Source organism: Rheinheimera faecalis (genome assembly GCF_021290965.1).
GTDB classification, from domain to species: Bacteria; Pseudomonadota; Gammaproteobacteria; order Enterobacterales; family Alteromonadaceae; genus Pararheinheimera; species Pararheinheimera faecalis.
The window spans coordinates 288358-346028 of record NZ_JAJOYT010000004.1 but is presented as its reverse complement, the minus strand read 5'-3'; the positions used below and the strand labels follow the sequence as shown (position 1 = coordinate 346028).

Sequence of the window (57671 nt, the reverse complement as noted above, 5' to 3'; positions counted from 1 at the left end):
GCATCAACCAATACAAAACCTTCTTCATCCACCAGGATCCAGATCTTTTCCAGATCGGCCACGGCCTGAATGAAGTAGTCATAACGCTGTTCAGCGTCCAATAAACTGAGTTTGTTTAAATCGTCAGCTGTTAATTCGTAGTTCATTGCTATCCCCTCGGAGCGCCACAGAAAAGGCGCACATAATGACTGAAAAGGCCGTCATCGACCAGTAAATTTTGTGTTTTACAGGCTTTATACAGGTTTTACCTCACGCACCGGCACCTGCGGATAACAAACATCCATATTGCCGTTGCCTTTGTGCTGATAAAACACATGGGTACGGGAACGACGCTCGGCCAGAGACTGCGAAAACTCAGAACTGGTGGTGCTGAGCCATTCCAGCTGTAACTGTCTGTCTGGTGCTAAATCTGTGCCTAAACGAGCTTGTTTAATTACAGTGCGTGCCGCTGCAGAACCTATCACGCCGCCATCTGCAGTGTCACCGCGGCGAATACGATTGATGGCATATTGCCCCCAAATCACTTTACCAAAGGCTGACATATTTTTATCCAGATGACGTGTCGCCTGCCCCATCATAATAGCTATGTCTGCCACCCCGGTATCAGGTTCATTGGCACGGGCCATATTCACCACACCAGGGCAATGCACCAGCCATTCCTGATTTTGCTCACGCGCTACCGCAAAGCCCTGATTAAAGCCGGTTTCTTCTGCTAACAAATCAGGACGCTGCACTAAAAGATAAGGATCGCCGCTTCGAACAGGCCAGCTGAACTCTGCTTTCATCGGTGTTAACTTGGCTCTGGTGCCCCACTCATGTTCAGGTACACCAAACTGAGCGACAAAACCTTCAATCACCCGATAAAAAGTGACACCATCATAAAAGCCGGCTTTCACCAGCTGTTTAACCCGTTTTACATGTTCAGGTGCAAACTGAGGAGCCAATAAAATCACAATACGGCCCTGATCGGTTTCCAGATAAAGCAAATTATCCTGTGGCAGCAGTTGCCAGGAAGAATCTGCCGCCGCAGCGGGAGCAGCAGCCGTTGAGGTTGCAGGTAGTGGTGTAGCAGGACTTTGTTGCGCTAAGGCAACCCCAAAGCCTAAAGACACAACCAGAGCACAAAGAGATAAAGCCTTCATCAGATCTCCAAAATTCAGTTCAAACCGCAGGCATCAGGCCAATAATCACACCATAACGCAAAGCTTTGCCTAATCCTACCAACAGCACAAACCAAAGCAAAGGAACCTTCAGCACACCGGCCACTAAGGTCAGCGGATCACCAATAACCGGCAACCATGCCAACAATAACGAAGGCAATCCCCAGCGCTGAAACTGACCGCTGGCTTGTTCTATTTGCTGTGGTTTAAACATAAACCAGCTTTTGTGTTGAAACAAAAGCAGTTGTCGGCCCAAATACCAGTTCAGCACAGAACCTGCGGTATTAAATACCGTAGCTATGCCCCACAACACCAGCACCGGATAGCCTTGAGTTAATAAGCCAATCAGCACCAGCTCTGAGCCAAAAGGCAGCAAGGTGGCAGAGATAAAAGCGCTGAAGGCCAGACTCAGATAAGGCCAGAGGAACTCCGTCATCAGGCGAGCAAATACGCCATGCTTAACCGTAGCCAGAACAGCAGTAACATCAAGGCACCAAATACATAAGCAGCAAAACGCAGACGCACATGGTTAGCGCCTGCATGTACATAAGCATGAGCCAGACGGCTGATAACAAACAACCAGCCTAAAATCACCAGGCTCAAATCAACCACTGCAAACTGCATTGCAAAAGCCACTGCAAATAAATACAACATAGGCAATTGGAACTGATTATCAAAATTACGGCTGGCGGTGATCACCTGCTCGTTCGCACCTGTTAAGTCCATTAGTCTGAATGCTTTAAAAGGTAACTCACGATTTTTCGCCGCTTTAAAACGACGTTTGCCCATCAATACCATCATCACAAGGGTTAACACCACCTGCACTAACACAGTTCCAAACAACAACTTATCCATTTTATCCCCTTAAATTCAAACGCTTAAAATGGGGTCAGATCACATTGTTAACTGTTAACAATGTGATCTGACCCCATTTTTATGTCGGTAGGCAGTGTACGTCAATTGTCTTCTTACTGTCATCTTCCGACGTTAGGCTACGCCAGACTAATGCTTTTGGTTATACTGCGGCGGACTTTTTAAAACGAGACCACGCAGATGGCGCAATTGTATTTTTATTATTCAGCGATGAACGCAGGCAAATCGACCTCTTTACTGCAAAGTGCATACAACTATCAGGAAAGGGGCATGACAGTGGCGCTGTTTACCGCCGCTATCGATGACAGATTTGGTGTAGGTAAAATCAGTTCACGAATTGGTTTGTCGATGGATGCGCAGATTTTTGACGGCAACTTTGACTTTATCGACGCCTGCAAAACGCTGAAACAACAAGGTGCTTTGGACTGTGTGTTAATCGATGAAGCACAGTTTTTATCCAAAGCTCAGGTCAAACAGCTGACTTATGTAGTGGACGATCTGAACGTGCCTGTATTGGCTTTTGGCCTTAGAACCGACTTTTTAGGTGAAACCTTTGCTGGTAGCCAGGCTTTGCTGGCATGGGCAGATAAGTTAGTAGAATTAAAGACGGTCTGTCATTGTGGCCGTAAAGCAAACTTTGTGGTGCGGCTGGACGAAAACGGCCATGCAGCCACCACTGGCAGTCAGGTGCAGATAGGCGGTAATAATCAATATATCTCCATGTGCCGCGTCCACTTTAAAGCGCTGGTCTGGAGGGACTAAAGGAGTCATTTGATGCGGGTTTTGTATGGTGTGCAGGCAACAGGCAATGGACATATCAGCAGAGCCCGCGCTATGGGCAAGTACCTTCAGGCCGAAGGCATAGCAGTCGACTTCTTATTCTCAGGCCGTCCGGCCAACCAACTCTTTGATATGCAGCAGTTTGGCGATTATCAGGTTAAAACCGGCCTGACCTTTGTCACAGAACAAGGCCAGATCAGTTACCCAAAAACTGCACTGCGCGCCAAACCTCTGGAGCTATGGCGTGATATCCGTCAACTGGACTGCTCAGCTTATGATTTAGTCTTAACCGACTTCGAACCTATAACCGCCTGGGCGGCACGTATGCAGAAAAAGCGCTCTGTTGCTTTTGGTCATCAGTACGCTTTTTTACACCAAATACCTCAAACCCACTCCACACCACTGAGTCGCAACATCTTTAAATTTTTTGCGCCAGGGCAACAACAAATCGGCTTGCATTGGCATCATTTTAATCAACCTATTTTGCCGCCTATTGTCGATTTAGAGCCTGCTATAAATACTGCGGATCCCAATAAAGTATTGGTGTATCTGCCATTTGAAGATCAGCACAAAGTGCTGCAGTGGCTACAACCTTTAACTCAGTACCAGTTTTATCTGTATGGACCAGGCCTGAGTAAAAGCCAGCACGGCCATATTCAATGCTCTGGCCCTTGTGTCGATGAGTTTAAGCGCGACTTACACCAGGCCCATGCGGTGATCAGCAACGCAGGTTTTGAGCTGGTCAGCGAAGCGCTGCAGCTGCAAAAACGCATCTTAGTCAAAGCATTGCAAGGCCAGATGGAACAGCAGTCCAATGCTCTGGCGCTGACCCAATTACAATTGGGTCAAAGCACTGACACTTTGAATACAGCTGTGATCAAAGAGTGGTTAGCGTCGCAGCCGCAGAACAAGCAGGTGCAGTACGCTAATGTGGCCCAGGCTTTAGCCAAATGGATCCGCGCGGGCGCTTGTCCAACCGAATTACAACAATTGAATTTATGGTAAAGCTTCAGCTTTAGGATTTTAGGTCCGATGATCGCAAAATTAAGTTACATATTCTTATTCCCGGTCTGGCTGGCTGTTGTGGTAGGCTAGCGGCTGTTGGCGTGAGAGTTGAGTTCAGTGGTATCTAAGCGAGCATTTTACCGGTCTAAAAAAGTTCTGGTCATCGAAGATTACGAACAAGTCATAGCGTACATGAAAAGCATGTTGGCGCTGATTGGTTTCGACCAGGTGGTAGTAGCCCGTAATGCAGAAACCGCTATGTCCGCCTGCCGCAGAACCGACTTCGACTTTATTTTATGCGACTACAACTTAGGTGTTGGCCGCGACGGTTATCAGCTGTTTGAAGCCTTAAAAGCCGAACACTGCCTGAAACACAGCTGCTGCTTTATTGTGGTCAGCGGCGAGCGCCACCGCCAGTCTGTTTATGGCATGATTGAATTCCTGCCCGACGATTATCTGCTCAAGCCTTTTAGTTACGCTGAACTGGAGCGCCGCATTGGTCGGGCTTTCCAGGTGAAACGCGCCTTAAAGTACGCTTATCAGATGATTGCAGAAGAAAACTATCCTGAAGCTATTCAGGCCTGCGATGTCGCCTTAGAACAATATCCGGTGCATCACACCTACACCCAACGCCTCAAAGGCGAACTCTTAGTCAAAGTAGGCCGCTATAAAGAGGCTGAAGCCTTATACAGCGAAGTTTTAGCTATTCGGGAGTTACCCTGGGCCAAACTGGGTATAGCTGTCGCAAAAGGCTATCAGGAGCAGGATACAGAAGCTGAAGGCATGTTGATTGAGCTTGTCGATCAGCCTGAAACTAAAATTGAAGCACTCGACTGGCTGACCCGTTTGTATTTAAGCCAAAACCGTGCTGAAGACGCCTTTAATACAGTGCGGGTTGTGGCCGATGCTTCACCAAAAAACTACCTGCGCCAACACGTTTTAGCCAATTTAGCCGTGATCAACAACCAACCTGATTTAGCAGTACGGGTGCACAGCAAACTACTTGAAGCGGCAAAGTATTCTATCTACGACACAGCAGACAATATGCTGAACTACGCCCGCGCTATGATCCAAAATGCCCAGGGGTTATCAGTCCGGGATAAACGCACAGTGCTTGGCAAAGTAGATTACTTCCTGAAAGATGTAAAAAAACGTTTTAATCCTGCCACTTACGAGCACGACAAACTGGTGATCGAAGCCCGGGTTGCAGTACTGGAAGGCAAAACCGAAAAAGCCAAACGCCTGCTGCAGGAAAGTGAAGAGTTAAGTTTAGGCAAAACTTTGTCCCCTTCGGCTTTACTCGACAGGGCCAGAGCTTATTTTGAAAGCGGCAACCTGGCGATGAGCGACCACTACATGGGTAGTTTAAACACTCTTTCGCAAAGCGCCGATTTGTATAACAAAGCGCTGAATATGATGTTTTTATCCGAGCAGGATAAATACAGCAGCAAAAGATCCACCATGATGGCCAGTCACAATGCCGGGATGGAAGCCTACAGCCTGGGCCAATACTCCGAGGCCATCAACTACTTTATCGAAGCACAGAAAACCATGCCGGCCAACGCCAGCATCGCAATGAACTTACTGCAAGCCATCAGCCAGCGCGGCCGTTTAAACGAAGATTTAATCTACCTCGCCCATAAATGCATGAACGTAATAGACGAAGCAGAACTCGCCAAAGATCAACGCAAAAGATATCAGTTCATCAAAGAGCAAATTCAGCAGATGTTGTGATAGGGTTCTTTTCTTCATAACCCTCACTATATAATGATACTTTCCGTATATTTAATGCATACAGGTAACAAATGAGAATTCTGGTCACTGGTGGCGCAGGTTTTATTGGCTCAAACTTAATCAGGTTATTACTGAGTCAGCCCGACACCCAAGTGGCCAATCTGGATAAACTTACCTACGCCGGGAACCTGGAATCATTGCTCGATATTCAGCAATCGAACAACTATCGTTTCTTTCATGCCGACATAACAGATAGCTCTCGTCTGAATGAGATTTTTGATCTATTCCAACCCCATGCTGTTATGCATCTGGCAGCTGAATCTCACGTCGACCGCTCAATTGATAACGCAGGCGCTTTTATCCAAACCAATATACAAGGCACTTTTCAGTTGCTGGAAACAAGCCTGCGGTACTGGAAAAGCTTAAGTCATCAAGCACAAAAGGCTTTCCGTTTTCTTCATGTATCAACAGATGAAGTTTTTGGTGATCTTGATGGTACCAAGGCAAAATTTAATGAAGACACAGCCTATGCCCCAAGCTCGCCCTATTCAGCTTCGAAGGCTGCCGCAGATCATTTAGTGCGCAGTTGGCATCGCACTTACGGTTTGCCAGTGTTAATTAGTAACTGTTCAAACAACTACGGTCCCTATCAGTTTCCAGAAAAACTAATACCACACATGTTTTTATCGGCTATCCAGGGAAAAAAGCTGCCCATTTATGGTGATGGTCTACAGATCCGCGACTGGCTGCATGTTGAGGATCATGTCAGAGCGTTATGGACAGTGCTACGACAAGGTCATATTGGTGAAACTTACCTGATTGGCGGCAATGCAGAAAAAACTAACCTGAGCGTAGTGCAAACTATCTGTACCCTGTTAGATCAATTACGCCCTTTACCTACAGGTAATTCCTATGCTCAACAAATCAGTTTTGTAGAAGACAGGCCAGGACACGACAGACGTTACGCTGTGGATACCACAAAGATTTCAAAACAACTACTGTGGCAACCTGTATACAGTTTTGAAAGCGGACTTCAGCAAACTCTGAACTGGTACTTGAGTAACCAGCAATGGTGGCAAAATATACTGTCTGGCAATTATCAGATTGAACGTCAAGGTCTTGCAGAGAATAAATGATGACTACATATAAAGGCATAGTGCTGGCTGGCGGTACTGGCACCAGGTTATATCCGCTGACATTATCTATGTCAAAACAGCTACTGCCTATCTACGATAAACCGATGATTTTTTATCCTATTTCTGTGCTGATGCTTGCTGGGATCCGTGAAATACTGATAGTAACAACAACTGAAAGTTTATCTGACTTTAAAAATCTACTCGGTACAGGTGAAGATTTTGGAGTCGAATTTACTTATGTAGTTCAGCAAAAACCTGAAGGTATAGCTCAGGCACTGATTCTGGCAGAGCCCTTCCTTGCAGGTGATCATTGCTGCCTGATATTAGGTGATAATATTTTTTATGGTCAAAACTTTATTGAACGTCTGAATCAGGCTACTAAAGTTGAACAAGGCTGCACTGTTTTTGCCTACCATGTCACAGATCCTGAACGTTTTGGCGTAGTGGAAATGGATGAAAACCAAAACGTCCTCAGTATCGAAGAAAAACCAGTTCACCCCAAATCTAACTATGCGCTCACTGGTTTGTATTTTTTCGATAACAGCTCTATCGCTATAGCTAAAAGCCTTACGCCATCAAAACGCGGCGAATTAGAAATTACCGATGTGATCCGACATTACCTTAGCACGCAGAACTTAAAGGTCAGTTCACTGGGCCGTGGATTTGCATGGCTTGATACAGGCACTTACGATTCGTTGCTTGATGCAGGCCAATTTGTGGAAACCGTAGAGAAACGCCAGGGTTTAAAAATTGCGTGTCTGGAGGAAATTGCATACAGAATGGGCTGGCTGAGCAAAGAGCAAATAGTGGCTCGTGCCAAACTGTTTAAGCAAAATGCTTATGGTAAATACCTGCTAGATACTGTGGGTTACCCCATTTTCAGTTGTAACCGTTAGGGTTGTTTTTCTGCCAGTTCCAGCTGTCGCGAACTATATCATCCAGTGTTTTTTCCGTTTGCCAGTTCAGTACCGCTTTTGCTTTAGATGGGTCGGCAAAATAACGAGCCACATCGCCAGGACGTCTGTCAGCGAACTGATAAGGCACTGCAACCTGATTCACCTCAGCAAAGCAGTTCACTATATCCAGCACTGATAAACCTTCTCCACTACCTAAGTTAAATGCATCAAACCCAGAGCCCGTAAACAAATGCTGTAATGCAGCTACATGGCCAGCAGCTAAATCTGTAACATGAATATAATCCCGCACACCTGTACCGTCAGGGGTTGGATAGTCCTTGCCAAAAATCTGTAATTGAGCTCGTTTTCCTACCGCTACTTGCGTAATAAAAGGCATCAGATTATTAGGAATACCATTTGGGTCTTCACCAATACGGCCATTTGCATCAGCACCCACAGGATTAAAATAACGCAATACAGCTATATTCCAACTGCTGTCTGAATGATGTAAGTCCTGCAACACCCACTCAGTCATCAGCTTGGACTGGCCATAAGGGTTCATCGCTACAGTAGGAGTAGTTTCCGGCAGCGGACTATTTTGTGCATCACCGTACACTGTTGCAGAAGAACTGAACACCAGGTTTTTCACCCCAAACTTAGCCATCACCTGACAAAGTTTGATGGTGCCACCTACGTTAGTTTCGTAATACCACAAAGGCTTTTGTGTCGACTCACCCACTGCTTTTAAACCAGCAAAATGCACTACTGCTTTCACAGGATATTGTTCAAATACGGCAGATAAAGCAGCGGTATCCAATACATCGCCTTCAATCTGAATAACAGACTTTCCGGCTAGCTGTTCTACCCGCTTTAACGACTCCGCGCTGGAGTTACTATAGTTATCAAAACTAATCACCTGCTCTCCTGCCATAAGCAAAGCCAACGCCGTATGACTGCCGATGTAACCTGCACCGCCAGTTAATAATACATAACTCATCGTGATTCCTTTTTATCTGTTGATACAAGCGAAAATAACTGTAAAGCCTGCAATAATTGCTGCTGCCATGCTACTTCGGGTAAAGACAATGATTTTCTCAATAAACTACTGTCCAGAGCACTAAAAGCAGGCCGCGCCGCAGGGCTATTAAATTGATCAGAATTCACGGCTACTAGTTCAGCTTTATGGCTAAGTAATCCAAGTTGTAAAGCTAAGGTTTGGATCTCTAAAGCAAACTCATACCGTGAACAATAACCAGAATCCGCCCAATGATAAACACCTGCCAAGACAGCTTTACTGCGGATAATTTGCCAAATAACCTTTGCTAAACTATCAGCCCAGCATGGAGACCCCATCTGATCCTGCACCACCTTTAGCTGTTCATTAGCCTGCATCAACTGCAGCATAGTTTTGACGAAATTAGAGCCATAAACAGAATACAACCAACTGGTACGAATAATCACGCTACGATCTGCGTATTCCTGCTGTAACCACTGCTCTGCCAATAGCTTGCTTTCACCGTAGTGGCTCAAAGGCAACACTGGATCTGTTTCTATATAAGGACTTTGCTTATTGCCATCAAATATATAGTCAGTGGATATATGCACCAATCGGCTTTGTGTTAAAGCGCAAAGCTGTTGTAACTGCTGAACCAGATAAAAATTACCTGCCATTGCCAGCTCTGGCTGCAATTCAGCCTGATCAACCTTATTGTAGGCCATAGCGTTAATCACCCAATCAGCCTTGAAATTTAGAAAGATATGGCTTAATTCAGCAAAAGATAAAACACTATACTCAGCGAAGCTCAGTACCTTGAGCCTTATTGATGCTGGCACTGTGAGTTGAAGTTCACAAGCAAGCTGGCCTGATTGTCCTAACAGCAGTACGTTCAGCATTAAATGTGATCTGACCCCATTTTCAAAATAAGTCGGCGCTGGCGAAAGATTGGGCTTTCGCGTCTTTGGCTGAAACTATAGGAGCTTGTTGCATAGGCCATTGGATGGCTAATTCTGGATCGTCCCATTTGATAGAACGCTCAGAAGCTGGGTCATAATACTGATCTGTTTTATAAGCCACTTCAGCGTAATCGCTTAAGGTTAAAAAGCCATGGGCAAAACCTGCAGGAATAAAAAGCTGTTGTTTCTTGTCGCTGCACAACTCCAAACCATACCAATGACCAAAACTGGCAGACTGCCGCCTTAAATCAACCACCACATCAAAAATACGACCCGTTAAAACCCGCACCAATTTGGCTTGCGGCTTCTCAAGTTGATAATGCAAGCCACGCAACACATGTTGTACAGAACCCGACTGCGACTCCTGTACAAACTCAAAATCACCTATAGAATCCTTTAATTCAGAACTGCGATTAACTTCAAAAAAGTAGCCACGCTCATCGGTAAATACTTTAGGTTGCAGCAGCAACAAGCCAGAAAGAGGTAAAGCTGTCGTCTGAATCATTATATTTTGTCCACAAAATTATAAAGCCACTCAAAGGAGTGGCTTTATTGTATCAGTCATAGCTTAACGCATAAAAGGCGAACGGGATTCTGTTAACGCATTTAAACTCACGGGTTTATTTAACATCTGCCCACCATCTCTGGCAATAGGGATCCATGGAATACGGCCACGGCCTGTTGCTGATTTAAGCGCGAATACATCAAAGGGAATAGAAACATAAAAACCTTTGGTAAAACTACCTTCGCCATATTCCTCTGACGACATATCAGTAATAGCGGCGTAAGCACCTACCACTATGCCGCTGTCAAAACGTTTGGCAAAATCTACAGTCACACCTTTATCTTTCGCCAGATATTGGCCAAAACTGGCAGTGATCATCGTGTCTTTTAACCATTGAGGAGTCCAATAAAAACTTAAATGGCCAGTCAGGGTTTTATAGTCAAAAAATGCAACGTCACTGTCATAGTCCCTTTGTTGCACGTAATTCATATCCAAGCCAATAGCTAAGGATGAATCTAGTGGTTTGTATAACACTTCACCACCTACGCCACCAAACATAGTTTCTAAATATCCCCCATAAGCTTGACCATACCAGCTATCAGTAATTTCATCTTTCCAAAGGCCATACAAATTTTCCATAGTCACATCACTACGGCTAACATATTCACGCACATAAGTGCGGACACGAGGTACGCTTGTACTCTCAGCATCAACTTTGAAGGTAAAGTCATCAAAGTTGGTTAGTAGGTTCACTTTTGCTGTAGTTTGCAGACTAAAGTTCGTATTAAACTGATAACCACCGCCTAACAGCAAACCGCCTTGGTACATATAAAACTTTTCTGGACTCCCAAAGGTTTGGATCCAAAATATGTCAGCGTTGTAACCAAAACCACTTTCATCACGCTCTACAGCCCACTGCTCATCACCTAATACAGGCTCAACTCTTTGGTAAGTTGTTTTTACATCAGCCTCCGGTGTTTCATAACGAGCCGCTTTTACAAACTGCTCTGCATTTACTGTAGTTTCAACCATAGGTAAATCCATGGCTTGAGTCACAATTCTGTAGGTCTTGATGGACTCTGGTAAATGGGTGGCGAGCACCCTACCAATTCGGTTCATTGCTACGTCTTCATCGCGGTAAGCAATTTGTGAGCCTCTTAAAATAATCTCGCTATCTTTTAATACATAGTTATTTACGACAAAACCAGCATTTAAATATAAATCCTGCCGAAGCTGTGCTTTGTCTAATACCTCTATAGACGCCACCCGTACATCAGGAATATCTTTGGCCGGAGGATCTAGTTTAATCTGCTTCAGATTATTAAAATCCAGTTTGTAATTCACGCCAAAACCAAAAGTATTACCACGCTGGTAGTTTAAATTTAGATCAAATGAATCGTTCAGCGCATAAACCGCACCTATATTAAAATCAGAATCCTGAATCAAAACCCCGGCTCTATCTTGTTGGTAATTATTGCCATCGTATTCCAGTTTCAGGCGCAACGGATGCCAAGGAGTCTGGTATTCCATACCGCCGTATAAAGCTGCAGGACCTTTAAAAAAACGCTGGTAATCAATTTTTCCACCTACGCCGCTAAAACCACCAGGTCTGTCACAAAAGCTGTCATTTAACTTACAAAATGGGTTGGTGATATTGCCTTTACGGCCCAGATAACCCCAACCTATACCTAAATGAAAATCAAAAGGGCCAATACGTTTACTGGCTACAATAGATTCACTTTCAAATAATCCTGTACCCCCAAAATCACGGAAACCTACGGATACATCCGGTAAAAACTCACTTTCGTTCCATAGTTTAAATTTAACATCTATGCCCTTGTCTTTGAGTGTTTGATCGCCACTAAAACCAGGATCATTGCTGTACAACTGCGTCCTAACATCGGAATATCTTACCGTAGTTTCCATCCAGGGGAATAACATCAAGGACGCCGACCAAAACCTGTATTCTTCGCTATCTTGATAATTCAGGCTAAAAGCACCGGCCTCATTCATTCGGGCCGTTGGCATCTGAATTAAACCTATACCACCATGATTGCCTTGCGAATAATTATTTGAGGCTGGAGAAAAGTATTCTTCAGCAGAAACTGCAGAGCATAGCAGCATGGAAAGCAAAACAGCTAAACAGGACTTCTTCATTGGGCAACAACCTTGTGCAGCAAAAGTTCTACAATTTGTTCGTTAATATTACTAAAAGAATCCGGCAAAAGCCGTTGTTCAAAAGGAACAAACAACAGAGTGCCTGGTAAAACTTCCTGATGTTTTTTGTTCCACAAACCAGTTTTTGCAATAAAAAACTCACCAGAAGCTGGCATAACATAAACAAAGGAGCTGCTGCCACCTTCCAGTAAAGAAATGCTATCAAGATAACTGTGCACAGAAACAGCGTTAAGCAATGACACTTTTTGCTTTGCTGCTAAACCTTCTATTTGTAACTCTGTGGGTCTTGATGTAACAACCAGTTTATATTGTCCTTCTGAAAGTAAAGGGTTAAGAGATTTTTTCGCCCTTACGCTATCAGGATCCAGCGGTAAATTCATATTGCCTGCTAACTCCCAACCAGCAATATTTTTTTCTAGCTTTTCTACACTGGTAGCCAAACCTGGCTCAGAGCTTTGCTGAAACTCTTGTTTAAGCAGAGCTAACTGATTAAGCAGTTGGGTACGTTGCTGTTCAAGCTTGAGCTTAGTTTCGACGTCTACTTTAAACAGCTTAGCCGCAGGCCAATATAATGAAGCTGAGGTGTTTAACTGTGAGACAACCAACCCCAATCTGGGTCGCTCAAAATAGCCTTGATAATTGCCTTGATGCTCAACAAGAACAACAGGTGTGGCGGCTTTTACAGCACTAAACCCCATAATTCCAACAGCAAGAGTAAAACTGCTTAAGCGGCTCATCTTAAACTTCCTTTTTTAATTACACCTAACAAACGACCTGCTGTACTAATATGAACCAGTTCAACTTCTGGCCAAAATGGAGCAATGGTTTGTTTACTTTTTAATAACCAACCACTATTTAAATCAAACCAAAACTGATTAATAGCGGTCTGCCCATTAGCAAAGGTAACCTGTTCTGTGACTAATTTGGTCTGAAAACGGTGTTCAAGTAAATCCAGGCTGGTCACTTCAGTAAACAAAATTTCATAACTTAGCTTGTGTCCTGATTCAGAATTGCCGGACCAGTCGCTTATACTTTGCCAGGTTTGCCCCGGCTGTATTTTTGCCATTTTTTGTTTTAATGGGTCAAGTGCAATATCAGACAAATACAGCAGGTTATTTTCGAATCCGGTCGTTTTTACTACACGGCCTTTTTCAAGCACCAACATAGCTTCATCAGCTGAAACCCACTTAAACTGGCTGTGCTCAATAAACGCTAAAACAAGAACTGCATTAGGCAGAGCTCCAACTTTTGCATACAACACATCACTTTCTCGCGCAGCAAGTTCAGCTTTAGTTAAACTTGCTCCATCACCCGGATTAAATGCCAGTTCCAGAGTCTGTGTATAAGTACGAAAAGTGCTTGAGCAACCAACTAAAGTTGTCAAAGCAAAAAATATAAAAAGCCGTATGAATTTATGCATAAGATCCATTTCAAGCGAAAGTATAGATAACAAAAAGCCGCCATTAGGCGGCTTTTTCAAAGTGCAATCAATTAACGCAGTGTTGGTGCGTAAGTGAAAGTCACAGGAACAGATACAGTTGATGTATTAGTGCCGGTACCAGAAACTGTTACTGTCGAGCTTGTGCCAACGCAAACAGAGCCAACTAACGGATCATCGCCTTCACACTGTAAAGTTTGTGTAGGTTGGCAAGTACCGTTTACCAAAGTTTGGCCTGTAGGGCAATTTACTGGAGAATCGCTACGGTTGTTAGAAACAACAGCAGCTAATACACCTGCAGCAATAGCACCAGCTACGATAGTACCAGTAGCGATACCACCAATAGCACCTAAGCCTGAACCAGCAGCTGAAGCACCTGAACCAGCACCAGCAGAACCAGTTTCTTCACCCTGAGCCATTACAGCACCAGAAACCACTAACATAGCGGCCATTAATACGCTTAATTTTTTCATCACATCATCCCTTTAAAAAAAGTCCCCTAAGAATAGAGGTTTTTCGTACAACCGACAAGCATTTTTTGTCGGTTGTTTTACAACATTCCAACTTAAAACAAGCCGGAAAATGGTGTTATCACAGACGTTTACCTAATGCACCAGCTCTTTTTTCACTGTTTCACTGGTATGTCCACTGACAAATAATAAGTCACAAATTTCACTGCTTGGAGCGAAGCCTGTAGGTGCATCCAATAAAATTTGCCGTAGCATTTGTTGATCAAAGCTCTGACAAGCAACATCCAGACTGTTTAATAACAGCATAGTGGCCGACCATGACAAAAATTGTTCTTTGGCTGCTCGAATCCTGACATGCTCTGTCTTACTTTCATTATTACCTATCAATAACTCTTCATAGAGCTTCTCACCTGGTCTCAGCCCGGTGATCTGAATTTCAATATCGCCATTAGGGTTCGCTTTATTTTTTAACTTTAAGCCTGCCAAATGGATCATACGTTTGGCCAAATCATAAATACGCACTGGCTCGCCCATATCCAATACAAAAACCTCCCCCCCTTTGGCCATAGCGCCAGCCTGAATAACTAATTGCGACGCCTCAGGTATGGTCATAAAAAATCGGGTGATTTCTTTGTGAGTTAAAGTAACGGGGCCACCGGCTTTAATTTGCTGCGCAAATAAAGGCACCACAGAGCCAGACGAACCTAAAACATTTCCAAATCGCACCATACACATACGGGTGCTAGTCTGCCTGCTGGCTAAGCCTTGCAGCACCAATTCAGCCATACGTTTGCTCGCCCCCATCACATTGGTCGGGCGAACGGCTTTGTCGGTAGAAATCAATACAAAGTTCTCAACTCTTGCTGCGATGGCTGCTTCCGCACAAGCCCAGGTGCCAAATACGTTATTGCGTACCCCTTCCACCATATTGTATTCAACCAAAGGCACATGCTTGTATGCTGCAGCATGATAAACAGTATGCACCTGAAAGTTAGTCATCACCTGTTCCAGCAGTTTCTGCTGTTGTACAGAGCCTAAAACCGGTTTAATACCACACTGGTAACCAAATCGCCTTTTAACAGCATTTAACTCACGTTCGATGGAGTACAACGCAAATTCGGAGACATCAAATAGCACCAACATATCAGGTTTACATTGAATAATTTGTCGACATAACTCAGAGCCGATAGAACCGCCTGCGCCGGTCACCATCACTACTTTGTTTCTTATATTTGTTTGTAGCAACTGTTGGTCAGGTTCTATGACTTCCCGACCTAACAAATCTTCAATACGAACATCCTGTAAATCGTCAATTTTCATATGCCCGGCCACTAAATCGGCCATACCGGGAATACTTTGTACAGGTACGGGTAACCTGGAAAGTAGCTCCAGTAATTCACGTTTACGACCACGGCCAGCAGAGGGCATAGCCAACAACACCCGGTCTACACGATAACGTTGTATAGCTTTTTCCAGTAATTCAGAAGGTAAAACGGTTAAGCCGCACACAGTAGTTTTTTGCAGTTCGGTATTATCATCGACAAAAACTACTGGCTTGTATTCATCACCACTTTGCAATGCATACAATAATTGTCGGCCCGAACATCCTGCACCATAAATTAAAACCCTGCTTTTTGTTTTGTGGCGTTGCATTTGTAAGGCGCTACGAAAACCCCACCTGCTGCCACCAATCAATAGCACGGCAATTACAGCAAAGCACAAAACCAAACGAATGATATCCATCAAGGGTAAAAACCAACATAAAACAATCAGGCCAACTGAGCTGACCATCACGCCATTAATGACCGTAGCCACAGCTTGAGGAGCCATATAACGCAAAATGGCACGGTATAACCCCAAATATGAAAAAACAGCAATACTAACGCCAAGCCAAATCAATAGGCCAATAGCATGAGACAATATAAATTCAATAGGTTGCAATATGCCGCACAACCAACTAGCTATGAGCAATGCACTTAACAAAAAGATTAGATCTGATAGTACAGATATTGCCCGTTTTGTTGCACGGGGTAGCGACATCATCCAAGTCACGCTTTCACTCCCTCTTTACTCAATAGAGTTGTCTATTTTTGTCAGCTTTATGACTGGTTTTAAGAACATCAGCTTAGGTCAGCCTTTGAATATCTACCAGTTGTAGCCCACTAAAAACGAACTTTCTATGAATAAAAATGTCCTTTGAGTTCTGTATTTACATCAACATTACATTTTTATCTGTTTTGGCACAACAGAGTTTTAGTAACTAAGCGTTATTTAACTACTGATCTGTTAACAAATTATGTCGGCTAGATGCTTTTATTTGCTCGCCACCATAAATCGCAAATACCGTCTGTTGGGTTAAACCCAGTGGGCGCATTTAACATTAAAGCCCTGATTTTTTCCAGGTCATAATTGGTAGATGCCTCGCTTAATTCACTCAGCAACGCCTGCATTTCAGCCCAATTTAAGCAAACTTCGTTAGCCGCTTTAATGCGTGGATGCCGGGTAGGTTTTTCATCGTCTCCTATCAGCAATTCTTCGTATAACTTCTCGCCAGGCCTTAAACCAGTAATTTTAATCTCAATGTCACCTTGAGGGTTTTGCTTGTTTTTTATTTCCAGCCCGGTTAAATGCACCATTTTTTTTGCCAGATCATAAATTTTTACCGGTTCGCCCATATCCAGCACAAATACATCCCCACCTTCCCCCATGGCACCAGCTTGGATCACCAACTGAGCGGCTTCAGGAATAGTCATAAAATAACGGGTAATGTCTTCGTGGGTAAGGGTTATAGGCCCACCCTTTTTAATTTGCTTACGAAATAAAGGCACAACTGAGCCGGAGGACCCTAGCACATTGCCAAAACGCACCATACAAAAACGGGTACTCTGCTGCCTTGTAGCAAGCGCCTGCAATGCCAGCTCAGCTAATCTTTTAGTTGTCCCCATCACATTGGTTGGGCGTACCGCTTTATCGGTAGAAATCAACACAAAAGTTTCAACATTTGAGGCAATAGCGGCTTCAGCCGTATGCCAGGTGCCGAACAGATTATTTCGCAAACCCTCAATGACGTTAAACTCTACCAAAGGTACATGCTTATAAGCAGCAGCATGGTAAACAGTTTGCACATGATAACTTTGCATAATTTGCTGTAAACGTTGCTGATCAATTACAGTGCCTAACACAGGCAGTAATTGCACATCCAACTGCTGATTCGCTAAAGTTGTTGTCAGCTCTTTATCAATTTCATACAAAGCAAATTCGGACGACTCAAATAACACCAGCTTTTGAGGCGACTGCAAAATTATCTGCCTGCATAGCTCAGAACCAATAGAGCCACCAGCTCCGGTGACCATCACCACTTTACCTGTGATGTTGGCAGTTAATAAAGACGGCACCGGTGCTACAGGATCCCTCCCTAACAGGTCTTCAATTTTAACGTCCTGCAGCTCATCAATCTTCATTTTACCGTCAACTAAATCCGTCATGCCAGGAATAGTCAGTACAGGCAAACCCAAAGGCTCTAAACGTTCTATCAATTTGGCTCTGGTGCCACGGCTTGCGGAGGGTACAGCAAGTAAAATACGGCTAATACCATACTTCTTTATTAGATCTTCAATGCAATCTGGTGAATGCACTTTCACATCCCGAATCATCACGCCATGAAATGAAGGGTCATCATCCACAAAAGCCACAGCTCTAAATTCGACACTACTAGCAAGCGCAAGCAATAACTGTCGGCCACTGGCGCCAGCTCCATAAATCAGTACTTTATGCTGAGCATTACGTCCGCTTGCTGTAACCAGCTCCCGAAGTAATAATCGTGAGCCAGCAATACCTGCAAAAGCAAAAAACACATAATTCATATTGCCAGACAGGCTATATAAAAAAGCATTGGCATCAATAGCGAACTGCAGTAGAACCCCCGAAACCGCAGTACCGGCAGCTATAGCAACCATAGAACGCAGGCCAATAAAACGCACAACAGCTCTATATAAACCTAACAGACTAAAAACAACGATAGTCGCCAACATGACGGCCATAAAACTTAAAACAAAAGACTCGTCTTTTATTAATTCTAAGCTGTCATAGCGTAAATAATAAGCAAGCACCCAGGATGCAAATAAAATAAAGCAATCGATACTGATAGAAACTGTGCGCTTAAAAAAACGAGGCAGGTCCATCATCGGTTGCAAACACTGGTGTAAAACTACAGAAGTAAAATTACGCAAAACACACTCCAAATATACAAACCATTTTTACATAACCTAAAAGCCCGATGCTTTATGAAACACATCGAGCCTGGTTAATAACCGCAATCCTCTGCAGTTTTGTTTCATCGAGAAAACTAAACTAAAATGATTGTCGTTTTATAAAACGTCATAAGACTTCACACTTTTTGCACGGCCAATCGCATAATAACTAAAGCCTTTTTGTTTCAACCGCTCCGGGTCGAACAAATTACGTCCATCAAAAATCACCGGTGTTGCCAACTGCTGTTTGAGAAAGTCAAAATCTGGTGCTTTAAATTGTTGCCACTCAGTACAAATAACAAGAGCATCAGCGCCTTGCAATGCGGCTTCTTTAGTACCACAAAGTACAAAGTCCGGTCGCACGCCATAAATACGCTGAGTTTCTTCCATAGCCTGAGGGTCAAAGGCATGCACTGTGGCACCAGCTGCCCATAACTCTTCTATCAAAACACGGCTGGAAGCTTCACGCATATCATCCGTATTGGGCTTAAAACTCAACCCCCACACAGCAAAGGTTTTCCCTGTTAAATTTTCACCAAAGTGCTGTTTTACCAAGGTTGGTAGTTTGTACTTCTGCTTATTATTAACAGCTTCAACAGCTTGAAGGATTTTCGGCGTATAACCATTTTGTTCAGAGGTACGAATAAGCGCCTGTACATCTTTTGGAAAACAAGAACCACCATAACCACAGCCAGGATAAATAAAGTGGTAGCCGATACGTGGGTCAGAGCCTATACCTTTACGCACAGCTTCAATATCTGCACCTAACAGCTCGGCAAGATTTGCCATTTCGTTCATAAAAGAAATTTTGGTCGCCAGCATGCAATTGGCTGCATACTTGGTCAGCTCTGCACTACGTACATCCATAAAAATCATTTTGTCGTGATTGCGATTAAAAGGCTCATACAGCTCACGCACCAGATCCACTGGCTTATCATTGTAAGTACCAATAATGATCCGGTCTGGCCGCATGCAATCAGCAACAGCAGCACCTTCTTTTAAAAACTCAGGGTTCGACACCACATCAAACTGAATATCAATGTTACGCTCGGCCAAAACCTGAAAAATTTGCTGCTTTACTTTGTCTGCAGTGCCTACAGGAACAGTAGATTTATCTATCACTACTTTAGGGGAATTCATACAGGTTGCTATAGTTTTAGCGACTGCTAATACGTATTGTAAATCGGCTGAGCCGTCTTCGTCAGGCGGTGTACCCACAGCAATAAACTGAATTAAGCCATGTTCTACACCAAAAGCCGCGTCTGTAGTAAAACGCAGGCGCCCAGCTTGAAAGTTATTGGTCACCAACGGAGCTAAACCAGGTTCGTAAATAGGAATAATGCCCTGATTTAGCTTTTCAACACGTTCAGCATTGATGTCAACACAGACTACATCATGGCCAACTTCAGCTAAAACAGCAGCTTGCACCAAACCAACATAACCAATACCAAAGACGGTAACTTTCATAAATACCTTTTATTACAGAGACGCCAAAGAAAGTACGTGATCAAGAACATCACATGACTTTTGTATCTCTTCTTCAGTTAACGTTGGATGAACGAGCAGCATCAGACTGGTTTCACCTAGCTCTCTCGCATTTTTCAGACGTTCTTTAGGGCGCCAGGGCGTGTTATCAAAAGCGCGTTCAAGATAAACCTCTGAACAGCTACCTTGATAACAAGGAACACCAAGAGCATTAATTTCCTCAATAATTTTATCGCGATTCCACCCTGATGCCAGCTTATCGACATTCACGAAAAAATAATGTTTATAAGTCGCATGTTCACAATATTCAGGCACAGAAACGCATCTTACTGCAGAATATCTTTCGGCAGTTTTGTCCAGAAGTGCAGAATATTTTTGACGTGTTTTAGTCCACTCACTCATCTTTTTCAGTTGTATCCGACCAAGAACGGCCTGAACTTCCAGCATTCTCCAATTCGTTCCAAAGCTATCATGCACCCAACGGAATCCTGGAGGATGTGCTCTTTCGTAAACAGCTTCGAAACTTTTACCATGATCTTTATAAGACCACATTTTGGACCAAAGGCTCTTATCATTGGTAGTCACCATACCGCCCTCGCCTCCAGTCGTCATAATTTTATCCTGACAAAAGGACCAAGCACCAATATGGCCTATTGTTCCAACAGCTCGTCCCTTATACCTGGCACCATGAGCTTGAGCACAATCTTCGATCACAGCAAAACCATGCTTTTCAGACAATGCCATAATTGGATCCATGTCAGCAGGCATGCCTGCAAGATGAACCACTATTACTGCCTTGGTTTTAGGAGTAAGAACCGCTTCTATAGTCTCGGCAGTGATATTTTGACTATTTAAATCTACATCAGCGAAAATCGGATTAGCACCAGCCGTCACCACTGTAGAAACTGAGGCAAGAAAAGTTCGCGGCGTAACAATAACGTCATCCCCTATACCGACTCCTAAAGCAACCAAAGCAACATCCAATGCAAGAGTTCCGTTTGATAAAGCAATTGCGTAATCGCAGCCTGACCAGTTGGCATATTCTTTTTCAAATTCGCGACATTCCTGACCGGTCCAGTAATTCACTTTATTAGACAAAATCACTTGTTTGACTGCTTCTGCTTCTTCTATGGAGAAACTTGGCCACGGCGAAAATTTAGTATTTAGCATACAATCCCATCTTTACTTTATTATCTTTGCAGGAACACCTACCGCAGTAACGTTGTCAGGTAAATCAGACACGACCGCAGCACCAGCGCCAACCATTACATATTGGCCTATTTTTTTTTGCTGAATTACTGAAGCCCCTATGCCAATCCAGGCCCCCTCTCCAAGATGAACTCCACCAGCTAGAGCTGCTCCAGGGCTGACATGACAACCGTCAGCAAGCACACAATCATGCTCTACCACAGCGTTAGAATTAATAATACATCCCGTCGCAATATGTACATCCGCATTTATAATGGCTCCGGGCATAATAACGGTACCAGCGGAAATCTTTGCTGTTGCAGAAACAACTGCTGTTGGATGAATTACAGTAGCGACAGCAAATCCAGCCGAAATTAATTCAGCTTGCTTATGCAACCTGATTTGATTATTACCAATCCCGACTGCGACTTCCGGCTTATGTTCCAATGCCAATAGTCGTTGAGTATCTCCTACAATCTGGAATTGTCCATTATGTAGCTTCTGAGGCCAGGCATCATCATAAAAAACAACTTGCTGCCAGTGCCCTGTAGCAAGAGCTATTTCAGCAACGACCTTTCCATGACCACTTGCCCCCAAAATAGCGAGTACACTCACTCGGTCTTACTCCCGGTAAATTTACTCATGGTAGCTTCCCCCGCAGCGGTAATACCTTCGCGTACAAATACTTTTTTGATGGTCAAAAACAGAATTCTTATATCAAGCAAGAAACTTTGGTTATCAACATACCAAACATCAAGTTTAAATTTATCATCCCAGCTAATGGCATTACGACCGTTCACCTGAGCCCAGCCGGTAATCCCCGGTCGAACCTGATGACGGCGAGCTTGTTCAGCTGAGTACAAGGGTAAATACTCGATCAACAGAGGCCTTGGTCCTACAAGACTCATATCGCCTTTTAACACATTCCACAAACCCGGAAGTTCATCCATACTCGTTGAGCGCAGCATCCTGCCGAAACGAGTTAACCTCAATTCATCCTGCAGTTGATTACCAAATTTATCTGTTGCATCAAGCATTGAGCGAAACTTATACATCCTGAATGCTTTACCTGACAGACCAGGTCTAAGCTGCGAAAACAATACTGGCGAGCCTAGTTTAAACTTTATGAGCAGAGCGACTATCAGAATAATCGGCCATAACATCAGCAATGCGAGTAAGGTCAAAAAAATATCAGATAAACGTTTCATTCTTTTACACCCGTAACCCACTCAACCCAAGCATCAGCCAGTATTCTTCTATCGAATTGTTGTTCCGCCAGTAATCGACCTCGTTTCCCCATCTCTTTTAAAGCGCAGCGATCGTCAGAAGCCACAATCAGTGCATCAGCAAAAGCATTTACATTGTCGGGTTCAACAGCAAAACCACACTTATGCTCAACGAGCATTTCAGCCAACCAACCGGGATAATTATTCAGTACAGGCAACCCTGCTGCAATATAATCAAAAAACTTATTCGGAGAAGTACCGTAGTAGAACGCCGGAACATTAGCTAAGAGCTGCAATCCTATGTCAGCTGAAGCCATTAGACCGGCAAGCTTTGTTTTATTAACCGGATCATGAAAAATTACGTTCTCGAGTTTCAATTCTGCTGCACGTTGCTGCAGAGCCGGTTTTAGTTTACCCTGCCCAACAAGAACGAGCTTAATATCATTTCTTTTACGTTTTTGAAGCTCAACAGCCACATTTAAAACAGCATTAAGGCCATTGGCCATGCCATGTGTTCCGGTAAACACCGCCATCAAATCAGTACTTTCCACGCCATCAGGTCGCCAAGGCGTTTTAGTATCGGAAAAAATTTCCAGATCACAACCGTTAGGAACTGAACGGATAAGTTTAGGCTTGACGCCTCGCTCGGCAATACCTTTAACGATGCCTGGTGATAGTCCAATACAACGATGCGCTGAACGATAAGATGCCCACTCAAGCGCTGACATAGCTCCAAGCACTAAAGGATTGCTTATAACCCCCATTGCTTTTGGCAATTCAGGCCACAGATCTCTTACCTCAAACACAAACGGCTTCCTACGCAGCCACCGGGCAAAAATGCCTGGAATACCAGCGGTTAGCGGCGTGGTGGTTGCGAAAACTATGTCATAGTCTGCGCGTAATGCAATGCCTATACTTTTCACTGCAAACTTTAAAAAGATGGCTGCTCGTTTAACAAAACCGTCGCTGTTTGAATAAGCGAGATCAAATTCAATGATATTTATGCCATCGACCTGCCCAGTTCGTTTGCCTTTAATAAAAGATGACGATAGGCCTGTTTCACCGCCACCATAACTGCCACACACCATTGTGACTGTGTTACCTTTGGCAATCAATCGTCTTGCCATTTCATAAGAACGGATACCCGTTGAACCTTTTGGCGTAGAAAAATGTTGGTGAAAATATAAGATCTTCATTGCGTCCACTTGACCTGAGTTATTATTGTACAAGGATTGGCAACTTCAAACTCAGCTACGACAACCTTCGTACGATCGCTATAATAAAGTGATTCCCAGCCATCAAGCAATTTATAACCGGAAAACTCTACAGTACTAGATACTTGAATTTCAATATGTGGACAATCATCGCTCACAATAAAAACATGACCAGACTTCATGCTCAAGGACCACTTAAAATCCGGTAGTCTCCATCGCAGTGTCGCTTTATTTGAAAAACCTTCGATTTGATCAGTAATTTCTAATCTATACGTTGAAAGTTGAACAGTTCTGCGATGCATTGCTCCAAAATATGTTTTATAGAATGCGTATGCTCTTTGAGAAGACTCATCAACAACAACATCTAAAACTTCACTACATACCAACCATTGACCAAAAAGAAATCTACTAAGTTTGGGCATTGGCTCAGTTTCATCAAACTCTATAGTGTTATGTGATCTGCATGAAGCAAACAGCTCCGAGTCAGCCCCTATATAACTAAAAGAACCTGCGTCACTAAACAGTTTAATGTTCCCTACATTGAAATCTATATTAAGGGCATCTGCCTGGCTTGGTCGAAAATTAAAGTTGGGGTAGTCAAATACAAGACTAGCCCCTTCCGCGAGCAATACATGATATCCTCCCGCAGTAAAAGTCCGACTCCCCGGCATAGGCCAAATAGTATCGGCATGATCAGCAAGCTTGAACAGTGAAGCTCTTTTGTCACAATAAATGTCAGCGGAGTATGCGCAAGCTCTATCAAATAATCTTGCGGTCAAAGACACTGTTGATCGGAAGTCACGATAGTCCTCATTAAAAACATTATTTAAATGTGAACCATCATTAGCCCCAACATTAGGTACACTACCCGTATGAGGATCTGCGAGATGGAAGATCCATTTGGCTCCAAACACCATTTTTTCGGTATATGAACGACTGAACACTGTGTCATCAAAATTTCGGCGGACTAGCTCTGCAATGCAGAAGGTCTCCAAATTAGCCCTGTGATAATTTATAGAATACTGACAAGAAGAACCGTCGGCTAAAATCAACTTTCGTACGCGATCTTCCAGGAGCTTACGGCCTTTGTTGTAATATTTCCGTGAATTTCGCCAGCCCAAATGTATTCCTAGCAAACCTATGATATAAAGTGCACAAGCTTCTGCACTACCGTGGTTATTGTCCTGGCCTATTGCATATCCTATTGTGGGATAAATTCTTTCGCCGCTTATCTGTAAATACCACTGGAAAACTTCTGAAGGCTTTTTAATCTCGTCCAAAATCATGGCCGTAATAACCAAGTGCATTACACGTATGGCAGACTCTTGCCCGCACGCCCAATTTACACCAAAATATGGCGGATTATTTCTGATCCAATCATCGAGCCACGTATTTAACCGGTTGACTGAACGGAGGTCGCCAGTATCTAAAGCCGCCAGCGCCCATTGAGGTGCCCACCCAAAACGAGACAGCTCCCACACAAACTTTGGGTCTAATCCATCAAGTGCATTTAAAGCATCGCGCCAAATAATCCCCTCTGGCGCAGAACTAAATGGTGGCAGATATGAAGTATGCCAATCTGGAGGGCCATCCAAACAAATTGGATTAACCCCAAAAAGAAACAGATTTACAGGTACATCACCAATATCCGCGACATTTGAACTATCGAAAAAGGCCCCCTCGGGAGAAGGACTATTTTTTTGAGGGATCAAATTCAAATGTAATTTTGCTTTATACAAACCAACTCTTATTAAGTTTTGTACACCTAACTTATATAATGTTTTTAGTAAAAGCATAAAACCAGATAGTCTCGTCATATAGTTGCCGTTGCAGACTCCAGGTAGTCTAGCCATAGCTCTAGGCTAAAAGGCGCGAAGACGTCTCTAAACCAGATATTTCCTTTACCAGCCATATAATTATTGAACATACTCAAATAAGCATCCCTGTCTACCAACCCATGCTCGTAAACTTTTGCACGTGGATTAGACATAAACTGCAATAAAGTATCTGAGAGTATATTCTTTAACCATTCATCTTGTGGATTCACAAAGCCTTTCTTATCTTTACGCCAACAGACTTCATGCGGTAGCTGGTCTTTAAATGCTTCACGCAGGGCATATTTCGTCCATCCATTCTTCATCTTCAAGTCAGCCGGCAAACGCAACCCAAACTCAACTAAACGATAATCAAGAAATGGACTTCGAATTTCCCGAGAGAATGCCATAGACATCCTGTCTTCGTAATGACACAAGTACGGTACAGAGTACCGTGACAAATCGGCCCATTGTCTGTCTGGCAACGTTTCTATAGTTGACAACGAAATGGGATCCAAAGAACGTAAAGCTTCTGGCCCTAATATCGACTTACTTGATAAGCCAAGATACCTTTTAGCCTCATTAAACTTAAACTCTGATATAAGAGTTCCATTGAAAAGAAATCCCGAGAGAAACTTAAACGCTCCTGCAAAATCACGGTTTTTTAGTCGTCTTTTTGCTTCTAATATCGGGTATTTTCTATAGCCACAAAACGCCTCGTCAGCCCCCTGACCTGTCAATATGACTTTGATCCCAATATCCTTAGCAGACTCCATTAACTTATAGAAGAGCACGCTAGAAAATGAAGACAGTGGGCCATCAGAATGAGAAATACAAGTTTTAAGAGTCTCAAATAAATCATGGTCCGCAGTTGGATTCAATATGAATTTTTGAACGTCTTTTCCGACATGTTTTGCCATGCTATCGACAAAAAAGCTTTCATCTTCTTTAGATTTTGGGTTTACAGCAGAAAACAATTTAATTGAATCTTGCTTTTCATTTTTATTAGCGACAGACATCGCTGTGATGATTGAAGAATCAAGTCCACCTGACAACGCAATACCTACAGGCACATCAGCTTGCAATCTTAACTTAACAGAGTCTTCAACTAACCATTTTAGTTCATCAACCAGAGAACTCGCAGAAGCAGTAAAGGAGTCTGCTTCAGTTTTTGCAGGCTGCCAATAACTCGAAATGTTTAACACGCCTTTTTCTGGAGTGTTGAGATCAACTATACCTATACTCGCTGCGGGAAGAAATTTCACCCCATCAATCCAGCTACGGTCATCAATATTTTGAAGCCCATATGCAAGAAATCTTGCAGCAACAACCGGATCCGGTTTGTAGTTTTTAGCTAAAACAGGGTGTTGAAGCAAACTATGTAATTCTGAAGCAACAAAAATACCACTCCCGTCTTGCCAATAATAAAGTGGTTTTTTTCCAAGTCTGTCTCTTGATAGATAAAGCTTATTCTCAACAACATCATGGACTGCAATAGCCCACATTCCGTTGAACCTCTTACAAGCCTCATGAATACCAAGTCTTTCAATGAGTTCAACAACTACTTCTGTGTCAGTCTTAGAAGCCAGATTTTTCAATCCAAATTCTTTAGTTAAAGCTTCATAATTGTATATTTCACCATTGAAAATTATCCGATGCCGGCCTGTTGAAGAGACCATTGGCTGTTTGCCATTCTGACTTAAATCCAAGATAGATAGACGCTGATGCGCCATCCCCAAATGGCAATCACCTATAGTGCTGAAATGTATGCCTTCATCGTCAGGACCTCTATGCCTCTGGCGCTTATGGGCAGCTAAAACAAACTCACTGACTGACGATTTTGATGCAGCCAAAATTATTCCACACATTTAAATGCCCCTTTATTTAAAATAATGCCCGCGCTAACCGGAAATAATAAAACTGAAAAAATAGAATATGATGTAAAAGAATTAAGAAACGCTGTAATAAAAAAAATCGAAATTGCGACTAAAACGAAATCAGAGTCTGACTTAAAATGTTTAAAACATTCGAATATCACCTTGAGCACAAAAACAAAAAATAAGAAAGTATAAAAGAAACCATAAATCGTTAAAAGCGAAACCGGCGAAAAGTGAACACCATGCAATAGACCTTCAAAGACTCCGGCTCTGTAATACTCGTACTCATATCCGACACCATATCCAAAAAACCACATATAATAGTTATTTAAATAACTTGCCATGGCAGATACGATCTCAGCTAAGCGCCCGCCAAGAAGTTTATCGTCAACTAGCAACATATCGTTCATGTCAAAATCTACACTAAACAAATATGACACTTTCCCATAAAGTGGCAAATATGACTCATAAAAACTTGTTGGAACCAGAGAAAAAGGTAACAAAAAAAGAAACAAGAAAACCAAAGGTCTTACAAAACCAACATGCCTAAATTTATAAAGAATAAATGAACACAAAAAACCTAACAAAGGACCAATCTTCCCTCCCAAAATAAGAAGACATCCAAAGATAAAAGATTTCAAATAATGCCCAGAGAATAATATTATTGAAAACGTGAAATACATTGACAAGTCACTTACAGAGGGTCTTACATTGAAACCTAAGAAATAGAGAAACAACACTGAACATATTGCGACAAACGAACAAACAAAAAGCACATTATTAAAAAAATAAGTCTTCTTATAAAATTCTTCAGTAGAAAATTCAACGTTCTTCAGATAAATAACGATAGAAAAGAAAATTAAAGGTTTTAACGCATCCGAAACGACATAAACCAACGAATTTCCATTTATTAGACCTAGAGGAACCAATACAAAAGGAAAAAACATTAGCACCCACAAAAATAGATTTGCACGAAAGTGCGAATAAAATAAAACCTTATAAAGAAAAAGAGAACCGATCAAAAAGTATATATAAGAATCTACGATGGCCGGGTTAAACACCCCGACCAATCTGAATGGCACCATTAAAATAGAAAACGAAACGTAAGCCAGTACAATATTTATTAAATGATACGCATTAATCATTAAGCATTGTTCCTTAATCATAAGTTCACAGCTGAACTAACAAATTTAATATGCATAGGCAGAAAGTTTTTTAAGCATAAATTTGTTGTTTAACTTAATTTACTTATGTCCATGAAAAGACCCTACAAAGTTTCGTTAACTACAGTACCAAGGTTTTAAATATCATTTTCGGAGTGAATCACTTCAGCCACATTCAGTAAAGGGTTTTGTGTTGGTTCAAAAACGCAATGTTCTGAGAAATAGTGTTCTAATTTCGTTTTAAATTCATTTAGAAAACTACCGTAGTCTCGCTCTATTTCATTCATCAATTGATTGAGAGCGTCAACATCAGACACGACAAATACGTTACTAATGTCTGTATAGTAAAGATCTAAATACTTTTCACTTTTAGGTAAAAAAGAAACTGTTGGTACTCCCAGATTCAAACATCTGAGAATCGCTGCACTGACAATTGAAATAGCGAGTTTGGAGGACAACACAATTTGATCCAAGGGTTCAGATTTGAACACTTTAACAGTGCATTTTTTGCTTGCAGCATTAATAGCCCGATCGTATTCATTCCCGACTTGTCGGGGATGGTATTTTACGGCCAATGTATATCCATATCTACCACAAAAAGTTGAGACGGCTTCAATTAATACATTGTAATATCGCTCATAGATTGGTTGAGTAAGAATAACGATCTGATTTATCTGACTAATATTTATATTAATCTCTTTATCAACTGCACCCACTGAGTAATGCGGTAGTCCCGTGCCTGTTATTTTTTCCTCTGGATAGCCAAGCGATACGAGACGTTTTTTCAAATACAACGACTCTACACAGTAATGATCCGCCCAGCACAGCCGTGGGTATTCTTCAGGATCTTGTGCTGCATTTTGTACAGCAAACGTTTTTATCCGATGTAAATCACCAACAGCTTTAACTATTCCGCCCCACTGATCCACGTATGCAAAGGTAACCAACTTATTGATCTTAAAATGTTTAACCATAGAAGATAGCTCAGTTGCAAAGTGATGTTGCGGGAGAAAAAAATCGAGTAGACGATTTTTAAGCTCTCTCACGACAAATCTATCTTCAAACAATACATTTTCAGCTTTTGAATTTGCAACGAAAGAAGAAGACGATTTAGGCGAAGAATAAACAAGTTTCGAACGTGAAAATAAGCTAAAGAACAGTCCTTTAACTCCAGTCATTGAACCAATAGAAACATATTTCAAGCCTAAGCTATTCAATCTGCTTACAGTAGTCTTAGATGAAAGCATCTCATCTTGAATAACCACACAATCTTTTCCTATAGATTTATAGTAATCTATAAGATAACTTGCAGATATGACTTCACTATCCGTTCTGACAATAATACCAATTTTTGTATTATCATTAAAACAATCAGAATCAATTGACTGTCCTCTGCTATATTTCTCAATAATAGATGAAGATACTTTTCCGAGTAATTTCCAGAAAATAAAAAAATCAGTTAAATTCTTACGGAATGACAACACCAAATAATCAGTAAATCTTTGAACAAGCGGGGAAACAAGATCAGGTAAGAATTCGGAATCCTCGCCATTTTTTTCTGCTAACTGAGAGGCAACAAAAGCCAAAGTTCTTTTAGGATTATAAAACATTCCTACATCCGGCCGCATTGGACTATAATATCTTCTGTAGCGCTTTACTTGAAAAACTAAAGTGTAATTTTTTACAGTATCAAGATAACGTTCAAGTGCCGTAAGGAAAAGATATTGAGATCGCAAGTGATATTGATACAGATCATTTTGACTAGACAAAGCTTCATTGGGCGCAATTATAGCGCTCACAAAGGAACGAATAAAAGTAGCAACCCTTCTTGAAAGTGAACTTATTTCCCCTTTCACCAAGTAGTCATTTAAATCTACACAAGGTAAATTGCTCAAGCTTTTAATATCAAACTCATCAAAATTGCTACCTGGCATTATAACCAATATATCAACCTTTCTATCGATCAACCTTTTCAGGTCATCAAACCCAAGCAAAACACCTATGCGCATATTATTTGACCTACAATAAACTTGCCAATTCCTTTTGAGGAACATGATATCATATTGGTTTTTCAACGTTTATAATGATTTTTCAACGTTAAAGTAGCCATTTTTTTGAACTCAAATCTAAGCTACAGTTAGAACTTATTCGCTTAATTCACCGATCGTATGAAGTATACTCTCTGCAATCCAGCTATGAGCTTCGGACTTAATGTGATGACCATCATCTATCGTTATCCAGTTTTTATTTGTACGAGTCTCTGAATATAAATCTATCACTTTAACTTTCCCGTCAGATGTCAATGAGATAGTGTTTAGAACAGAGTTATACTTTTCAATATTCTCAACAATCCCAAATGATTTACTGATCAAGCCTTCTCCTGGATAAGCAATATTTATAACAAAAAATCTGTCAACATCATTGTTCTCAGAAAAATTCTCAATAATCCTTTTCATATTAGATTCATAGGCATTTATTTTAACTCGTGTCATAGGAAACCATTTAGTAAAAAACATCCTATGCTTTGATTTCCATCGAATATAATAATTAAATAGAGAATTAGAAAATCTTGATTTTCTTGCTAGGTAACCTACCGCTCTCTCTAATGTTGTCAATAATCTAGGTGCACAATCTACAATGCCAAGCTGAAGGACAACATAACGGGCATTAGCAGATTTTACATATGTTTTGACAAATGACTCCGCGACATAGTCAGCAGAGCACCTATCACCATACGCAAGGTTATGAACATGTACAGCACCTTTTAACTCTTGCTGGATGATAGAAGCATAAGTATTCATGCTACCTATCCCTTCCCAAGGCCTTGGGCATGCAAGCGAATCGCCTAATATGATCAAATTTTTCATTATTGGACAGGACAAATTTTTCTGAACGTTTTCAAATGTTCACATTGCTCTTGCAAAGTTGGTAGTGACGAATCTGTTGACAAAAACGCCTCTACTTGTTTATAGAAACCAGGTTTAAACTGGGTATCCAGCGTATCATCTGTCTCTACGAGATTAATTGCAACAGTCCCAAGCTCCTGAATTTGAAGCTTCTCTAAAGGTTTGTATATAAGGCGATGCTTTGCAGTTACAATTTCAACACTCCAACGTCCTGGCCCAACCCAATCTGCGTTGTAGGAAAACAATGCTCCAGATTCAGAACGTCCCATCCCTACAAATAAGCCTGCGGAATGCCAGGTCATTGGTTGCCCTGACAGACTTGCAAGCTCTGCAGGCCATCCGCCCAAAAAGAATGCCAGATCAACAACGTGGGAAGAGTTGTGTATAAACCAACGCTCTTTTACACCAGCTTCCTTAGTCAAAGGTTCTATTTTATGGGACCACTCAGAGAAATCGAAGTGAAAAGACCGGACACCACCATCAGCCTTGATAACCTCCTGACCTTTAAGAACGGAAGCATAAAAACGTCTGTTGTAAGCGACTCTTACATTACATTTTTTCTCAGTAGCTATAGCCGCTAACCTTTCGATATCTTCGTATGAGCTTCCGCCTGGTTTTTCAACGAGAATATTTTTATAGCCAGCCAAAATAAGCGTTTCAGTTACCTTTCCTAACTGTGCTTCACCCACAGCAACAATGGCTGTGCTATCGACTCCGGTATTTTCAAAGTCAAACAGATCCCAGGTAGACGCCTTAATCGACGTTTCTTTTTCAAACGCTTCACAACTGGCAAGGCTCCGGCCTACTGGTACGACAGTGAACCCCATGGACATAAATATCTTTGTGTATTCCAGCCCTATAGGACCAAGGCCAAAAATTGTAACTGTTTTCATAATATTAAGTTCCTGAATTAAGTAACCGGACAGCTTGTGCCAAAATCATTGCCGTTCTTTTTACTGGAAACCAGTAACGCTTCAAGAGTCGAGACATGTGTTAAGCATGCATCTTTGAGCTTGGGTAAACCACAATCTCTCCCAGTCAAAATGGATTCGGCAACTCTAGTTGTAAGATTACTTTGATATGATGGTATCAGCTCTGACTGCTCGAACTTCCAGCCTGTCGTAGCACTACTGGAAAGTAGAATGCCATTACTCACGTCCCAGATCCTTTTTAAAGTAGGATGCGTTACAGTAATAACAAACGGAGCCTCTCCTCTGGCATAACATACCTGAGTAATACGGCCGCCACCTTCAATCTGAGTAACTACTTCGCCGGAAAACTCGACAAACTGGGGGCGTTTGCTAGGTAATACTTCTCTATCTAATGTGGCATATGTTTTACTTGGCCTGGACCACAAGAAATCAGCTAAATCCACGTTATGTACAGAGTTACAGCCCAGTCCCCAGTTAGAACCCGAGATATTAATTTCTAAATTTGCATCGTCAAAGAACTGCTTTTTTAAGTCAATAAAAAACGGCCATAAGCGTTGTGCGAAATTGACCCAAACCTTATCAAAATTTAAATTCTGGATTTGGAAAACATCAGCATAATGTTTCAGATCCTGAAAAAGGACCTTTTCCAAAATGATGTTCTCAACTTGAGAATGATTCGACAGACTCGCTAAAGCCTCATATCGAATGTCTGAGGTACAGGCAATAATTACTAAATCCAGCTGCTTAGGTAAAAAGTCAATCGATTTCAATAAGTGAACCTGTTGAAGATTTTTTGTATCAACTTGCTTATGTCTTTCTAATGATAGGTTCAACGAGGCTTCTGACGGATCTACAAGGTAAATCTCTACTTCTCGATTTAAAGCTGCGAGGCCTTGTAAATGTCGGCTTCCTAACTGACCTGCACCGATTATAGCAATTTTATTTTTCAATTTAAATTCACCTATTAATAATGTCATAAACTATTACTATTGAACTTATTCGGCATTAATTTAAAATTTGCCTATTAAACTCAAATCAAATAATTGTAAAAATATCACTTTGGAAAAGAATAAAAACTCACGTAAATCTCATTTTTTACCATAAGACACCAAATTAACAATATCTGTGAACTTGGTATTGTATATATTTAACTAGCTGTATTAAACCGTAACGTTACCTTTATTGTGATGCCAGATATTTATTTATCAAAACTACGGTAAGTAAACAAGTTATTCTACCAATGCAGAATATCATAGCATAATCAACGAGTTCGAATTGATTAGACTTGGCAAACCAGCAAAGAACAAATATTACAGATAAAATTATCGAATAAAAAAACATCAACATTTTACCTTTTTGACGTGCCAGCACATAAGACTCGTATACGCCAAGCACCCCCATAGCACCCGTACCTATATATATATATAAAGATAGTTGCCCGACCTCTAAGTATTCAGGGTAAAACAGCTCTAAAGCGTAAGTTAAAGCAACATGAAAAGGGTACCACCCCAGAACAAATAATAGAGAAACGACAAAAGCTACTTTATGAAGATATTTAAGAACAGCCAAATGATTTTTAGTTTTCCCGAATTCAGTCAGAACTCTAGGCTGAACATACTGCGCTATTATTGAAGTAAAATTTTGTCCAGCGATGAAGATAATCATTGCAAAAGCGTACTGGCCATACAAACTCTGGTCAAAAATAGATTGAGTAAACCAGCTATCTATTGTTTGACTCAGATTTAAAACTATATTTCCAACGAGGAAAGGTAAACCTATTCCTATTATTGATATATAACGACCCTTTAGTCGGACGACAGGAAATACATTGGGCAAATATTGGCGCAGCGCGTATATAGAAACTGCAAATAATGCAGAAGCTTCAGCAATTATGATACCAGTAACGCCCCAAACTGGAGCAACTAAAATGCCTGCGATAGCAGCAAATATTGTTTTTAGCAGGGTTAACCCACCCGCCTCTAATGTAAGAGACTTTCCTCTTATACCTGAACAAACTAAATTAAAAAACACTGTAGAAATTAAAAGTGTTCCAACTAAGACTATCGACTCATAGCGTTGCAGAGAGGTCATGCTAAACACTGTAACGACAAAAAAAAGCGAAATAAGAGCCGCAGCACTCAGAGAAAACCCTAAGCCAAGAGATAACAAATATTCAGCGCGTTTTTCTTTTCTTTCGCCTATGAGAACAGGTACCTGTCTGTTCAACGCTTCAATGAAGCCGAGCGTAGAAAGGTATGCACCTATAGTGACTAATAATTGACTTACAGAAAACATGCCAAATGCAGCAGGTCCGAGCAATGAAGCGTAGAGAAGCAAGCGTGCAAGACCTACGATACCGTTTAACCCAAATGCTGTGAACACAACCGTAAGGTAAGTTGACCTACTGGCTCTCGCCCTTTTAACTATGTTTAACAACAGATATCTTCCTAAAGAAGTACGTCTAAGTCCATTTAGATGTATTGCTTCAAACCACAAGAGGCTATAAGTTTCTCTCGGTTTGGCACCAACTGAAAGAAACTTAGAACCTCTACATGTCAAAATAAATTAACACATTTTAAAATAACCAAAAAACGTATTTGATTTCTTAAGACACTTTTGTTTTTAAATTCCAATTTCCATCTACAAATTCCCATAATTCATGATTTCGAAACTTTTCAATCGTTTCATCAAATTGTTCTCGTGTAATCATATGGAAGTTAAGGAAATCCTCCAGGTCGTTAAAAGGCTTCTCATCCTGTAGCTCATTGACGATTTTTACAGCATCTTCACGTGACAATCGGTCATTCCAAATGTCATAACAGGTTTGATCTGTCGCACGCCAGAAACCAAACTTCAGATATTTGAACCAAATATTGATTTCGCATAACTTCTCATCGATGTTGTCGTAATCAAGGAAGTTACCAGGTAAAGGCCCGGCGCGGCGTCCTGTAAAACCTCTTGGCAATACAAACTCGTAATTCTGACGGCCATACCATTTTACAAAGTGTCCCAGATAGATACTCTGAACACCAGCCTCTTCAAGCTTCTTGTAGTCAGGATACTTATAGAAAAACACATCGCGTTCAGATACGTCGTCATCCAGCCAATCAAACACTGTTTTTTCTTTAACCAGGTCGCTTTTATTGATCGCTAAGGCTGAAGGCTTACTTTCACTACGCTGCAATCCACCAAACTCAAAAGCTATATCTTCGCCCCAGACTACAAGTGGAACCTCATAGATCAAGGCTGTGTTTACAACGCTTGAGAACATTGCACAATGTTCCGCCCAGTTTGGCTCGCCTTGACGCAAAAAACACTTTTGGCGTATTTTTCTGAAAGTACTTGGTTTGATAGTAATTTTCATATGATCGACGTTCAGGTCTTTAATCATATTATTTAAGTTATCTATACCTTCAGTCGTAGGTAAATGAGCTGCAAGGGTTACACAAAGCACTTTCAAGCCAAAGTGCTCCGCTAACACTGCAGCCTGATACCAGCTGTCTTTACCGCCACTAACAGCAACTATACAGTCATAAAATGGATGGTTTGCTTTTTTAATATCCTCAACAATCAGTTCAAGGTCTTTAAAACGAGCATCCCAATCTATGTTTGCTTTGACTTCTTTAGTCCGGCACGCATTACAAAAGCCTCGTTCATCTAACCAAACCCCAGGTTTTGTATCTGGCATTACACAATTTGAACAAAATTTCATAACTTATCCCTCGACAGCCTTATAGTTGCGCTTATCCATATAAGTCCGCCCCAGCAAAATGTATTCATTAAATGAAGATTGATCTTCAAGTAGCTCTGTCAGCTTATATTCTCTTGGATCAACAACTTCAAGCTCCTGACCTGTCTGAAAACTAATTTCATTTTCAAGCACACTGCCTTTGCAGAACCAAGTACCATCTTCTTTCTTTTCCCAGGCAGTAGGATCACGGAATGGATTAACAGACGACATAAATTCTTCTTCTGACCAACCAACCCAATCGAGGAACAGCTGAAGTGCTTTTGGTTTTACTTCAATGTATTGTCTAATCAGTGCCAGACCTTCGGACTTGGTTATTCTTTTCAAACGTATATCACGGGCTACATGGTCGGACACTTTTGCGTACCCAAATTTCAGATATTTTACATAGTCATGCACACTTGCATTATTAAAGCAATGTATGGACTCATAAGTGTTGTATGTCCGCTCTTGAGTATGGGTTTCATAACCAAACTGGCTAATTGCATTTTCTATTTGTTTCTGAGAATCCCAAAATACATAGTTACCAATGTACAAACCACGAACTCTTGATTTTTCCAACTGAGCATCGGAAGGATAAGTGAATGCCTGCAGGTCTTTGTGTGTCACCTTGTTAGAAACACCAATCAGAGACTCAGCATCAACACAACGCATTGCATGTTCTTTTCTGACTTTTTTGGTCATCTCTACACGATCATGGTGACTAAACATACCCACCTGATCCAACCAGCCATTCACTCCCCAGATAATTAATGGAATATCGAGCTTGGTTGCTACCTGAACCGGGAATGTCTGGCTTCCGGCTAAGACGTGCCAATACATATCACCAAACTTTTGCAGAGTAATTTTTGTAATTTCTTTGATGGTATCAGGACCTACGGTAGACATCATATGATCACAATCGAGTTCAGTGATCAAACGAGCCAGATTACGTACTCCAACTTTAGTACTAAAGTGAGTGTTGTAAGTAACAAGTAATGGATTTAGTCCGTACTTGTTTTTGACGAGGTCAACAATAAAAAAGTCATCACCAGTTCCTACAACCGGAATTACACAGTCATAAGATGTTCCTGAGCGTCCTTTGTATTGAGACAATAAAGCATCAAGCTCTCTCTCTTTTGCAGCCCAGTCAATTTGATATTTCTCTTCGTGTACACGACAACCGCTGCATACGCCCTGGTCGTCCAGAATCAGATTCAGAGCATGGTTTTCCGGATACAAACATCTGTTACAAAAATTCATTTTTCACATACCTTAAAATGGACGACCGAGGATATCCAAAGAGAAATCTTCATATTTTACTTCGGAACTTAAACGAACCTCTAATCCAGAGCTGCGCATTTGAGCCTTGGCAGCAATAGTACTATGTTCCATATGCTGGAAAATGTTTGCAGCCGCAACAGCCTGACAACCACCTTTTAATACTGCATCGGCAAGGTGCTCGAAGCGTCCTACGCCACCTAAAGCGATAACTGGAATATTTACAGCAGAACTGACTTCCTTCAGTAATTCAATGTCGTAACCACTACGTGAACCGTCTCGGTCTACAGAGTTTAATAACACTTCTCCTGCGCCGGCAGCTTCAATTTCTTTAAGGTGCTGTGTAAGAACGACATCGAAAACAGACTTGCTAAGGTAATCGTATACCGCGTACCCAGATTCCGTCTTAATCACATCAACAGAAACAGTAATACACTGATCACCAAAAATATTTGATGCTTCAGTAATAAACGCCATGTTGTTCCGTACAACAGAATTAAGGCAAACTTTGTCAGCACCAGCTTTCAGTAAACTCTGGATATGCTCCAAAGTTTTGATTCCACCACCCACGGTCAGTGGAACAAAACATTCTCTCGCTGCCCAAGACACCAATTCAACATTTGGTGCTCGTGATTCTTTTGTCGCATCGATGTCAATGATAACAATTTCATCTACATCCCAGTTTACAAAAAACTCTATTGCTGTCTTCACATTCCCTATAGGCAGGTATTTGTTGAAGTTAAAACTTTGAACCACCAAATCATTTTTAGTGATAATACAAGGAATCAATCTCGTTTTAAGCATTGTGTTGACCAACCATTGAACTTGCCCATTTGAAGAAGCTACTTAATGCAAGTAAACCGTTTTTCTGACTTTTTTCTGGATGGAACTGCATACCAACAACGTTATCTTTTATTACAGCGGCAGTCATCAAGCCACCATAATCAAACTTAGCTAGCACGTATTGGTCTTCGCAACTAACATGCAAACTATGCACGAAGTAAAAGTCTTTGTCGGTCTGAAGATAGTTAAAAATGACATCTGCAGGCTGAAGAATTAAAGAATTCCAGCCAATATGAGGGACACGTAAGTTCCCTTCCGGACGCATGTAGGAGACTTTACCTGGGATCCATCCAAGACCTTTTGTGATTTCCTTTTCCTCTGAACTATCAAATAACAATTGCATACCAAGGCAAATACCAATAGTGGGTTTTTTCAGCTCTTTTACCGCTTTGTCCAGTACCGGAATAAGACCTTTGTCAGCCAATTTTTTCATCGCATCAGGAAATGCACCAACGCCAGGTAAAATAATAATGTCAGATGCCAGAATCACGCTACTATCGGCAGTAATCACAACATTAAAATCACCAACATGAGCAATCGCATTTTCGATTGACTTCACATTTCCCATTTCGTAGTCGATGATCGCTACATTCAATTTATCAGCCATTTGTGTCCTACCATTACATCGAGAAGCCATCATCAACCACAATATTTTGTCCATTGACAAAATCAGACATGGAAGACAAGAGAAATACTACAGACCCTAATACATCTTTTACATCCAGCATGCCTTTGCCAAAAGTTTCTTTTTTATAGGCAATCAAGAAATCTTCAGGTTGGTGGTCAAAAAGACCCCCAGGACTGATCAGATTGACCCGAAAGCGACTGTCTGCAACGTATTTAGTGACATACTTGGATAAGTGAATAAGTCCTGATTTTATCGCTGCATATTCTACTGGCATAGTCATTGCCGTATTGTCATAAATAGTAAACTTAGGAGCCATAACCCCATAAACAGAAGAAACATTGACCAATGAAAACGGCGCTTCGTTCTCCTTAAAATAGGCTGCGCATTGTTGCATAAATAAAAATGAGGAGCCAAGATTTAATGAAATATTTTCATTAAAATCCTCAATTTTCACATCAAAAAAATGTTTGCCGTAGTTTTTATTTCTTGGATACGAGCAGTTAACTGCACCGCTAATGCCCTCTAGAGCATCAAACATAGAGACGACAGCGTCTTTGTCTGACAAATCTAATTGCCTGAGCTCAACAGAGCCGCTCTTGAGGTCTAGACCTTGTTCTGTTAAGCGATTCTGCAATCGTTCTATGTGTATATCAGCAGCAATAACCTTAGCACCTTGTACCACAAGCTCTTTGACTAAAGTGGCACCTAATAAACCTGCAGCACCAACCACTAAGATTTTTTTATCATTTAGAATCATATAATCCGCTCTTCAAAACAGCTTCGGCAAACATAAAGTCGTAAATATCATCAATATCTACAGCTCTTATTTTAGGTACAACAGTAGCTACAACCTTACCTGCAAAAATCGAGGTCTGCTCTTGAATGAAGCGCACTGAAGAAGCATAGACAACAGTAGTGATATCAAAAACTTCCGGGGCATCTTGCCGACGGCTGACAGCACCTTCAGGTTTAATAACTATTTCAACACTTTCGTCAGATAACACCTTAACCATATTAAAATATGGGCTTCTGTTTGCTGGGGTTACTGAAATACAAATGTCAGCTGCTGTAGTGCTCAGTTTTTCCAGAGCGGAAATTACATCAGCTTCATTACGGAGCGGGCTTGTCGCAGGTAAACTGACAAAACGGTCAAAAGCACCAAAATGTTCTGTCACATACTCTATCGCATGCCGCCATGAAAGCCATTCCGGACTGGTGTCTGTAGCGAGATCTTCAGGTCGTTTTATTACTTTAGCACCACAAGCTATTGCAACCCCAGCTATAACGTCGCAATCAGTAGACACAAAAACATCGTCAATCTGTGAGACTTTTTTTGCCGTATCTATAGAGTATTGCAGCAATGGCTTACCGTTTAACGGTTTGATGTTTTTTCCGGGAAGCCCTTTCGAACCACCTCGAGCGAAAATAAATGCAATTGTTTTCAAGAGACTATTCTCCCTTTATTAGTCTTTTTCGCAGCATCAATCAATTGAACTACGTTTAAAGAAGAGTGCACGGAGGCAAGCTCTTGAGTACCGTCATTATCAGCAGCTGCAAATGTTTTTAACATATCCAGATACATTCTATTTTTATCATACTGTGGATCTGCGTAGATAACTGTGGTGGTCGTGGCATCAATAAAAGTCACTGTGTTTGCAAGTAGGTCCCAAAAAAGACGCCCTTTCTCACCAATAAGTTCACATTTGCGCTGAGTCGACTTTTGTATGAAATCAAGGTGAACTGATATATGTACTCCTGATTCTGTTGTCAAAACTAAATCTGCTATTTCTTCGACCTCAAGCCCCAACTCTGCAGTTGTTCTCAACCAGCTGTGTTGTAACGTGACCGAACCAAACAACCACATCAGATAATCAAGCTCATGGCTGAGTTCAAGCAAAGCACCACCACCCAATTCTTTTTTTGCTGATACTGAGTCTTTATAATTTCTGTCTGAGCGCCATCCGGGCAAATACTGGCCAACTACACTGCTTACGTTGTAAACAGTCCCTAAACCCTCTGTTTCCAAAAACGCTTTAACAGCGAGAGCCGAAGGCAAAAACCGTAAGCAATAGCCAACAGCAACTGGCGGATAATCCTTAGATGAGCAGAGTTCAAGAAATTTAGCAGCATCTTCGCTATCTGAAGCAAGAGGCTTTTCAATTAATACCGGAACTTTGTTTTCAAGTAACAACGTTGCTGCATCTGTATGATAAGGAGCAGGAGAAGCGATAATGACATAGGTTGGCTTTAAGCTAATTAATTGTTCAAGACTGACAACTGCGTTAGCACCTTCAGGTAGGTCCAGGTTCCTTCCACTTGAAGACACAACATAAATGTCAGCGTCAGGATATAGAAACCTTAAGTTTTTCAAATGCCTTTTCGCAATACTGCCCATACCAATCACAGCATATACACTCATTATCAGAACTCCAGATTCATAATATCAGTCTGAGCTCTGTTGTAGTCCTCAATCCGGCCAATATCAAGCCAGTATTCGTGGATTGGAAACATCAGTACGTTATGTTGCTGCGCGATAAATTGCTCGAGCAAAGTGGGCATATCAACACGGGTATTCTGTAGCACTGAACTCCTGATCTCTGGACTCACCACATAAATTCCGGCGTTAACAAAGAAGCGTTGCACTGGTTTTTCAACCATACTGATTATTCTGTTACCTTCGCCGTTTATAACACCAAAAGGCACTTGATACTCATAATCACGAACGCACATAGTAGCAGCAGCTTCATGTTTGTTATGGAATTCCAGCACACGCTCAAAATCAACGTTGGTCAATACATCACCATTAATTAAAATTAATGGCAGATCCGGTGTATCAGCTGGCAATAAACCAAGCGCACCACCTGTACCTAAAGGTGTTTCTTCATGTACATAACTGATTTTTACATTCCACTTAGAGCCGTCGCCAAAATGTTCACGGATCATCTCCGGCAGATAGTGCGTAGAAATATAAAAATTCACAAAACCGGCTTTAATAAAACTATTAAGAACTATTTCAAGAATGGGTTTGTCGCCCACTTTTAAAAGAGGTTTTGGGCAATTGTCAGTAAGGGGTCGCAGACGCGTACCAAAGCCGCCTGCCATTAAAAACACTGGGTTTTGGTATTTAGAGTATTTACCGGCCCGCTGCAATGTTTCTAATCCTGCAACAAACTCACCATTTAACAGAGGTACTGCAAGAAGTTGTTTACTCTCCATAAACTTGACGAGTTCTTTGCGCGAGGTACCCAGCGATGCAGTTAGAGGATTGGTGCTCATCACACTGCTGACTGGACTAGTTAGACTTAAGTTTTTTAATAAACCGCGACGCACATCTCCGTCCGTCACCACTCCCAGTAAACGTAATTCGTCATCAACAACAAGAGCAATACGTAATGACTCACTGTCTATAAGCTCTAATGCATCGCGTATTGGCTGATCTGGTTTAATCAGTATGTTTTTCCAGTCGTAGCTCATTTATAAATCCTTTACCGCAAAAATGGTTTGGCAACATAAAGCGTTTTGTTGCTTTCTAAATTTTTATTCACTGTGGCACCAGCCCCAACCAAAGTACGCTCACCAATATGAATGCCCTGGATGACTTTGGCGCCTGTTGCTATGTGCACATAATCGCCGGTAATCACTGCACCGCTTAACACTGCACCTGGCGCTATATGGTTATGTTTACCTATAATGCAATCGTGTTCGATAATGGCACCTGAATTGAGGATGGTTCCTTCGCCTATACTGGCATTCACATTAACTATGCAGCCAGGCATTACCTGTACCCCATCTGACAACAGCGCGTAGTCTGAGACTATAGCTTTCGGCGACACAACGGTCATAAAGCAGTAGCCCAGTTGTTTAAACTTTTGCTGCACTTTAAAACGGACTTCCTGACCTGGCAATGAACCAATGGCATTTACTAACAAAACTTCGTCTTTATCAAAAGACAGCACATCGTCGTCCGATGCATACCAGACAATACCGTCAAACACGGCCTGAGCCTTTGGTCGTTCTTTCGACACTAGCCCAACTACAGTGCAGTTCAGCTGTCGCAATATATCCATAACAACAGCTGCATGGCCACCTGCTCCGAGCAACAGAACTGGTTTATTCAAGGATCAGGTCCCCTGCCTTATAGCTCCTGGAGGCTGTTTTACTCTGGATCTCCCAGAATCGGTATGGACTGTCACCAGTACCTGGCCTTTTAATGGCAAGATCATCTGCGGTAATAACATGGCCCGCAGCTATATCACGTGCTGCAACAATGCTTTTTCGTGCTGCGGCTTTGTTTTTAATTTCTGAAGGACGTGGCCCTTTGATACCGTCACCAAGAGTCAACTCAACAGCTCGAATACCTTGCACCATAGCTTTCAGTTCAAGGGGATCAAGTGAAGCTTTATGATCCGGACCTTCCATGTCCTTATCCAGTGTAAAGTGTTTTTCAATCAGTATGGCGCCACGGGCAACTGCAGCTATCGGAACAACAATACCTTCACTGTGATCGGAATAACCTACAGGTAGACCAAAAGCAGAAGCTAGTGTGTCCATGGCACGAAGGTTGATATCAGCAAGCGGAGCAGGATATTCAGTAGTGCAATGTAAGACTGTCACTTTATCTTTTAGCGCCTTTTTGCCTGCTTCTGAAAAGTAAGCTGCCTGGAATGCATCAACAGAAGGAACAGCATCAACCGGAGCTGTATAACCAAAAGCAATAACACCTAATACAGCTTCTATATCCGCCAGAGTTGCCATACCTGTAGATACAATTAAATCACAGCCTGTTCGGGCATGTTGCAGTACCAATGGGGCATTAGTGATTTCACCGGAAGGAATTTTCAGTCGGGTTAGTTTTAAGTCATTCACCAAAAACTCCAGGCTTTCACTGTCAAAAGCCGTAGATAAAAACTCAATACCTAATTTGGCGCAATAAGCCACCAATTGATGATGAGCCTCATAACTCAGTTCCAGGCGGCTTAACATGGCGAGCTGTGATTCTTGTTTACCAGTATTGGTCACCTGATAATCGGCTTGTAAAGCTTGAGCGGTGACCAGGTTTTTTGCTTTAAATGTTTGAAATTTAACGATGTCAACACCAGCTTCGTAGGCTTTATCTACTAACTGAAAGGCCAGCTTTTCGTCGCCATTATGATTTACACCAGCTTCCGCGATAATGAGTGTCATATTAATCACTTACCTTTACATCATAAAAAGATTTGATCGAAGTAAACTTCAGATTTTTAAGCATGGAAATCACTTGTTGGCTCGCATTGCCCTGACCGTAAGGGTTATGGACTTGTTCATCATTTGCCTTGTAACTGCGACTCAGCGCAACATCAAGTGCAGCCTTAATAGCAGAAGCAGTTGCGTCACAATGCAGTACGCTTGTTGCAGCCAGACGGCCTTTTTGCCTCATACCTATATTCACAGTGGGCACATCCAATGATGGCACTTCGATAATACCACTGGATGAATTTCCCACTACTGCAGCAGCATGCTTAATAGCGCTTAAATAGCGGACTTGCCCTAAAGATGGGATCGCCAGCACGCGTTGAGGATTCTTTGCGGCATAAGCTTCAAGTAACGGAATAATTCTACGACCACCATCATCTGCATTAGGGTAAGTTAAGATCACCTGAACATCAGGATGCTGATCCAGAGCTTCTAATAAAGCAGTAAAGGACACTGTTGGCTCTTCGTCAGCCAAAGTCACAGGGTGATAAGTTACAACTACATAAGGTTGATGTAATGGAAAATTCAGCGAAGTTGCCAATTCATCTACAGACATAAAAGTACCGCGGTTAAAATGGTCTAAACCGATGGCGCCGACATTAAAGACGCGATCTGGAGCTTCACCAAGCTGAATTACTCTTTGTCTGTATTCTTCAGTTGACGTAGCATGCAAGTAACTTAACTTGGTAATTGCATGGCGAATAGCGTCGTCGTAGGCACCTTCCGTAATTTCACCGCCATGCAGATGCACCACAGGGATACGCAAAATCATCGCAGTCTGAGCTGCAGCCAAAGCTTCAAACCTGTCGCCTAAAATCACCAATACGTCAGGGGATAAGCGAGAGAGCGCATCTGCAAAACCTAAGACACCCAGCCCCATACTTTTGGCAGTACCTACTGCTGAGTCAGACGACAACAAAATTTCTATTTTTTCGTCAATTTTAAAACCGTCTTTTTCTATCTGCCGGTAGGTTTCACCAAACTCAGGTGATAAATGCATACCTGAGACAAGCAGCTGCAAAGAGAGCTCTTCGTCAGACTGAATATCTTTGAGTAACCAATACAAAAGCCCGTACTCAGCACGGGTTCCTGTGAAGACTGTCACTTTTTTTGTCATGTTATAAAACCAGCTGTGTAGGTGAACTAGGTAGATTAATCAAATGCCCTTCAATCCACTCAGACACTTCCAGCTTATCTCGGTGAGCATGCTGGAACATCGGCAAACGATGCATTAATTTCCAGATAGGACGAGTCATGACACCGGATTCATTGGTAGTTTTTAACAATTGATCCCGTGATTGCGTATCTGGACAGATGACTGCATTCAACCAATAGTTTGACTGAGCATAATCTGGTTCGTTAACAAAACTAAATTCGCTATCTACAAAAAAATCTTTATAAGCCTGAGCTAATTGGCGCTTTTGCTTAAGAAACTCAGGTAACATCTCCATTTGAGCACAACCTAATGCCGCATTTAAATTTGGCAATCTGTAGTTAAAACCTGGCTCATCATGAAAAAATTCATAAGGGTGTGGCACTTTGGCCGTTGTAGTGACATGTTTGGTGCGGGCCCCCAATTCTGCGTCACGACATAACACCATACCACCACCACCTGTGGTGATTATTTTATTGCCGTTAAAGCTTAAAGCCCCCAGCTCACCTATTGTGCCTGTGTGTTTACCTTTGTAATACGAGCCTAAACTTTCTGCAGCGTCTTCCACCAGAATCAGGTTCCACTTGCTACACACCGCAACCAGTTCGTCCAGCTCTGCCGGATGACCGAAGGTATGCATAGGTACTACTGCGCTGATACGGCGCTGATTGGTTTTGTGATAACAACCGGATTCATTGCTAAAGGCGTTGTCAGTTAAGTAGTTGTCTAACGCAACAGGGCACAAAGACAAACTGACTTTGGACACGTCAACAAAAATTGGTTCAGCCCCCATATGATGCAAGGCATTGCAAGTTGCAACAAAAGTAAGAGCCTGAGTAATGACGTAATCCCCTGCCTTTACACCAGCCATATAAAGTGCCGTATGTAAGGCTGCAGTACCGTTTACCGTAGCTATGGCTTTTGTAGTTGAAGTAAAAGCTTCCATTTTACGTTCAAAATCATCTACAAATTTACCCACGCTTGAAACAAAGGTACTTTGAATAGTTTCCGTCACGTATTTCAGTTCATTGCCGGCAAAAGTGGGCGCATGTAACGGGATAAACTCGTTAGTACGGTAAAGCTCACGAATAAAACTAACAACTGCAGCGCTCATGCGACACCTTACATTTTGCTATCGAGATATTTGCCGGTTTCTTTGTGACCAAAGTCAGGGATCATCTGATGAAATAGTTCAACAATTTGCTCTTTGGTCCAGGATTTTTCCTGCTTGTAAGACGCAATTTGTTGCTCAAATAACGTTAGCAGTTCCTGTTGATACAGCGGCTCATTTTTAATCACACCCAGGTTTTCAAAACGCGCCATATCCAGAGTTTCTTTGTCGGTAAAAAATTCTTCAAAATCTTTTTCGCCTGTGGTATCACTGGATGTAAACAAACAAGGCCATTTACCTTCTGCAGGTAACGTATGAACCAACTCACGAGCTTCATCTTCGTTGTCACACAAATGAGGTTCGTAGCCGAGTTGTTTCAGGTATTTCACTGCAATGTCTGCAAAAGTAATTAAATGCAAAGCTTCACTTAATTTTGGAAAAAAGATGTCTCGATTTTCACCAAAGATACAAGACATCAGGCAAAGCTCACCCGATTCTTGTGGCGTTACAAAATAACGCTTGATATCGTTTGGCGCGACTATAGGCTGACGCTTTTGTATACGCTGATTAAACCCATGCAACAAAGAACCATCAGAAAAAGCAACGTTAGCAAAACGGGCTGTAGAAATAGCAATTTGCTCGCTGCGGCGCATCAGAAACATTTCCATAATGCGCTTTGAGGCGCCCATCATGTTGACAGGGTTAGCCGCTTTGTCCGTCGACACACAGAAATACTTTTTACTGCCCTTTTCAATAGACTGCTGGATAGTTTTGTCGGTGTTAAACACGTTGACATCAATCATCCGCATTAAGGTGAAAGGGTCTTTTTCACTACGAACGTGTTTTAACGCAGACAAATTCAACACGTAGTCGTACTTTCCATCGGCTCTGATAAAAGCGTCATATTCAACTGAGCCAATATCCAACGCAAAAGTCTGGAAATCACCGTTGATATAACCAAAAGAGCTGCGGATGTCACGCACAAGCTCGACCATGTTGTTTTCGCTGATATCAACTACATGCAGCTTTTTCGGATTGCGCTTAAAAATCTCTTTAGTGACAGCCTGACCAATAGAGCCCGCGCCTCCTAAAACCAAAAATGAAGAGGTGGATATCATAGCTTTTAACTGAGCTTCATGAGCAGAGATATCCTGAGTAAAAAGCTCTTGATCGCGACCTATTAAACCTAAAATATTACTCATGAATTAACCCCAAATACCTTTAGTGTCTACAATTAATCCGCCCGATGGCTTGTGCTGTTTTAACTGTTTGTGATCAACAAGCAACACATGAATATCAGCGTCACTAAAAGCTTGTTCAATACTGACCAAGTCTCGCCCTTGTAGCTTTTTCGGCAACTCTTGAATGTTTGGCTCCACTAAAAGTACGTTACCGCTGTGCATCGCAATAATTTGTTCTGCAATATGCATAGACGGGCTTTCGCGCAAATCATCAATATCTGGTTTAAATGCTAAACCATAACAGGCAATTTTGACTTCGGTAACAGTTTTGGTTGGATGTAACTGCAGGAAATCAGCCAAAGCTAACTTAACCTGATTGATTACCCAAGTAGGTTTAGAGTCATTTACTTCACGTGCTGTACGAATCAAATTTGCCAGCGAAGGCGTTCTGCTGACAATAAACCAAGGGTCAACAGCGATGCAGTGACCGCCAACGCCAGGACCAGGTTGCAAAATATTAACTCTCGGATGTCGGTTAGCGAGTTTAATCAGCTCCCAAACGTTAATATCGAGCTCATGACAAATCATGGATAATTCATTTGCAAATGCTATGTTCACATCGCGAAAGCTATTTTCCGTGAGCTTCGCCATCTCAGCAGTACGTGCATTAGTAACAACACATTCACCAGTAACAAAGGTCTTGTATAACGAAACTGCAGCAGCAGAACATTTGGTAGTTAAGCCGCCAATGACTCTGTCATTTTCAATTAGCTCACGCATAACTTGGCCTGGTAAAACACGTTCAGGACAATGTGCTATGCGAATATCCGAATCTTCACCATGAGTTTGCGGAAACGTCAGGTCTGGCCTTGCTTCGGCTAGCCAGGCAGCCATCTGCTCTGTTGCTCCGACCGGAGAGGTTGACTCCAGTATGACCAAATTTCCTTTTTTCAAAACAGGAGCAATAGCTTTGCTGGCAGATTCGATATAACTCAAATCAGGATCGTAATTTTCACCTTTAAATGGTGTAGGTACAGCAACGATAAAGGCATCAGCAGCTTCAGGGACTGTTGTTGCTTTCAAATAACCTTCAGTAACAGCAGCGTGTACCACGATATCTAGGTCTGGTTCAACAATGTGGACCTGACCTTTATTAATGATATCTACAGCCCTTTGATTCACGTCAACACCGACGACATAAAGCTTTCTTGACGCAAACACCGCTGCAGTAGGTAAACCTATGTAGCCTAAACCGATAACTGAAACACGTCCAAAAACCATACTAAACATTCCTGAAAAATGAAAAATGACCGGCGGCGCTCAAATACCCATCGAACGTTCGTCGAGACAAAAAATGCAACCACACTATTTTAGGCACTAAACGTGACAAAACAGACGCTAATAAATAGGAGTTTATATGGATTTTTATGTTCCATATAAACTCCCATTTATAGAGCTAATTCTTTTTGGAGTTAAAATATCTTATTACAACAAACAACATGCCTAATAATAAACCTAAACAAAAACCCAAACCAACTATAAGAGTTCTTTTGGGTCCAACTTTTAATTCGGGTACAACTGCTGCGTCGACAGTTTTTAGGATATATTCGTCTCTGACATTTGCCAGCATAATAGTTTTTGTTTGTTCTTCTATTAAAGAAAAAAGCATAGTTCGCATGTCAGACAAATTTGTTTGTTCTAACTGTTTGTTCAGATAGGTGATGCTTGATTCAGCTTCTTCCAGATCCCTTCTGCGCATATCATCATTAATTTCTTTAACGATCAAAGTAACCCATTGCTGAGCAATAATTGGAGACAGGAACTCCACAGACAAGGTAACCATGCCTGAGGCTTTATCTCTGGATACATTAAACATTTTGGAAAAAATAAGGGTTGTCTCTAATAAAGAAGGTTCCGGTTTAAATGGTGCCGAGACATCTCTAACCCAAACACTATTTTGTACGTCGTATATGTCTTCATCATAGCTCAGCCTGTTGTCGCTCATGCTCCAATTTTTTGCAGCCATAATTTGCACTTTTAAATCATACTTTCCAATGAATCGCGCTATAAATTCTCTGGACTTAATAATTTCCAGTGCTAAAGAAACTTTATCTCCTCCTTCACCTCCTAAATTGACACCAGCCAAGGCTGCTAATCCACCAATTTGTCCGCCCATTTTTATTCCTGAACTTTCAGACACAGGTGAAAGTAAAACATCGGATTTATAAACATTAGGCAAACCTAATGCTATAACAACTGAAATTAATGTACTTAATAAAACAAATAACAGGACAAACCAACGCCCTTTCCAAATTAATGAAAACAGCTCTCTAAGATCGATTTCGTCATTAAGATTATTACTCTTATCTGTTAACGTCTGCATTCTATGCCTCCATCAAAAAGAATTTAATGCAGCAATAGCCACGGCACTTTGATAGAAAATCTGGGTCACAGTGGCCCAAAGTCCTAAGCTGTCTTTATATTCAGTATCTACAGGAACAATAATGGCATCACCTGGTTCAAGCTGAGAAGTCTTAACCGCAAACCAACCTTTTGCAGAGGGGATGACGACTGAACCGTTTGCTTTTATTACATAAATTCGTTCTTCATCAGCACGTTTACGTAAGCCACCAGCAAGGTTTAGATAATTTTCTACAGTCATATTGTCTTTAAATCTGTGGCTGCTGGCATGTTGCACTTCACCTACAACTGAAACTGTATAATCTGTACGGGGAATATAAAACAAGTCTCCATCTTCCACCGGAATATCTGCGGTAATATCGCCAGCCAAAATCGCTGGGACATCAAGCACAAGCCTGCCTATAGGAGGTTGTTTTTCTAGCTGATCGATCATCAACAAGGCGTCTTGTGGCGATGTTTGTATACCAGCCTCAGATAAACTTTTTGTTGCTATGTCTGCACGCAATTGTTCAGTCAGTTTTTTAAGTTGCAGACGCTCACGCTCTTTTACACTTTCACGGGTATAAACCACCCCTTGCATGAAGGCACTGCGACTTAAGCCACCGGCGCGTTCAATTACATCGGATAACATTTCACCACGTTGAATGGTGTAGCGCCCCGGGAATTTTACTTCACCACGAACTTCAATTGCACGCTCTATATTCCAGTCAGGAATAGGGAAAACACTTAATCTATCACGGCTTTGCAGAGCAAAATTTTCTTCCCCATTAAAGGTAGTTTGTAGATTAACTGCGATGTTTTTCACTTCAATGGAGTTACTGCTACTGTTAATGCCTTCGGCCCTAGTCAGTTCAGCCCTGCCTAAATATGCAGATTCAGTCAAACCGCTGGCTGCTGTAATTAAGTGTTTTAAATTAGCACCTTCAACCAGTGGGTACTCACCTGGCACTTTCACCTCTCCGCTCACCCGAACCAATAAAGGTGAAGCGCCATTGCGGGCCTGCATTTTTAGTTTTTCGATAAGCGGGAACATGAGTTCAGTGCGGTTAAAACTTGCGGATAAATTTAGCAGCTCTTTATCATAATAAAGCTTTAGCATGACTTGCTGCATAATATCTGGCAAAGCACTTTCGCCAACACTTACTCCAACCTCGGTTTGATCAAACATAGCTCGTTTAGGTTGGCTATCATAAAGCTGAGCATCAACAATTTTTTGCCCAGCGATAACATCAGTAGCACCTAAGGAAGCTCGACGAGCCATACGGTTTTCGTTATCTTGTACTAAGTTGTTAAAACCAACACTAGATAAGTCTTCACTCGCTGCCCAGCGCATTTCATCACTGGTGTTATAGCGCTTTTGAACTTCTTTGCGCAAATAATCATTTAATGCAGTTCTGTTGACAGCTTGTTCTGCATAGTTAAACACCAGCACTAAATCACGTGGCTTTAACTCTAAATTATCAACGCTTTGCGGCTGATTTACGGCGTTCGCTAAGGCAAACTGCATTACTTTTACATCACCTGCATCGTTAGTTTCACGTACTACCAGTGCGTAATCTAAATCAGCTGTCATATGCAGATCAGCCCAAAATGATTTAATTAAATCATTCACTCTTAACCCTTGTTGCCATGAATATTGGCCTGGACGCACTACGGCGCCGACTAAAGTAACCTGATGTTCAATACGAGGAGAAGTTGCTGAGACTATTAAGACATCACCGTCACGCAACAACATTTGCTTATTTGTAGCATTGGTAAGATCAAGATTTAATAAATTCCGTAGGTTATTGCTGTCAAAACGCTCTAACACCACAGATTGTGGGTAAGCACCAGCTTTAGTACCACCAACCATAGATAATAAGTTGTCTATAGTTTCGCCAGATTTAATTTCATAAATAGCAGGGCGTTTTACTTCACCTGTAGCTTCAACAGTGGCTTTTAAAGGAGCTACAAAAACAACGTCACCGTGCTTAAGCTGAATATCACCACTATTATCACCACGTAATAACAAGTTATATAAATCAAAACGAGCTACAGTTTCACCGTTACGTTTTACCTGAATATCTCTCAGGCTACCTATTTCGGATACACCACCAGCCACATACAAAGCCTGAGTTACATTAGTTAAAGCTGAAACAGCAAACATACCTGGCGTTTTTGCTTCACCAGCTACAAAAATATTGATGGTGCGTAATTTGCCCATAGTAACAACAGCATCAACGCCTATCATGGCTTCGCGCACTTTATTTACTATAAGATCAGCAGCCTGAGCCACTGTTAAACCATTAACATTCACCGGGCCTATTTCGGGCAAACTTACAGAGCCATTACGGCTTACTTTTAACTCTTCACTGCTATTTTGTTTACCAAATAGCTGTAACAAAACAATATCATCGGGCCCCAAGCGGTAGTTTTCAGCAACAGGAGCGTTGTCTATAGGCGCGAAGGTACTAACGTTGGAGTCGAACATTGACATACCAAAACGCCCTGACACGGCGGCAACTGTGGGAGCAGCGACAATACGCTCCTTAGCCACCGATACCTGTTGCGGTGTAAGAACTTCTGGTTGGGCTTGTTGTGATGTTGAAGAGCCAGAAGAACCGGCAGGCAACTCAATACCATATTGCTTAGCTAAACGTTGCTGCTCAGCAGGAGACAGATTTTGGAACTGTGCAATCATGGCTGGTGACGGCGTCACAGCAGATACAGGTAATGCCACAACAAACGCAGCAAACACGGCGAATTTTACAAATTTCAGCACCCTACAACTCCAGATTTTATAGTGGTTAGAGCTAACAAAAAACTTTGCCTAGTTTACCTGCTTTAGCTGTATTTCCAAGCAAAAACTGGACTGAACACAGCGAGAAACTATGATTAGTTACTTTTTAATCACAAATACTAAGCGCATTTTTCCAAGAACAGAGACAAAACTTCTGCTGTTTTTTTAAATACACGAATTAAGACACATGACGTAAACGCAGAGTTAAAGCAGAAAGTATTTCTGCACATCCTGATGCTACTTGTCCTTTAAGGCTTTTCACTAAAAACCGGGCGGGACTTTAGCTAATTCCGTCGTTTTTGTCTATCGCAAATTTATTTATTTGATGCCAGCGGTGAGGCACTTTTGAATATCTCACCGCCAGATTGCCTTTAAAGCAGCAGCTTAAAAACTGGCTTTAATAGCCTCAATAATACGGGCACAAGCTTTGCCGTCGCCATACGGGTTGTGGGCGAAACTCATTTGCTCATAGTAGGCTTTGTCGGTTAATAAGCGGCTGACTTCGCGTACTATCACATCAGCATCTGTTCCAACTAATTTGACGGTACCAGCAGCCACTGCTTCAGGGCGTTCTGTGGTGTCGCGCATCACCAATACAGGTTTACCTAAAGATGGGGCTTCTTCCTGAATACCACCTGAGTCGGTAAGCACCACTGTGCTGCGGCTCATCAGGTAAACAAAAGGCAGATAATCCTGGGGTTCAATTAAGTGAACATTGGAGGTGTCGCTTAATAACCGAAATACAGGTTCGCGTACATTGGGGTTTAAGTGCACCGGATAGACCACGTCTGTGTCGGGGAATTGCTGAGCGATTTGTTTTAAGCCAGCACAAATTTGTTCAAAACCGTCACCAAAACTTTCACGTCTATGGCCTGTAACCAGCACTAAACGGCGACCGTTTAAGCCATATGGGAACTGCTGCTCGAAGTTTTTGGTTAAAGTGGCGTCGCCATCAATTTTTGCCACCACCTGATGCAAGGCATCAATCACTGTATTGCCTGTGACCACTATGCCGGCAGGGTCGACATTTTCTCGCAGCAAATTCTGCTGTGATGTCGCTGTTGGCGCAAAGTGCAGTTTAGTTAAAGCACCTGTCAGCTTACGATTGGCTTCTTCTGGCCAGGGGCTATAGATATTACCAGTGCGAAGCCCTGCTTCTACATGACCCACAGCTGTTTTCTCATAATAACAGGCTAAAGCCGCGGCAAACGTGGTACTGGTGTCGCCATGCACTAATACGATGTCAGGTTTAAAATCGCGCAAAACTGGCTTGATATTCAGTAGTATGCTGGTGGTGACGTCATACAAGTCCTGCCCTGCTTTCATAATAGCCAGATCATAGTCTGGAACTATATTAAACAGCTTCAGCACCTGATCCAGCATTTCTCTGTGTTGGCCTGTGACACAGACTTTGCTATCGATACCCGGAGTTTCTTTTAATAAATTCACAAGAGGCGCCATTTTGATGGCTTCAGGTCTGGTACCAAACACACTTAATACTTTGATCATAGGGACTTCCATTAAACTGAAACTGCTGAAATGGTATCAGAATTTACGCTGTGGCGGCAGAGTAAAGTGCAGTAGCTGAACAGGAACTTAAAAATCTATTTTTATCCAATGGGGTCAGATCACATTAGTTACACATAACTAATGTGATCTGACCCCATTTTTATCCGATGACTACGGTATGGCCTCTGGCTTTAAGCTTTCTTTTAAGCTCCAGTTTGGCGTCGCTGTCTCCATGCACCAAACGTATTTGCTTCGGCGGGGCCTGCATCTGATCAACAAAATGCAGTAAGTCTTGCTGGTCTGCATGGGCAGAATAACCACTCAGCTGTATCACTTCGGCTTTAATGGGGTAGTCTTCACCATCCAGCTGCACATGCCCTCCGGTTTGGGCTTGTTGCAGTATGGCTGCGCCTGGCGTACCACGAGCCTGATAGCCGATAAATAAAATTTGATGGCGTGCAGAGCTTAATAAAGCTTTCAGGTAATTTACCACTCTGCCTCCTGCGCACATACCGCTAGCAGCTATAACGATGGCGGGTCTGCCAGTGTCCGCTAAATGCTGTACTACCTTTTGGTGATCGTCATGACTTTTGATGGTAAGTAGCTGCTCAAACTGCAGAGGATGGCGGCCGCTTTGTAGCTTTTGTTTGGCCTCGTCATCCCAATAGTCTTTTAACTCTTTGTACACTGCAGTGAAGTTTGCCGCCAGAGGTGAGTCGACAATAATATCAAGCTGCTCCCACCTCAAACCTTGGTGGATAGCCTGTCCTTGCATGCGATGAATAATGTCCTCCAGTTCGTACAACAGCTCCTGAGTACGACCAATACTAAAAGCTGGTATCAGTACTGTGCCATTGTCCTTAAAGGCTTTTTCCAACACCTGCTGTAATCGCTGCTGCCGGTTTTTGCGATCTTCGTGGTTTTTATCGCCATAAGTACTTTCAAGCACCAGTAAATCAGCCTCTTTTAGCGGAGTTGGGTCCGGCAATAATGGCGTATCACGCGCCCCTAAATCCCCTGAAAACACAGCTTTATACCAACCCTGTTCATCAGGCAACAGAGTTTGATGGCGAATTTCGATATACGCAGAGCCCAGAATATGGCCGGCATTTTGAAAACGAATCTGCGTAGTTTCCGCACATCCTTCCAATGGATACCATTGCCCGTAATGACATGGGCGCAGTTGACGTGATACCGCCTGAATAAAACCAGTGATGAGTTTTTCATCCCGCGTGATGCCCATTTTTAGCGCATCTTCCAGCACAAGAGGTAATAACAGGGCGGATGCCTTGCTGCAATAAATCGGGCCCTGAAAGCCTGCTGCAATTAAATAAGGAATACGGCCAGCGTGGTCAATATGCACGTGGGTCAATAACAGTGCCTGAATACCATCGAGCGAAAAATTGATTTGAGCGGAATCTGAACCTGCTTTACCCCTGCCCTGCTCTATCCCCTGAAACAAACCGCAATCAATCAACACACTTTGCTGATCGTTCAGAAAATATTGGTGACAGGACCCTGTTACACCATCAACAGCACCATGATGAATAAGAGTTGGATACTGCATAAGGTTTTCCTGAAATGACCATCCTTGTAGCCAAACTATAGTTGCTGAGCTCTAAAAGTAAAAAAACCACCTCAGCAAGGAGGTGGTTTTCAATCAAACAAAAGCTCGTAAAGTTATCTGTTCACTTACAAACCAAGTTCAGGCTTTTGATTTGGTTCAACCAAAGTACGTGCCACTGATTTCTTAGTGGACGTAAAACCAAGACCCTTAGATTGTCCGGCAACAACAACTTCTTCTGCAACTGCAGTGTCGTTCCAGTAATCAAAAGCAATTTCCTCATAAATATTGATGCGAGGGCCCAAACCACTGGCGACATACCAAGGCGAAGTGCTGCTATCTCTGCGATCTTCAACCTCAAATACATAAATACGAGGCCCTAAGATACCATCAGTTGATTTGAGTAAACGCCACTGACGTTGTGCACAAGGTTTGGTCGTGTCGTCCCAGCACATCCAACGGTTGATAGAGACAATAGACTCGTCCTCAGAAATTGCGTCTTTTGTCCAACCTAAAGGGGTATTAAATAGCGGTTCAAAGTCTGGCGGTGACATTTCATAGCTTCCCATCTGATAGCCAGTGCCGTCTTCAAGCAATTGCCAGCCAAAGTAAGCAAAGCCATCATCCCACAACAGGGTATCACCGTCCCAGGAGTCTTTGGTCCAGGTATTGATAGTCGTATTCCAGTACATGTCTTCCGGGTTGGTCTGATCAAAATCTTTGAAATCACTGCCATCAAGTTTCAGTGCGTAATCAGCATCTGCGGCGACCAAGTTACCTTCTGCGTCATACGAAGCACTAAATACCTGAACATCTGTACCCAGTTGATCCAATTTCATGATTTCCGAATAAGATCCGTCCTCGAAAGTCACGACAAACAAACCTTTATCATCTAATTCCCATGTAAAGGCTTTGTCGTTCTCAAGCGCTACACCAGCACCATCAGCACTGATATCAAAGATGTCAGCGAACATATTGGCGTAGCCAAAACCATCGTCACCTGCGTAATAATAATGTTCAAATACCCATTCGCCTTCCAGCTCTGATGCTGTAAATTTCACATCTCCCAGTTTGTCAGCATTACGCAACAGCTGGTCTTCGGTAGTTTCATAACTTACAGGTTCAGGGTTGATCACTACACCACCTGGTAAAGTGACAGGAACCATAGCTCTGGTCCCGGTTGAAACCACGCGGTAGGTGTCGGTTTTTTCACCTTGTATGATACGGGTCAGGCTTGCAGTTAAAGGCGTTTGTTTCGCTTCAACCTGGAAATAGTTCGCCTGATAAAGCTGATTCACCTGTTCCTGAGTCAAGCCAAACAAACCTACTACTACACTGGGGAAATAGGTAGAGCTTGTATCACCTGAATAGGTGATCTCTACTTTTCCTTCTGTCAGACTCCACTCAAACTCATGGACCCCCGCACTGAAAACTTCAGCTCCGCTGCCGTCTTCATTAAAGTCATATCTATTGCCCCCTCGTGATAAGAAACCATCAGCAGCTGGATAGACTTCAAAATAGGTGCTGGCTAAGCTACCTTCATCAACTGGCGGTGTTAACTCAGGATCAGTGATAATCTCATCAATAGTTTGCTCAATAATGCCTGGATCTTCGGCTTCGGCTGCAGCCACATAATCATTATAAGCTTCGGTATTGGTCAGTAATTCAAGAACGTTAGTCACCCCTTCTGGTAACGCAAATACACCACCCTGAGTAATAAGTTTAACTACTGCAGCGGCTTCAATCAGTTCATCCGGACTGACAGATTTTTCCACTAAGGTAAAGCTATCAAGGTTGGCTGGTGCTGTTCCGCCATTGGCGGCGACTATTAATGAATACAAGGCTGTAGATACTGCGTTAATAGCGATGGTATTCGGGCCATCGCCTTCAGCCATTGGCTGTACATCAAACAGGCCTGCAACGGCTGAAGACAGTTTTGTTGTAAAAGAAACTGCAGCCGCCTCGGTAACATCTGCCGTCAGGCTTGGCACAAACTTGTAGAATTCCAGACCAGCTGTTGTTACCGAACTTGCGGTAATATTGGCAAACAAATTAGTTT

50 protein-coding genes (2 of these 50 only partly in view) are annotated in these 57671 nt (G+C 42.1%); 5 read left to right on the top strand and 45 right to left on the bottom strand.

The window, feature by feature from the left end:
- The 4 genes from LSG34_RS09825 to LSG34_RS09810 form a co-directional block, all read right to left on the bottom strand.
- Positions 1 to 146: the start of a DUF2750 domain-containing protein gene (locus LSG34_RS09825; protein ID WP_233008912.1), read on the bottom strand. 247 nt of this gene lie to the left of the window's left edge; only the first 146 of its 393 coding nucleotides appear in the window; it begins with the start codon at positions 144 to 146; its stop codon lies beyond the left edge, outside the window.
- 87 nt (positions 147 to 233) lie between these two features.
- The gene (locus LSG34_RS09820) at positions 234 to 1142 is read right to left on the bottom strand and encodes a peptidylprolyl isomerase (RefSeq protein ID WP_233008911.1); all 909 of its coding nucleotides are present in this window, start codon (positions 1140 to 1142) and stop codon (positions 234 to 236) included.
- 19 nt (positions 1143 to 1161) lie between these two features.
- Entirely contained in the window at positions 1162 to 1596 is a 435-nt protein-coding gene (locus LSG34_RS09815; protein WP_233008910.1) for a YqaA family protein, read from the bottom strand.
- Entirely contained in the window at positions 1596 to 2015 is a 420-nt protein-coding gene (locus tag LSG34_RS09810; protein WP_233008909.1) for an MAPEG family protein, read from the bottom strand. The genes LSG34_RS09815 and LSG34_RS09810 overlap by 1 nt, the downstream gene beginning before the upstream one ends.
- 198 nt (positions 2016 to 2213) lie before the next feature.
- Here LSG34_RS09810 and LSG34_RS09805 point away from each other — a divergent pair, with 198 nt between their 5' ends.
- The 5 genes from LSG34_RS09805 (at position 2214) to rfbA (ending at position 7584) form a co-directional block, all read left to right on the top strand.
- Positions 2214 to 2795 carry a thymidine kinase gene (locus LSG34_RS09805; RefSeq protein WP_233008908.1) on the top strand — a complete coding sequence of 194 codons (582 nt, stop codon included), beginning with the start codon at positions 2214 to 2216 and terminating at the stop codon, positions 2793 to 2795.
- Between the two features lie 12 nt (positions 2796 to 2807).
- Complete coding sequence (locus tag LSG34_RS09800; protein ID WP_233008907.1) at positions 2808 to 3818, top strand: MJ1255/VC2487 family glycosyltransferase; 1011 nt, start codon at positions 2808 to 2810, stop codon at positions 3816 to 3818.
- A 117-nt stretch (positions 3819 to 3935) separates the two neighbouring features.
- Positions 3936 to 5552: a response regulator gene (locus tag LSG34_RS09795; RefSeq protein WP_332909087.1), complete on the top strand. Its 1617-nt coding sequence runs from the start codon at positions 3936 to 3938 to the stop codon at positions 5550 to 5552.
- Positions 5553 to 5623: 71 nt separating this feature from the next.
- Positions 5624 to 6688, top strand: a complete 1065-nt coding sequence (gene rfbB / locus LSG34_RS09790) for a dTDP-glucose 4,6-dehydratase (protein WP_233008905.1) — start codon at positions 5624 to 5626, stop codon at positions 6686 to 6688.
- Positions 6688 to 7584 carry a glucose-1-phosphate thymidylyltransferase RfbA gene (rfbA, locus tag LSG34_RS09785; RefSeq protein ID WP_233008989.1) on the top strand — a complete coding sequence of 299 codons (897 nt, stop codon included), beginning with the start codon at positions 6688 to 6690 and terminating at the stop codon, positions 7582 to 7584. The genes rfbB and rfbA overlap by 1 nt, the downstream gene beginning before the upstream one ends.
- On the opposite strand, the gene galE is transcribed toward rfbA, so the two are convergent.
- The 41 genes from galE to LSG34_RS09580 form a co-directional block, all read right to left on the bottom strand.
- Positions 7568 to 8581, bottom strand: coding sequence for a UDP-glucose 4-epimerase GalE (gene galE, locus LSG34_RS09780; protein ID WP_233008904.1), 1014 nt, complete (start codon positions 8579 to 8581; stop codon positions 7568 to 7570). The two genes, rfbA and galE, sit on opposite strands and share 17 nt — an antisense overlap.
- Positions 8578 to 9477, bottom strand: coding sequence for a dTDP-4-dehydrorhamnose reductase (gene rfbD / locus LSG34_RS09775; protein WP_233008903.1), 900 nt, complete (start codon positions 9475 to 9477; stop codon positions 8578 to 8580). The genes galE and rfbD overlap by 4 nt, the downstream gene beginning before the upstream one ends.
- Positions 9478 to 9499: 22 nt before the next feature.
- Complete coding sequence (gene rfbC, locus LSG34_RS09770; protein ID WP_233008902.1) at positions 9500 to 10042, bottom strand: dTDP-4-dehydrorhamnose 3,5-epimerase; 543 nt, start codon at positions 10040 to 10042, stop codon at positions 9500 to 9502.
- Between the two features lie 63 nt (positions 10043 to 10105).
- Positions 10106 to 12199, bottom strand: coding sequence for a YjbH domain-containing protein (locus tag LSG34_RS09765; protein WP_233008901.1), 2094 nt, complete (start codon positions 12197 to 12199; stop codon positions 10106 to 10108).
- Positions 12196 to 12918: a capsule biosynthesis GfcC family protein gene (locus LSG34_RS09760; protein ID WP_233008988.1), complete on the bottom strand. Its 723-nt coding sequence runs from the start codon at positions 12916 to 12918 to the stop codon at positions 12196 to 12198. Before LSG34_RS09760 ends, LSG34_RS09765 begins: the two co-directional genes overlap by 4 nt.
- A 35-nt stretch (positions 12919 to 12953) precedes the next feature.
- A complete protein-coding gene (locus tag LSG34_RS09755; RefSeq protein ID WP_233008900.1) occupies positions 12954 to 13700 on the bottom strand; it encodes a YjbF family lipoprotein in 747 nt (248 codons plus the stop codon).
- An 11-nt stretch (positions 13701 to 13711) separates the two neighbouring features.
- Entirely contained in the window at positions 13712 to 14131 is a 420-nt protein-coding gene (locus LSG34_RS09750; protein WP_233008899.1) for a hypothetical protein, read from the bottom strand.
- Positions 14132 to 14263: 132 nt separating this feature from the next.
- Positions 14264 to 16048 (bottom strand): nucleoside-diphosphate sugar epimerase/dehydratase, encoded by a 1785-nt coding sequence (locus LSG34_RS09745; RefSeq protein ID WP_233008898.1) that lies wholly within the window; start codon positions 16046 to 16048, stop codon positions 14264 to 14266.
- A 383-nt stretch (positions 16049 to 16431) separates the two neighbouring features.
- Positions 16432 to 18357: a polysaccharide biosynthesis protein gene (locus LSG34_RS09740; protein ID WP_233008897.1), complete on the bottom strand. Its 1926-nt coding sequence runs from the start codon at positions 18355 to 18357 to the stop codon at positions 16432 to 16434.
- Between the two features lie 138 nt (positions 18358 to 18495).
- On the bottom strand, positions 18496 to 19845 hold the full coding sequence (locus LSG34_RS09735) for a UDP-glucose dehydrogenase family protein (RefSeq protein WP_233008896.1): 1350 nt from the start codon (positions 19843 to 19845) through the stop codon (positions 18496 to 18498).
- A gap of 12 nt (positions 19846 to 19857) precedes the next feature.
- Positions 19858 to 21033, bottom strand: a complete 1176-nt coding sequence (locus LSG34_RS09730; protein ID WP_233008895.1) for a DegT/DnrJ/EryC1/StrS family aminotransferase — start codon at positions 21031 to 21033, stop codon at positions 19858 to 19860.
- 12 nt (positions 21034 to 21045) lie between these two features.
- A complete protein-coding gene (locus LSG34_RS09725; protein WP_233008894.1) occupies positions 21046 to 21666 on the bottom strand; it encodes an acetyltransferase in 621 nt (206 codons plus the stop codon).
- Entirely contained in the window at positions 21663 to 22259 is a 597-nt protein-coding gene (locus LSG34_RS09720; protein ID WP_233008893.1) for a sugar transferase, read from the bottom strand. The genes LSG34_RS09725 and LSG34_RS09720 overlap by 4 nt, the downstream gene beginning before the upstream one ends.
- Positions 22256 to 23473: a glycosyltransferase family 4 protein gene (locus tag LSG34_RS09715; protein WP_233008892.1), complete on the bottom strand. Its 1218-nt coding sequence runs from the start codon at positions 23471 to 23473 to the stop codon at positions 22256 to 22258. The genes LSG34_RS09720 and LSG34_RS09715 overlap by 4 nt, the downstream gene beginning before the upstream one ends.
- Positions 23470 to 25308 carry a heparinase II/III family protein gene (locus LSG34_RS09710; protein ID WP_233008891.1) on the bottom strand — a complete coding sequence of 613 codons (1839 nt, stop codon included), beginning with the start codon at positions 25306 to 25308 and terminating at the stop codon, positions 23470 to 23472. Before LSG34_RS09710 ends, LSG34_RS09715 begins: the two co-directional genes overlap by 4 nt.
- Positions 25305 to 27173: an asparagine synthase (glutamine-hydrolyzing) gene (gene asnB, locus LSG34_RS09705; protein WP_233008890.1), complete on the bottom strand. Its 1869-nt coding sequence runs from the start codon at positions 27171 to 27173 to the stop codon at positions 25305 to 25307. Before asnB ends, LSG34_RS09710 begins: the two co-directional genes overlap by 4 nt.
- A complete protein-coding gene (locus LSG34_RS09700) occupies positions 27161 to 28327 on the bottom strand; it encodes a hypothetical protein (RefSeq protein WP_233008889.1) in 1167 nt (388 codons plus the stop codon). The genes asnB and LSG34_RS09700 overlap by 13 nt, the downstream gene beginning before the upstream one ends.
- Before the next feature lie 155 nt (positions 28328 to 28482).
- Complete coding sequence (locus LSG34_RS09695) at positions 28483 to 30354, bottom strand: hypothetical protein (protein ID WP_233008888.1); 1872 nt, start codon at positions 30352 to 30354, stop codon at positions 28483 to 28485.
- A gap of 135 nt (positions 30355 to 30489) precedes the next feature.
- Positions 30490 to 31146: an SGNH/GDSL hydrolase family protein gene (locus LSG34_RS09690; RefSeq protein WP_233008887.1), complete on the bottom strand. Its 657-nt coding sequence runs from the start codon at positions 31144 to 31146 to the stop codon at positions 30490 to 30492.
- Between the two features lie 65 nt (positions 31147 to 31211).
- Positions 31212 to 32144 carry a Gfo/Idh/MocA family protein gene (locus LSG34_RS09685; RefSeq protein ID WP_233008886.1) on the bottom strand — a complete coding sequence of 311 codons (933 nt, stop codon included), beginning with the start codon at positions 32142 to 32144 and terminating at the stop codon, positions 31212 to 31214.
- A gap of 17 nt (positions 32145 to 32161) precedes the next feature.
- Positions 32162 to 33160 carry a Gfo/Idh/MocA family oxidoreductase gene (locus LSG34_RS09680; protein WP_233008885.1) on the bottom strand — a complete coding sequence of 333 codons (999 nt, stop codon included), beginning with the start codon at positions 33158 to 33160 and terminating at the stop codon, positions 32162 to 32164.
- Positions 33161 to 33362: 202 nt separating this feature from the next.
- The gene (locus LSG34_RS09675) at positions 33363 to 34619 is read right to left on the bottom strand and encodes a lipopolysaccharide biosynthesis protein (RefSeq protein ID WP_233008884.1); all 1257 of its coding nucleotides are present in this window, start codon (positions 34617 to 34619) and stop codon (positions 33363 to 33365) included.
- A gap of 169 nt (positions 34620 to 34788) precedes the next feature.
- A complete protein-coding gene (locus LSG34_RS09670; protein ID WP_233008883.1) occupies positions 34789 to 35895 on the bottom strand; it encodes an N-acetyl sugar amidotransferase in 1107 nt (368 codons plus the stop codon).
- 3 nt (positions 35896 to 35898) lie between these two features.
- A complete protein-coding gene (locus LSG34_RS09665) occupies positions 35899 to 37173 on the bottom strand; it encodes an N-acetyl sugar amidotransferase (protein ID WP_233008882.1) in 1275 nt (424 codons plus the stop codon).
- A 12-nt stretch (positions 37174 to 37185) separates the two neighbouring features.
- Positions 37186 to 37995 carry a HisA/HisF-related TIM barrel protein gene (locus tag LSG34_RS09660; RefSeq protein WP_233008881.1) on the bottom strand — a complete coding sequence of 270 codons (810 nt, stop codon included), beginning with the start codon at positions 37993 to 37995 and terminating at the stop codon, positions 37186 to 37188.
- Positions 37988 to 38641, bottom strand: a complete 654-nt coding sequence (gene hisH, locus LSG34_RS09655; RefSeq protein WP_233008880.1) for an imidazole glycerol phosphate synthase subunit HisH — start codon at positions 38639 to 38641, stop codon at positions 37988 to 37990. Before hisH ends, LSG34_RS09660 begins: the two co-directional genes overlap by 8 nt.
- Before the next feature lie 13 nt (positions 38642 to 38654).
- Positions 38655 to 39419, bottom strand: a complete 765-nt coding sequence (locus tag LSG34_RS09650) for an oxidoreductase (protein ID WP_233008877.1) — start codon at positions 39417 to 39419, stop codon at positions 38655 to 38657.
- Positions 39406 to 40107 (bottom strand): acylneuraminate cytidylyltransferase family protein, encoded by a 702-nt coding sequence (locus tag LSG34_RS09645; protein ID WP_233008875.1) that lies wholly within the window; start codon positions 40105 to 40107, stop codon positions 39406 to 39408. Before LSG34_RS09645 ends, LSG34_RS09650 begins: the two co-directional genes overlap by 14 nt.
- Positions 40104 to 41081, bottom strand: a complete 978-nt coding sequence (locus tag LSG34_RS09640; protein ID WP_233008873.1) for a Gfo/Idh/MocA family protein — start codon at positions 41079 to 41081, stop codon at positions 40104 to 40106. The genes LSG34_RS09645 and LSG34_RS09640 overlap by 4 nt, the downstream gene beginning before the upstream one ends.
- A gap of 2 nt (positions 41082 to 41083) precedes the next feature.
- Positions 41084 to 42136: a nucleotidyltransferase family protein gene (locus LSG34_RS09635; protein WP_233008871.1), complete on the bottom strand. Its 1053-nt coding sequence runs from the start codon at positions 42134 to 42136 to the stop codon at positions 41084 to 41086.
- Between the two features lie 11 nt (positions 42137 to 42147).
- Positions 42148 to 42780, bottom strand: coding sequence for an acetyltransferase (locus LSG34_RS09630; protein WP_233008869.1), 633 nt, complete (start codon positions 42778 to 42780; stop codon positions 42148 to 42150).
- Complete coding sequence (neuB, locus tag LSG34_RS09625; protein ID WP_269822849.1) at positions 42773 to 43846, bottom strand: N-acetylneuraminate synthase; 1074 nt, start codon at positions 43844 to 43846, stop codon at positions 42773 to 42775. Before neuB ends, LSG34_RS09630 begins: the two co-directional genes overlap by 8 nt.
- 1 nt (position 43847) lies before the next feature.
- Positions 43848 to 45011: a UDP-N-acetylglucosamine 2-epimerase gene (gene neuC / locus LSG34_RS09620; RefSeq protein ID WP_233008867.1), complete on the bottom strand. Its 1164-nt coding sequence runs from the start codon at positions 45009 to 45011 to the stop codon at positions 43848 to 43850.
- A gap of 1 nt (position 45012) precedes the next feature.
- On the bottom strand, positions 45013 to 46161 hold the full coding sequence (locus LSG34_RS09615) for a LegC family aminotransferase (RefSeq protein ID WP_233008865.1): 1149 nt from the start codon (positions 46159 to 46161) through the stop codon (positions 45013 to 45015).
- Positions 46162 to 46169: 8 nt separating this feature from the next.
- Positions 46170 to 47360, bottom strand: a complete 1191-nt coding sequence (locus LSG34_RS09610; RefSeq protein ID WP_233008863.1) for a UDP-N-acetylglucosamine 4,6-dehydratase — start codon at positions 47358 to 47360, stop codon at positions 46170 to 46172.
- Between the two features lie 3 nt (positions 47361 to 47363).
- The gene (gene wecC / locus LSG34_RS09605; protein WP_233008861.1) at positions 47364 to 48620 is read right to left on the bottom strand and encodes a UDP-N-acetyl-D-mannosamine dehydrogenase; all 1257 of its coding nucleotides are present in this window, start codon (positions 48618 to 48620) and stop codon (positions 47364 to 47366) included.
- 175 nt (positions 48621 to 48795) lie between these two features.
- Positions 48796 to 49722, bottom strand: coding sequence for a Wzz/FepE/Etk N-terminal domain-containing protein (locus LSG34_RS09600; RefSeq protein WP_233008859.1), 927 nt, complete (start codon positions 49720 to 49722; stop codon positions 48796 to 48798).
- Positions 49723 to 49734: 12 nt separating this feature from the next.
- Positions 49735 to 52521: an SLBB domain-containing protein gene (locus tag LSG34_RS09595; RefSeq protein WP_233008857.1), complete on the bottom strand. Its 2787-nt coding sequence runs from the start codon at positions 52519 to 52521 to the stop codon at positions 49735 to 49737.
- 402 nt (positions 52522 to 52923) lie between these two features.
- Complete coding sequence (gene wecB / locus LSG34_RS09590) at positions 52924 to 54048, bottom strand: non-hydrolyzing UDP-N-acetylglucosamine 2-epimerase (protein WP_233008855.1); 1125 nt, start codon at positions 54046 to 54048, stop codon at positions 52924 to 52926.
- A gap of 160 nt (positions 54049 to 54208) precedes the next feature.
- Entirely contained in the window at positions 54209 to 55615 is a 1407-nt protein-coding gene (locus LSG34_RS09585) for an MBL fold metallo-hydrolase RNA specificity domain-containing protein (RefSeq protein ID WP_233008853.1), read from the bottom strand.
- Between the two features lie 125 nt (positions 55616 to 55740).
- Positions 55741 to 57671, bottom strand: the 3' portion of a protein-coding gene (locus tag LSG34_RS09580; protein WP_233008852.1) for a PKD domain-containing protein. It continues 781 nt past the right edge of the window; the window shows 1931 of its 2712 coding nt (coding positions 782–2712); its start codon lies off the right edge, out of view; it ends in the stop codon at positions 55741 to 55743.

Excerpts from the sequence above, each read along its gene's own strand:
- LSG34_RS09820 (WP_233008911.1), bottom strand. The coding sequence starts at position 1,142 with ATGAAGGCTTTATCTCTTTGTGCTCTGGTTGTGTCTTTAGGCTTTGGG.
- LSG34_RS09815 (WP_233008910.1), bottom strand. The coding sequence starts at position 1,596 with ATGACGGAGTTCCTCTGGCCTTATCTGAGTCTGGCCTTCAGCGCTTTT.
- LSG34_RS09810 (WP_233008909.1), bottom strand. The coding sequence starts at position 2,015 with ATGGATAAGTTGTTGTTTGGAACTGTGTTAGTGCAGGTGGTGTTAACC.
- LSG34_RS09805 (WP_233008908.1), top strand. The coding sequence starts at position 2,214 with ATGGCGCAATTGTATTTTTATTATTCAGCGATGAACGCAGGCAAATCG.
- LSG34_RS09800 (WP_233008907.1), top strand. The coding sequence starts at position 2,808 with ATGCGGGTTTTGTATGGTGTGCAGGCAACAGGCAATGGACATATCAGC.
- rfbB (WP_233008905.1), top strand. The coding sequence starts at position 5,624 with ATGAGAATTCTGGTCACTGGTGGCGCAGGTTTTATTGGCTCAAACTTA.
- rfbA (WP_233008989.1), top strand. The coding sequence starts at position 6,688 with ATGACTACATATAAAGGCATAGTGCTGGCTGGCGGTACTGGCACCAGG.
- galE (WP_233008904.1), bottom strand. The coding sequence starts at position 8,581 with ATGAGTTATGTATTATTAACTGGCGGTGCAGGTTACATCGGCAGTCAT.
- rfbD (WP_233008903.1), bottom strand. The coding sequence starts at position 9,477 with ATGCTGAACGTACTGCTGTTAGGACAATCAGGCCAGCTTGCTTGTGAA.
- rfbC (WP_233008902.1), bottom strand. The coding sequence starts at position 10,042 with ATGATTCAGACGACAGCTTTACCTCTTTCTGGCTTGTTGCTGCTGCAA.
- LSG34_RS09765 (WP_233008901.1), bottom strand. The coding sequence starts at position 12,199 with ATGAAGAAGTCCTGTTTAGCTGTTTTGCTTTCCATGCTGCTATGCTCT.
- LSG34_RS09760 (WP_233008988.1), bottom strand. The coding sequence starts at position 12,918 with ATGGGGTTTAGTGCTGTAAAAGCCGCCACACCTGTTGTTCTTGTTGAG.
- LSG34_RS09750 (WP_233008899.1), bottom strand. The coding sequence starts at position 14,131 with ATGAAAAAATTAAGCGTATTAATGGCCGCTATGTTAGTGGTTTCTGGT.
- LSG34_RS09735 (WP_233008896.1), bottom strand. The coding sequence starts at position 19,845 with ATGAAAGTTACCGTCTTTGGTATTGGTTATGTTGGTTTGGTGCAAGCT.
- LSG34_RS09730 (WP_233008895.1), bottom strand. The coding sequence starts at position 21,033 with ATGCTAAATACTAAATTTTCGCCGTGGCCAAGTTTCTCCATAGAAGAA.
- LSG34_RS09720 (WP_233008893.1), bottom strand. The coding sequence starts at position 22,259 with ATGAAACGTTTATCTGATATTTTTTTGACCTTACTCGCATTGCTGATG.
- LSG34_RS09715 (WP_233008892.1), bottom strand. The coding sequence starts at position 23,473 with ATGAAGATCTTATATTTTCACCAACATTTTTCTACGCCAAAAGGTTCA.
- LSG34_RS09710 (WP_233008891.1), bottom strand. The coding sequence starts at position 25,308 with ATGACGAGACTATCTGGTTTTATGCTTTTACTAAAAACATTATATAAG.
- asnB (WP_233008890.1), bottom strand. The coding sequence starts at position 27,173 with ATGTGTGGAATAATTTTGGCTGCATCAAAATCGTCAGTCAGTGAGTTT.
- LSG34_RS09700 (WP_233008889.1), bottom strand. The coding sequence starts at position 28,327 with ATGATTAATGCGTATCATTTAATAAATATTGTACTGGCTTACGTTTCG.
- LSG34_RS09695 (WP_233008888.1), bottom strand. The coding sequence starts at position 30,354 with ATGCGCATAGGTGTTTTGCTTGGGTTTGATGACCTGAAAAGGTTGATC.
- LSG34_RS09690 (WP_233008887.1), bottom strand. The coding sequence starts at position 31,146 with ATGAATACTTATGCTTCTATCATCCAGCAAGAGTTAAAAGGTGCTGTA.
- LSG34_RS09685 (WP_233008886.1), bottom strand. The coding sequence starts at position 32,144 with ATGAAAACAGTTACAATTTTTGGCCTTGGTCCTATAGGGCTGGAATAC.
- LSG34_RS09680 (WP_233008885.1), bottom strand. The coding sequence starts at position 33,160 with ATGACATTATTAATAGGTGAATTTAAATTGAAAAATAAAATTGCTATA.
- LSG34_RS09670 (WP_233008883.1), bottom strand. The coding sequence starts at position 35,895 with ATGAAATTTTGTTCAAATTGTGTAATGCCAGATACAAAACCTGGGGTT.
- LSG34_RS09665 (WP_233008882.1), bottom strand. The coding sequence starts at position 37,173 with ATGAATTTTTGTAACAGATGTTTGTATCCGGAAAACCATGCTCTGAAT.
- LSG34_RS09660 (WP_233008881.1), bottom strand. The coding sequence starts at position 37,995 with ATGCTTAAAACGAGATTGATTCCTTGTATTATCACTAAAAATGATTTG.
- hisH (WP_233008880.1), bottom strand. The coding sequence starts at position 38,641 with ATGGCTGATAAATTGAATGTAGCGATCATCGACTACGAAATGGGAAAT.
- LSG34_RS09650 (WP_233008877.1), bottom strand. The coding sequence starts at position 39,419 with ATGATTCTAAATGATAAAAAAATCTTAGTGGTTGGTGCTGCAGGTTTA.
- LSG34_RS09640 (WP_233008873.1), bottom strand. The coding sequence starts at position 41,081 with ATGAGTGTATATGCTGTGATTGGTATGGGCAGTATTGCGAAAAGGCAT.
- LSG34_RS09635 (WP_233008871.1), bottom strand. The coding sequence starts at position 42,136 with ATGAGCTACGACTGGAAAAACATACTGATTAAACCAGATCAGCCAATA.
- neuB (WP_269822849.1), bottom strand. The coding sequence starts at position 43,846 with ATGACACTCATTATCGCGGAAGCTGGTGTAAATCATAATGGCGACGAA.
- neuC (WP_233008867.1), bottom strand. The coding sequence starts at position 45,011 with ATGACAAAAAAAGTGACAGTCTTCACAGGAACCCGTGCTGAGTACGGG.
- LSG34_RS09615 (WP_233008865.1), bottom strand. The coding sequence starts at position 46,161 with ATGAGCGCTGCAGTTGTTAGTTTTATTCGTGAGCTTTACCGTACTAAC.
- LSG34_RS09610 (WP_233008863.1), bottom strand. The coding sequence starts at position 47,360 with ATGAGTAATATTTTAGGTTTAATAGGTCGCGATCAAGAGCTTTTTACT.
- wecC (WP_233008861.1), bottom strand. The coding sequence starts at position 48,620 with ATGGTTTTTGGACGTGTTTCAGTTATCGGTTTAGGCTACATAGGTTTA.
- LSG34_RS09600 (WP_233008859.1), bottom strand. The coding sequence starts at position 49,722 with ATGCAGACGTTAACAGATAAGAGTAATAATCTTAATGACGAAATCGAT.
- wecB (WP_233008855.1), bottom strand. The coding sequence starts at position 54,048 with ATGATCAAAGTATTAAGTGTGTTTGGTACCAGACCTGAAGCCATCAAA.
- LSG34_RS09585 (WP_233008853.1), bottom strand. The coding sequence starts at position 55,615 with ATGCAGTATCCAACTCTTATTCATCATGGTGCTGTTGATGGTGTAACA.